Below are 57,276 nucleotides of genomic sequence, written 5' to 3'. Positions count from 1 at the left end.
CCTGCTGCATGGGACATGACCGTTGTTTAAGCAGAGGGATTTCACCTTGCCGATGTGATTACGAATTTATGGATTGCCTCCGCTCCAAAATGAATGGGTATACGGATAAAGGGAGAAAAGCTGCACTGATGCATGATTTTATGAAAATGAAAACAACGTTCACATGTGGCGCGAGGTATCGAAGGTAACCTAAGAAAACGACCAATTCAATTCGTACCTGTAAAAATTAATATAAGTAACTAGCTTTTGCATAACCAAGAATTTTTATTATGCAAAACGGACTTTAGTTTCCGCTTAGTTGAAAGGTAGTTCGCTGCCGATATTATCCAATCATAAACCATTTCCCAATAACCCAAAATAAAAAGGTTGGTACATTCAGAAAAGGGGGAAAATGGTGTGAGATGGCATAAAACGATACTTTCTATGATTCAGCAACGTCAAGACAAAAAGGTGGCTTTAGTCGTGGATACTTCCACAAATGAAGCACCAGCTATTCTCATCAATAACATCATTAAATTGTTTGAACAATTGAAACCAGATACGATTTTGGTTCAAGCAGATTTCAAAATCCGAAGCATTTCTCCAGTAAAAAGTGATACGATTAAATATTATACACATGGGAAATCTTCCTACACATTAGCGCTTGAGTGGGCAACGGAAGAGCAAGTGGATACACTGTTTTATATCACCGATGTAACAGGTTTCTTTTCTGAAGAAATGGATCGAGTTAATTATGAGTTATTTTGGCTCGTCCCCGGTGCATTCTTACCGAGGGTTCCATTTGGAAAAGCCATTAAAGTGGCTTAAGACTATCCAAATGCGTACAGAATATCTACAGATTTTCTTATTTCAATCATGCAGAAAACGGTTGATTGCACGTATTTATTTTTCATGAGGACTGAATCCCTAAGCATATTGGAATAGTAAGTTACGATAAAACAGAGTGGCAATCATTGTCATTCTGTTTTTTTGTTGAAAATTAACTCGCTCATTCATCGATATAAATAAACTTGAATTAAGAAGGAATCTGATTCAGTAATGTTGAATATTTCACTAACAAGGGAAACTTTGGTAAATAATAGAGGGAGTGATTGATAATGTTGGGTTCTAAAACGAAAGGTGAATTAAAAGCTTGGGTTAAAACCATATTTATTGCGTTAGGATTAGCACTGGTTATTCGGACATTTCTATTTTCTCCTTACATAGTGGATGGCGCTTCTATGGAACCTACACTACATGATCATGAAAAAATCTTTGTAAATAAAGTTTATTATACCGACAGTTTTAATAGAGGTGACATTGTCATCATTAATGGGCCAAATGAAAAATATGTGAAAAGAATCATTGGTATCCCAGGGGATAAGATTGAAATGAACAGTGATCAATTATTTATTAATGGGGAATTATATAAAGAGAACTATTTGTCACAAAAATTAAAATTAGCTAAACAACAAGGAAGTAGGTTCACTGAAGATTTTGGTCCAATTGTGATTCCTAAAAACCAATATTTTGTGATGGGCGACAATCGATTGAAGAGCAAGGATAGTCGTAATGGTTTGGGATTCATAAAGCAAGAAAATATTGTAGGGAAGAGTGAATTTGTTTTATCTCCCTTTTCGGAAATTAGAATTATAAAATAGTCCTATTACAAGAATTGACTTCGTTTTTACATGGCCATTTGGTACTCTCTTTCTGCTAACGGAATAATGTTTATCGGAAAACACCCTAAATGGAAAGGCCTAGTTTGAAAAATGCTGCTTATATTGTTGAAGCGATACCTGATGGTATTGGTGTGAGATCTTATGCAAATAATTGGGGAACGAGATACACTTCTAAGAAAAAGATGTATGTTAGTGGAGCTACTCAAAGGAAATATAAAATAGGTGTATTTTTCTACAAAAAAACTCAGCTTTGGAACGGCTGAGTTTTTGTATATTATATAGTCCTCTTCATCTAAGGTTAGGAATAATTATTTTTGTGTTTCACTACTCTGAGTAAATAATAAATGATAAATCCAATTAAATAAAGCCCTGAAATTACACAAATATATGAAAGTGGTTCTGTTTTTAAGGAAATAAGAAATATATCTATCGGATAAACGTCGCTACAATGTTGCACATCTTTTGGTGTAAAAATAAACTTCGGCTTACACTCTTCTTGTGAAAAGCTACCAATTTTAGCTGTCATAAAAAACGAATTCATAAATGTTAGTAGACAAACAGGGATACTTAAAATCCATATTACAAACCATTTCTTCATAAATATTCCTCCTAAATTTATCATATAGTGTAATTTTACACCATGAGGGAAATTTTAGAAATTAATATTTTATTAATTGTGAATTTTTTTATTTTGCATCCCGATTTAGAAACAAAATCCCCCACAAATTTTAATTTTTATCAATAAAATCTTGTACCTTTACTTTTTCTTTTGGAATAAGAAAAGTATTTTCTGTTTTCATCTTTGAGAGATTATTTTCAAAATAATTAGAAACATAAAAGAAATATAAATCGTCTATTTTATATAATGGAGGGTTGATAAATGAAAAAGTTACTCCTAATATCCTTAATTTTGATAATCAGCGCTGCTTTATTTGGTTGTACCCAGTCAGAAGATGCACCGGTACATATACAACCTGAAAAGAAACCCATAGTAAACGGAGGAAGTAATCAACAGAAAATCATCATTATGGACAATGTAAATGACCCACTTCCGCCAGAAGCAAAGAGTGTTGAATCGATGCCAAATAGCAGTGGGCCACAGCAAATTCCAAAAGCCAATCCCAATAAACCAATTGTCATTACCAAAATGCCATATTCTAAAAAGAGTAAAGCAAAGATAACTGAATTGAAAGTCATTCAAGATAACGGAGAAATTTTACTTCCAGATGGGCCATGGATGGGTAAAGATTAACTGTTCCCATCCAACATCAGGACTATTTTGTGTCTGCCAGTTAATTATTAAGGAACCACTTAAGAACATAAGGAATATTTGATTTAGTTTAATGGAGGAGAACATATTGAACATACTACAAAAGGTTTTGGAGCTTGATATTGCATACCTTGACACCTTTGCAAAGCGAATAAATACATCATGGGGTTTTATTTTTTATAATGAAAACCTGCCGAAGTATTATGATGCTAATCATGCTCATATTCATGAAGTCCCACAAAATCCAAGGGCCGTTATAGAAGAAGTGATTCATTTCTATAAGGAAAGAAACATTACACCGCGCTTTTATATATTTGATATTGAAAAACAATCAAAATTGATTGAGGAATTAACTTCTTACAAATTTCATTTTGAAGAATTAGTTAGCCCGATACAAATCTGGAACAAGGAAATCTATGGGCACAAGAGAAGCGATCGAATTATTATTGAAAAAGTGACGGAAGATAATTTTAATGAAGCATTAGAAATTGAATGCAGCATTAAGGAGTTTGGTGGAAGGGATGTAAGGGGAAAGGCTTTTACAGAAGAGTTTAAACACCCTGCATTTACCCATTATCTTCTTCGTTTTGATGGTGAAGCATGTGCGACAGCTTGTTTATTTGAGCATGGGGACCAAGTTCGAATGGAGAGCGTAGCGACTAAGGAAGAATTCAGAGGAAAAGGTTTGATTGGCGAACTTATCTATTTCCTCCAAGCAAAAGTAAAGAAAAAGAGAATAGAAGATTTATGGGTTTTTCCGATAAATGAGAAGATTGAAAAGGTTTACTCAAAATATGGGTTCCAAACAGCAAAGAAGTTTGTTACTGGCCATGCCTTTTTAGGAGGTAAAAGCATTAAAGAAATCCAGGAAGGCTAGGAATTGTAAATGATTTCTAATAGAGGTTCAATCCCTATCTACGCTTAAGTAGTGAGGGACTGAACCTATTGATTATGCAGGAGGTTGTATGGCGAAATATACTATTCTGTTTACTGGTGGGGGTTCGGCTGGCCCCTAATAGCCTACCAACGAGCTCTCATGATTTCACATTCCAACGAAATCAGTTGTAACAGAGCACCCTATTCCATCAAATCATCTTAAAATCCACAAAAGGACAACGCTGAAATAATCAGGCTGCCCTTTTTCTATTTTAAAAGAAATAACTTCGGTAATAAATTAAAAGCATGCTAAATGAAAAAGCGGTATACGCCAGTGATGTTAAAAAGGCGATACTTGGTGAAAACTCATACTTTTGTTTTTCCGTTTTCATACCTGTTGTTCCCTGAACTGACGTATCTAGATTTCGAGAACTGTATCCACCTTTAGAAGTAAAAAACCAAATGATAACACTAACGGTTAAGCCAATAAAAAAGGCAAAATCGATAAATTTTGTATTCATATAATTAGTTATTCCATAGCTGAGTCCTATTAATATTAATAAAGTAATGATAATGCTTATTAATCGCTTTTTAATTTTCTCCATCCTCCTTTTGATATATCTGTATTTTTAAATAATACCATATATTGGTTGTTAGTTGGATGAGATATTAAAGATAGCATTTCCCTTCAATGAGTTATTTCTAATATTATGCCGGTGTTAGAGAATAAACATCATTGTGAAAAATAAACGAATATTTCCGATTTTGAATTTGTAGTTTCTTTCCCTAACTGCTCAATCGGGAAGTTAAAATTTTTATAGAAGTATAAACGCTTTATCTGAGTAAACAGATATATACTAGAGAAGGTTAAGGTTAGAATAAAGGTATTTTAACAGCGAGAGAGAATTAATTGTTTAGACAGTTATCAAAGGGGGGTAGGAAGATGATTCTACACATTATTAGTCTTTCCGATTGGGAAAAGGCGATAGTAGATGGACAATATTGTCCAGCGAGTTTGGAGAAAGATAGCTTTATCCACTGTTCTACCTTAGAACAAGTTATTGGAGTTGCTAATTTTTTGTATAAAGGAAAAAAAGAACTTTACCTTTTATGTATTGAAGAACAAAAGGTAAATCCAAAGATTGTATTTGAGGACTTATATAATTCTAATAAGTTATTTCCGCATATTTATGGCCCTTTAAATTTAGATGCTGTTTTTAAAGTTGTTGAATTTCCGCCAAACAGTGACGGATGCTTTGACTTACCTTGTTCAATTATTGAGGAATATAGAGGAATTGTTGATTTTTCGAAAGGGCGTTAAAATGAATTTCCTCTATTGGTTTTTAAAAATTACTTTTCTGTTAGTGGTTTTGTATGTCGGAGACACATACTTAAAAAACCTTGGCTGGTGGTCCGTGATCATCAGTATCATAACATTCATATTGGGTACCAGGCTGATTGATAAGAAGTTTGACCATTACAATAAACAATATTTTTTGAACAGGCTGCCAATTTTAGCAGACCTAGAGGTTGGACAAATCATTACGCTCGAATTATTTGATGGAAAGGAATTAGTAAATAGAGTCTATACGGGGTCTCGAAGTACGGAGATATTAATTGGCGCTGAGCCTGTTTTGGCTAATGGATCCGAGAAATTGTTACAGGGAATGAAGAAGACTCGCTGGGTAAAACTAAATAAGGTAAAAGAAATAAGGATAGTAACCTAAGTGCTTGGGAATGAATTTCCATACAATTAAAAAATATGAGGTTGTTAGTTTATATTGGCTGCGATACTTCCAAAAAGAAGGTCGCTTTTTTCTTGGCAAATAGGAATGCTTCCCTATCAGACATAAGGGCAACTACGCCTCTTTCTTCGCCCTTATGGACTCGCCAATCAGCGAGTTTTCTTTATCCGAGATATTTCCCTGGCAAGAAGGATTATTATGCAATTAAGAAGAATATATTAAGTGTAATAATACACTTTTATGTTAAAATTGCGATAACGTTAATGTTTAAAAAGAAGAGGGGAGTAAATATGACTAGGATTCTAATTTCCTTATCACAATTTGTTTTTCCTATTGTTGCAGTTCTTCTTTTAGTAACTGGGGTTGCGGGGTCATACTCGATTCAAACTTTTATCTCGTTATTAGTAATTGGATTTATATTTTCTATATATCTAGTGACTTCAAAGAAAATCATCCTGTGGGGATTGCTTAATATCGGACTAACCATTTTTATAATAGTTGGTGGTGTCATAGTATATATAGGTATGATTGTATCAGGTGTATAAGGAATGGTTTTTATGTTTAGTGTTCTCTTGTCCAACGGGACTTACTTTTCTTGATTTTATTAAAAAGTTTATTTTTTGAATAATGGTTATAACTTGATTTGAAATTAAGGCTTTGAAGTTATATACGTTTTCACCATTATCTACCACATTCCTTGTTAATGTGGTTTTTTTTGGTATGATGAACAAGAATACTCATACGACATAACGGTTGGTTGAATAAGGAAAGGGATTATGGCAATGAGACATATTTTAATCGTAGATGATGATAAAGAAATTGTTCAATTGATTGCTATTTATTTGCAAAATGAAGGTTATAAAATTTCTAGAGCTTTTAATGGAGAAGAGGCCTTAACTCTTTTTGAAAAAGAAAAGATCGATTTGATTGTACTAGATGTCATGATGCCGAAAATCGATGGCATGGAAGTATGCCGGATTTTACGTGAGAAAAATCATGTTCCCATCTTGATGATTAGTGCCAAAACTGAGGATATCGATAAAATAACTGGATTAATGAGCGGGGCAGATGATTACTTATCAAAACCATTCAACCCCTTAGAGTTAGTGGCTCGTGTAAAAACTTTGATACGTAGGACTTATCTCTACCAAGAGGAACGGTTAGAAGACGAGATTATTAAGGTTGGAAGTCTTGAGGTAAATAAAACCTTTCATACAGCAAAAGTTAGCAGGCATTCCATTCCGTTAACTTCAAAAGAGTTTGCGATTCTTTATATTATGGTATCGAATCTTGGCAGAGTTTTTAGCAGTGAAGAAATCTTTGAACTTGTATGGAAGGAAACCTACTATTCTTCAAACAATACAGTAATGGTACATATCAGCAATTTACGTGAAAAGCTGGAAAAGGATTTAGGCTATAAATTGATAAAAACCATCTGGGGAGTGGGGTACAAAATTGATGGATAAACAATCAACCTCCATTTATGCCAGATTACTTTCATATCTACTATATAGTCTGCTCGGTGCAGGAATTTCAACGGTCATACTAGCATTTATCATTCGATTTATATATATATACATCCCTTTACCGGTAGAAGTAAATTATTTATACGCCAATATGAGGGCTGCTTATGGATTTTGGTACTTATTCTTTATTGGTACGATTATTTTGACGGTCATCTATTATGCCTTAGCAATCAAAAATATGGCAGCGTACTTTAAGATCATCAGCCGTTCGGTAGATGAAATTTCGGAAGGTCGTCTTGATATTGAGATCCCGATTTGGAAACATGGGGGATTAAGTCCGTTAGCACAAAACATTAATCAAATGAAGGAACAGTTAGAGTCGTTAATTGAAGATGAAAAGAAGGCGACCCAATCGAAAGACGAACTGGTGACAAATGTGTCGCACGATTTGAGGACTCCGTTAACATCCATCATCGGCTACTTACGATTAATTGAGGAAGATCAGTACAGAGATGAAGTGGAGCTTCGTTATTTTGTTGATATTGCTTATGAAAAATCAATACGGCTCAATCGTATGGTCAACGACCTCTTTGAGTTTACAAAAATAAATAACCGTGATCTTACCTTAAAGCTGATACCCTTTAATCTAATCGAGCTGCTTAAACAGCTAGCGGCGCAATTTCTTCCTGAATTAATAAAGGCGGATATGGAGATAGAATTGAAAGCCTCTGCCGATGAACTGATGATTGAGGGAGATCCTGATAGAATCATGAGGGCATTTGAAAATCTTATTTCCAACGCTATTAAGTATGGAAATGCAGGAAGAAAGATTACTCTCGTTGTTGAGGCAGAAGGCGGGAACTCGGTAGTAAAGGTTGTCAATTACGGGGAAGCCATTCCCACCAATGCAATCCCCCATATTTTTGATAGGCTGTACCGTGTGGAACAGTCAAGGTCGGATGAGACAGGTGGTACCGGTCTGGGCCTTGCGATTGCAAAAGGAATCGTGGAGTTGCACCAAGGGGAAATCATTGTGTCAAGTAACGATGTGGAAACGATTTTTCAAGTTCAATTGCCGTTACCAACTGATCATTGAAGTTGAATTAGAACAACAAAAGACAACTTTCCTGCGATTTTTTTCTATTTGTAAAAGCGTTCATTAAGAATTCTTTAGGTTTTCTTTATGTTTATTTTCATTTCTCTTTAGAAATAATGGCTATATTTGGACTAAACCATGTTTCTAGGAGTGCTGATTTTATGAAAATAAAAAATGTAGTGATTGGATTGATTGTTTTAATTCTATTAGGTTCTGTAAGCCAGATCACAAGGATTAAAGATATTCATGAAGATTTTAGAAAAAATACAATAGATTCCATTAGATCGAATTTTCCTATTAAAGCTGAAGCGGCTTTATTATTAGATTTGGAAACAGGGAAGGTTATTTATGAAAAAAATGATCATAAAAGGCTGTTTCCTGCGAGTACAACGAAAATCTTAACCGCATTATTAGCTGTTGAATATGGTAATTTAAATGATCGAATTACGGTTGGTAAAGAAGTTCAATTCAAGACTGCTGGTGAAAGTACAGCCTGGCTTATAGAAGGGCAAGTTCTCACTTTAAGAGAATTGCTGGCCGGTTTAATGCTACCTTCCGGTAATGACGCTGCTAGAACGATAGCCATCTATACAGCAAAAAAACAAATGGGTAACCCTCGAGCTTCAGAGGAAAAAGCGTTAGACTATTTCGTTTCAATGATGAACAAAAAGGCTAAAGAGGTTGGAGCAATAGACTCTCACTTTATGAATCCTCATGGATTGCATCAGCCCAATCATTATTCTACTGCCTATGATCTAGGGAAGATTGCAAACGAAGCAATGAAAAACTCAAATTTCAAAGAGATTGTGAGCAGTAAGGTGTATTCAGATGAGGGCATCACTTATCAAAATCGCAATCAGCTGTTGGATTCAAGTAGCCCGTTTTATTTTGAGGGGGCAAACGGAATAAAGACTGGTTTTACTGATGAAGCAGGATATTGTCTAGTCTCTTCAGCCGAACGCAATGGAAAAAAGTTAATTGCAGTAGTATTAAAGTCTAGCAAAAATAGGGTTTGGGATGATTCCATCACATTATTAACGAAAGGATTTACTTCAGAATATGTGAAAAAATAATGATGTATAATGATGCGATAACTAATGACAAAGGTTTCGCATTTTTTTATGGGAAATATTAAAGAAGAAACTCCCTTTTTGTTAGTTGAATTATTAGAGGCAGTTAAAGTAGAGATACACAAGGAAGACAAAACTATGTAAGTTAATAAAAGACTCCGTTTGTTCCACGCTGTGATGTATTCAGGATGAAATAAAAAGTTTTTTTTTTTTCCTTTGATAAAAAAAGCCTTGAAAAAAATAAGCAGTCTGAGTCATTTTCTAATGGAGATCAGGCTGCTTATTCATTTTTTTAAAACTGTCTGAAAAACGTAGGTGAGTGAGAGGCTTTCTAATTTAAGAGTCTACTTTTCTAGCTAATCAATCAAATTGCCAAACCATACTACATCTCGTTCTGTATCATGTGCGTGTTGATATAAATGGAGTCGGTGATCTGTGCTGAAATAGGCTATGGCCACACCACGAACTTTATTATTGTCATCCCAAGAAAGGAGAACTTTAAATGAAGCAAAACGGTCAGTTACCATCCAACGAATGGAAAGGTGGGTTTTTCAATAAGTATGAGTCGGTCAAGGCGATACGGGAACTAAAGAAATATTATCCTTTCTTAAAAGAAGTCGATAGCATTTCCTTACAAAAAGCGGTAGAAAACCTGAGTGACGCTTACACCCGCTACTATAAAAAGCAAAACGATGTTCCACGATTTAAGAGTAAGAAAAAAAAATTCAATCTTACACCACAAAACACACGAACGGTAAGATTGCCGTGGTTGGCAATCTTATTAAACTCCCGAAACTCGGGTTGGTTCGATTTTCCAAAAGTCGTGAAGTGGAAGGGAAAATCCTATCTGCCACAATTAGAAGAAACCCAAGTGGTAAATACTTTGTCTCCATCTGTACAGAAGTGGAGATTCAACCTCTCCCCAAAACCAACCGTCAGGTCGGTATCGATATGGGTTTAAAGGATTTTGCTTTCCTCTCCAATGGAGAGATATTTAAACACCCGCACTTCCTTCGGAAGATGGAACAAAAACTCATAAGGGAACAACATATTCTCTCAAGGCAAACTATTGGTTGCTCTAATTGGCATAAGCAACGAGTGAAAGTCGCTCGAATCCACGAAAAAATCGCCGATGCACGTAAGGACTACTTGGATAAAATCTCCACCTATATTGTCAAAAACCACGACCTTATAGTGATGGAGGATTTACAGGTAAGATGAAATGAAGAGATACATCTTTTATTGAAAAATATTTTCCTGAATTGTATCCGAAAAAAATAATAGATTAATTTTTCCCAATACCTAAAATGAAATCGGCGTTGGGATTTTTAATAGAATCGCCTATTTTTCGCTAGTGCCTGACATCTTGTCCATCACTTTTTTCCCAATTATGCAGGTCGTTTTACCGTGATATGATTAGTTAGAAAATTATAAACAAACTATATCGTTAGGAGGCTGGGAAACGATGAAAAAACGAACATCACTTGTTCTAGCATTGGGATTAACAGTGGGGGCAGTTTTACCGATTACTGCTGCGGCAAAAGCGATTCCGAACAATGTTACCGTCACGAAGGAAGCGAAACAGTTTGGTAAGGATGCATTGGTTAACTGGAAAAAGGGGCAGAAGGTTCCGACCTTCGTCCATGGAAAGTTATCGACTAAAGCACATAAAGATAAGGATGCGATTAAGCAATTTTTAAAGGAAAATAAAGAGCTCTATCAATTAGATACCGATAAAGATTTGACCTTAATTGATGTCCAGAAGGACGAGCTGGGCAATACCCACTATAATTTTGTTCAATCTGTTCAGGGAATTCCAGTTGATGGGGCACAGTTTAAGGTTCATACCGATAAAGCTGGCATCGTTACGGCTGTAAATGGTGATGTCTTCCCAGAAGCCCCCACTTATTTCAAAGGGGTCCTGAAAGCTAATTTTACCAAGGATACGGCCTTAGATAAGGCGTGGAAATCGATTAAGGTAACCAAAGCGGAAACGGAAACGAATGCCGAAGCGGGTCCTGATGGTAAGAAGTTTGAAGATACGGTCGAAAAGACGGAGTTGGTAGTTTTTAAAAAGGAAAATGATTTTTACCTGGCCTACAAAACAAATCTCCAATTCATTCAGCCATACCCGGCAAACTGGGTTGTATATATGGATGCTGTAAATGGGAATGTGCTAGATTCCTATAATGCCGTCAATGACGCTGGTACTGGGGTCGGTGTTCTAGGGGATACGAAAACACTTAACACCAATTATTCCGGCGGTACCTACTATCTGATTGATACCACCAAGCCTATGGCAGGTGTGATTGAAACGAGAACGGCAAAAAATTTATCACGATTACCGGGCAGCTATTCTGTCGACCCTGATAATAATTTTAACGCAACTTCACAGCGCGCAGATGTCGATGCCCATTACTATGCTGGTGTTGTCTATGACTATTATAAAAATACTTTTAATCGCAATAGTTTTGATGGCAATGGAGCAACACTTCGTTCAACGGTTCACTACGGCAGAAATTATAACAATGCTTTTTGGAACGGATCGCAAATGGTGTATGGTGACGGCGATGGAACAACCTTTACTTCTTTGTCAGGGTCGCTGGATGTCATTGCCCATGAATTAACTCATGCAGTAACGGAAAGAACAGCGGGCTTAGAATACCAATACCAATCCGGTGCATTAAATGAATCGATTTCTGATACGTTCGGGGTATTCCTTGATAAGGAAGATTATTTAATCGGTGAAGATGTGTATACACCGAAAAAATCAGGTGATGCCCTTCGTAGTCTTTCAAACCCTGGCCTTTACGGGCAGCCGGAGAATATGAGTGGCTATGTAAACACAACTTCTGATAATGGCGGTGTCCACACAAACAGTGGTATTCCAAACAAGGCGGCCTATTTAACGATATCAACACTTGGAACAGCCACGGCAGAGAAAATTTATTACCGTGCACTAACCGTCTATCTTTCACCTAAGAGTAACTTTAGCAATGCACGTGCCGCTCTTCTTGCTTCGACTGCTGATTTGTATGGGACTGGCAGCACTCAGTATAATGCGGTTGCATCGGCTTGGACTCAGGTAGGAGTATACTAAGAAAATTGATAGATTGCCAGACTGTCAGCCATCACACGAAGTGATGGCTGATTTTTAGTCTGAATTTTAGACAAAAAAAGAGATTGGCGTCAGGCACCAATCCAAAATGGGAAGTTTTAAGAAATGAGCTCTTCGAACCATTTCCTAATTAAGTTACCTTTATATTAAGAAAAACTTGTGTAGAACTTAGGGGGAAGTTGTGTGGAAGTTGTGAAGATTAAAGCTGAAGGCAAAAAAAATAGATTGGTGTCAGGCACCAATCAAATTATGGGAAGTTTTAAGAAATGAGCTTTTCGAACCATTTCCTAATTAACTTAACTTTATATTAAAAGAAACATATGTAGAAGTTATAGGGAAGTTGTGTTGAAGTTGTGAAGAAGGATTTTAGGCGAAAAAAATAGATTGGTGTCATACACCAATCAAATTATGGGAAGTTTTAAGAAATGAGCTCTTCGAACCATTTCCTAATTAAGTTACCTTAATAATAAAATATACTTATGTAGAATTTATAGGGAACTTGTGTGGAAGTTGTGAAGATGGATTTTAGGCAAAAAAATAGATTGGTGTCAGGCACCAATCAAATTATGGGAAGTTTTAAGAAATGAGCTCTTCGAACCTTTTCCTAATTAACTTACCTTTATATTAAAACATACTTATGTAGAACTTATAGGGAACCTATGTAGAAGTTGTGGAGATTCCCTCATGATGGCCTGCGGCCGTTTAAAACGACTTCCGCCATAAAAGGAGAGTATGTCTTCAAAATTTGAGCTGACTCCTCAGCTAACACTCCTCCCAGATAGTTGTGCAACCGCTTTTTGATGTAAGTATTGGAATCGATAAAATGAGCAATATCCAGATATTTATCCTCTACTGCAAAAACAACATTACGGATATTGGCCATAATTAGGGTAGATAAACACATCATACAAGGCTCAACCGTTGTATAAAGAATGCATTCCCGCGCATGTTTTCGTAAATAAGAAGCACAATGATTCATCGCATTGATTTCAGCATGTTCAAGCTCACTATCCATCGTATTAATTCTATTTGATCCCCGCGATATGATGGTGCCGTTATGGATAATGACTGCCCCAATTGGCCGGTCGTCGCGTTTTCCAGCCTCTTCTGCCTCCTTTAAAGCTTCCTGCATAAAGAAATGATGTTCGTAATCATGAAAGTTTGTTAGCACCTTGCTCCCCACCTTATCATTTTCTATATTGTTAAAATATCAAATATTTTAAAATAGTGTAGTAATATAATAGTGTTTATGTATCAAAAACTAAAACCACAAACCGTTAAAAGATTGGTATTCAATTGAAAATAATAGATAAAAACAAGATATAGACTTTTATTACCGAAGACATTTGCTTGTCGGGATAGCACTTTTCAAAAATTACATTCTATAAATGGTTGATGTTGTTAAAGAAGGAATTATACTATTATTAATAGGATACATGAATTGGAAAGAAAATAGGAGTATTTACGGTTAAAATAAGGTAAAAAAGGGTGTTTTGGATAAAACTAAAAAAATAGTTTTATGGGGTATTTACTCATTGTTTGTTTTTTTATTGAGGTATTTATATTTACAATGTTCATGCTGCTCCAAATGTCCAATATACTTATGTAGTTGATTTTTTTGTGCTGTGACAGCTGAAATTGCGGGAGGAACATTTCATTGAAATATTTACAAACGGATTTTTCTTCAGACTTAAGTGAGTTAATAAAAATGACTGAACATTCCTTTTCTGACCATTGTGAATTATTATTAAGTGAGTATGCGGATCTCTTTGTAAAGAGAGACCGTAAGCTTACCATAGAAGTAGAAAAGTACGGAAAAGATCCTTTTATTCCTGGATATGTTTCTTTCATTTCAGTGAGAATAAAGCGAGAAAAGGATAATATAAAAATAGCCTTTCCAATTTGGAAATGTCAAAGAACTTTTTTAGGGATCCAACTTTCGAAATACATTCCGGGAAGTAAGGTTTCCGGGGAGTTAATCACATTTGAAAATGCTAAGAACGTACTCAAAGAATTTATTGAAGACCATCTGAAATAGGATATACTCTGGTAGAAAATGGAGTCAGTCGAATAAAAAAGTTAAACGTTTAAGAGCTTGGAAACCATTTTCCAAACTCTTTTTCTTAGTTTTATTCTATTTTATTAATATTAAAGGAAATAACTGTTGACCCTAATATTTGTACCAGTTTTATATTCCCTTGTTGGTAAGCTCAGAAGGAATTTAACATCTGAGCTTTGATTCCAGAGTACTGTAAGACGATGATTCAAAGGCAGCCTTGCTATTACTAACGTTAGCAAGGCTGTTTTTATTTCTCGAAATTTTTTCTTTTAAAATGGATGTCAGGCTCTTTTTCGTTTGATTAGTCTTTATTTTTCATTCCATTTGATCTAAGTAGGGAAGTATTTAAGTTCTAGGGGGGGTGTTAGGCTCCTTTTTTCACCATAATATAGAATAATAAGAATATTATGCTAAAATTGGTAATAGGAAATTGAATAGAATTAATAGATATACTAAATTTTTGATCAATAGAAACGGGGTATGAAAAATTTGAACACATATAAAATTAGGATGGGGACAGTAGGAGACGAGCCCTTCTTATGGGAAATGTTATATCAAGCTATTTATATTCCTGAAGGTGAACCTCGTCCGTCAAAGGACATCTTAACTGAACCCGAGATCGTAAATTCTCTGAAAGGTTGGGGGCGAAAAGGAGATACTGCTTTGATCGCAATAGGGGCAGATAATACACCAATTGGGGCAGTTTGGGTCCGATTATTTGATGAGTTGAATAAGACATATGGGTATTATGATCGTGATACACCCCTTTTAGGAATGGCTCTCCTTCCAGAATACAGGGGAAGAGGAATAGGAAAAGCCCTTCTTATGGAAATGTTAAGAAAAACAAAAGAAGCTGGATTTGGCGGTATCTCTTTAAGTGTCGATCCCAATAATCCTGCTCTTTACTTATATGAAAAATTAGGATTCAAAAAGATAGGAGTGACCGGAACATCTTGGGATATGTTGGTAAAATTTTAATCCATTATCATCTCCTTTTAATAAAAGAGCAATCTCTTTTATTTCAAGAAAAAATAGGATATTATCCGCCCATTTACACTGAGAAAAACCTTCAAAGAGTAGTGTTCCACCTTGTTATGACACCGAGAATTTAGGAATCAATTTGGTTATCATGCATCTTCGCAACTCACATTTTTGATGTGTTACAGATTACTATTCCTCCCAATAAAAAAGCAAAGAGGAGCCAACTAATATGAAAAATAACCTACAGCCGCATATCAGAATTGGAAATGGGTATGAGGTGAAATACGCGTTACTACCAGGAGACCCAGGACGTGTCGACGAAGTGGCAAAATTTTTAGACCATAGTGAAGAACTTGCCTACAACCGGGAATACAAAACAATCATAGGCTCATATAATGGTGTCAAAATTTTCGTTTCCTCGACGGGAATTGGCGGAGTTTCCGCCGGAATTGCTATCGAAGAGTTAAAAAATATTGGCGTAAAAGTAATGATTCGTATCGGGAGCTGTGGTGCCCTGCAGCCGCATTTGCGTTTGGGTGATCTGGTAATTGCTTCCGGTGCCGTGAGAAATGATGGTGCTTCCTATGCCTATATTAACAAGGCTTATCCAGCCATCCCAGACCCCGAATTGCTCTTTCATGTGATGAATGCAGCCAAAAAGAATCGATCGACAAATCACACAGGTATTGTCAGATGTCATGACAGCTTTTATACTGATAAAGAACATGAAATTGACAAGTATTGGTCAGAAAAAGGAATTTTAGCTTCTGATATGGAAACAGCCGCATTATTTGTGATTGGTGGATTACGCGGAATTAAGACCGCTTCCATATTAAATGTCGTTGTCGAAAAAGAGGGGGATTTAGAAGGGGGAATCAATGATTACATTGATGAGAAAAACAATAGTAAACGTGGGGAAGAACAAGAGATTCTCACAGCACTCGAAGCGATTGTTTCCTATGAATCTATTTATAAAAATTAGAAGGGGGTTTTTTCAATGAAAAAACAAAGCATGTGGTCGTTACGTTTATCTACAGCCGCATTGGTTCTCATTCCTGTTGCGGTAGGTGTCAACTATATTGGTAAATTAATTGCAGCGTTCCTAAAACTGCCGCTATGGCTAGATTCCATCGGCACAGTCCTAGCAGCGATGTTGGGAGGCCCAATTGTCGGCGCTTTAGCCGGTGCGATTAATAATATTATTTATGGCTTTACCGATCCTATTTCCTTTGTTTATGCGATTACAAGTGTCGCAATTGGCTTGGCAGTCGGGATCCTATTTTTCAAAGGCTTTATTTCTAGCTGGCTGAAAGCGGTGGTTGCCGGTTTAATCATTGGACTTGTCGCAACGGTTGTTTCCACTCCGCTTAATATTGGGTTCTGGGGAGGACAAACAGGGAATGTTTGGGGTGATGCCTTATATGCTTTTGTTCTAGCAAAAACCGATTCTATTTGGCTGGCCTCGTTACTTGATGAACTGGTGGTCGACGTGCCAGATAAATTATTAGTTGTGCTCATTAGTTTTGGTATTTTCAAAGGATTACCACGAAATGTTGTGCAATTATATAACAATAATGAAAAAATAGAGACTTTAGATTAACCTCTTTTTGAAAATGAAAGCCGGTGAAGCTTTTTGAAATCGATTAGTTTGTATGTGGAAAGGGATTCGTTCATTCATGATGTCGATCCCATCACTAAACTCTTATATATACTCTTTGCTCTTATAATTCCGATTATTCTGCCATCATTCACAACCTCTTTCATATGTGTGGGAATTAGCATTGTGTTATTGATAGCGGCGAAAGTTATTCGAAAAACCATTCCTGTGTTTAGTTTTGTTTTTCTCGTGCTGATCACAGTCGTTATCATCCAAGGCTTGTTTAAACCGGAAAATGAGACCGCTCTCTTTCAAATTGGTCCAGTTGTCATGTATAAAGAAGGGCTGTTATATGCTTTGATGATTACGCTCCGGGTGACGAATATTGTCAGTTCCTTCATGATTTTGGTCCTGACAACGAAACCATCGGACCTTGTCGAGACGCTTGTTCGTAAAGGAATGTCGCCAAGAATCGGTTATGTTATTGTTTCTGTTTTCCAAATTATTCCTGAAATGATATCGAGCATGGGCACGATTATGGATGCGCAGAGGGCGAGAGGAATGGAGACGGAGGGGAATTTGTTCGTCCGAACCAAGGCTTTCTTACCGTTATTAGGACCGGTCATATTAGGGTCGCTCATTAACACCAAGGAACGGGCAATGGCACTGGAAGTGAGGGGGTTTAATTCCAGTGCCCCGAAAACGTATTTAAATGAGGAAAAAACCTATAACCATAGCAGAGTGATTCAGTCCGTAATGCTGCTGCTAGTAGTTTGTGCTGTAACGTGGAGGATTTTTGTATGAACAAAATAATTGTCCAAGGTCTCAAATATAAATATCCATTATCCGACATGCTAGCACTTGATGATATTTCGTTCCAAGTTAACGAAGGAGAATTTATCGGCATTATTGGTAAAAATTCATCAGGTAAATCGACGCTTTGCCAAGCACTCGTTGGTCTTGTTCCTCATTTTTATAAGGGAGCATATGGCGGAAAAGTCTTGGTTGCCGGGTTGGAAGTGAAAAATCATTCGCTTGCTGACATCTCTTTAAAGGTAGGAATGGTGTTCCAAAATCCGTTCACCCAGGTGACAGGTTCTAAAATGACGGTTTATGAGGAAATTGCCTTTGGGCTCGAGAATATCGGCGTACCTCGAAAAGAAATGATAGATCGGATTGACGACGTGTTAACGCTGCTTAAAATTGAGCACGTAAAGGATCATAATCCGTTTGACTTATCGGGTGGACAAATGCAGCGCATGGCAATTGCGAGCATCATCGCCATGAAGCCGGACATCCTGGTGCTGGATGAACCTACTTCCCAGCTCGACCCGGCGGGATCTGAGGAAGTATTCAACGCGATTCAAAGTCTAAGCAAACAGGGGATTACTGTTATACTGGCAGAGCATAAAATGGAGAAGGTTGCCCAGTATTGCGATCGAGTCTTACTACTCAATGACGGGAGAGTTGTGGATGTTGCTACTCCTGAAATAATCTTTTCAAGAGATGATTTGGAAACTTACGGTGTCTTGGCCCCCGTTTATACGAGAGTGTGTAGGGCTTTGGGTGTTAAAAAGGACGGCAGCGATTGTTATCCTGTTACCTTGGAAGCTGCGGAAAGAGTATTGAGGAAGGGGGTTCCACTTGTATGATAAAAGTATCCAACCTTTCCTTTTCGTATAAAAAGGGCGGAGCCCCCGTACTTGCGGGAATAAATTTGGAGTTTGATCAGCGTTCAACCGCTATTATCGGTCAAAATGGTGCTGGGAAAACGACGTTCGTCAAGTTGTTGAAGGGTTTGCTTAAACCGGATAATGGGGATATTTTGATTCATAACGTTAATGTGAAAATGAAAACCACAGCCGCCGAGATGGCTGGAACGATTGGGCTTGTTTTTCAAAATCCAAATGACCAGATTTTTAAACGGACGGTTTTGGAAGAAGTGATGTTCGGCCCGCTGAATATTAACATGGGTAAGATTATCGCAGAAAGACAGGCTATTCAGGCCTTAAAGATGGTTGAACTCGACGATAAACTAGAGATGAATCCCCATGATTTAAGTTTATCAGAGAAGAAACTGCTTTGTATTGCGTCCGTTGTTGCGATGGATACTGACATCATTATTCTTGATGAGCCGACGATTGCTCAGGACATTCATGGGAAGGAAAAGATTCGGGAAATCATCCAAGCGTTAAAGGATAAGCATAAACTCGTCATGACAATCATTCACGATATGGATTTTGTTGCAGAGAACTTTGAGCGAACGATTGTATTTAATGAAGGAAAGGTCCTTCTCGATGGAGATACAAGATACGTATTTTCACAGAAGGATATTTTAAGAGAAGCCAAAGTGGAAGCTCCCGGAATTACACAGTTGGCAGAGAAATTGGGATTTAAGCAAACGATTTTAACCGTTGAGGAATTTATTCAGATGAAATGAAGGGAGTCAGACACTAATTTAGTTAGTGTCTGACTGCTTTTTTTTGACTCTTTTTTCAGAGATTGTTGCGTTTATTTAAAATCATGGACGATCTGACCATTCCCCTTCGATTCGCTGATATATCATTAAAAGCGCTGATAAAAGCAACCTATTCGCTGATATATCATAAAAGTCGCTGATAAAAGCATCAAAGTCGCTGATATATCAAAAAAAGTCGCTGATAAAAGTTGGTTGAACTCGCTGATAAGCTGAATTTAGCAAGACCTTTTAGAAAAAAATGATGGAATTAGCATTAATCATCATAAAGCGAATAAAAATCCCCTCCTAATCAAAGGAATTAGGCAAATTTAGTTAGAAAAGCAACAGTATTTGCGAAAATAGCTTTTTCTTTTATATGGAAAAAGGGGCGGAGGACGCAAAAACGAATCAATTTTTCCTAACTGAACGAAAAATTAGGTGAAGCTCAACTTGGCTCACACTGCCTTTATTATGTTGGTGTACTACTTGATTGTTTTTAAGATGTAAGAGTTGTGTTTAAGGGGATTTGTCATATAATAGAATTATAGATGTTCATGAAATTGTCATAATTAATCCTGGATATAGTTCATATAGTGGAAAGTTAGCTAGTGGAATAGATCGTCTTGGGGAGGGAAATGAAATGTTTAAAGCAGCTGCTGCGGGTGTACTTGGGTTTATTCTGATTTTTATCGAATCGATGATTGTGATGAAGCTAAAAGGATATGCAACCATTGAATTTGGCGGATTAGCTCCCTTTATTAATGTTTGGGCGATGAACTTCTTCTTTGTCTTTGCCATCCTGACCCAATTAACAAATTGGTATGTAAATAGAGAAAGTTTAAAAGAAGATAACAGTTATTAAATGAAAAGCGTCACACTCTCGCTAACTGCGAAGAATGTGACGCTTTTTTGATGACAACTACATTTCCTTTTATTGGATAATGGTATCAGGCACCTTTTTCCTTTTATTGTAAAACTCGAATTGTTATTTTCGATGCATTTTAAATTGCAAGAATAACTCGTTGTAGTAGGCCAGGTTCTTTTTGCCAAGATTTTTATATACTTCTAGTTTTTCGGTCAGCTCTGGTGATGGATAGAACCGCTCATCGTTGACCACTTCTTTTGGCATGTATTTAAGAGCGCCTTTGTTAGGAGTAGAATAGCCGACGTACTCGGTATTTTTGGCAGCAACTTTAGGATCAAGCATGAAGTTAATGAATTTATGCGCTGCCTCGATATTTTTGGCTGTTTTAGGAATGACCATATTATCGAACCAAAGGTTGGAGCCTTCCTTTGGCACCACATAGTCCAAATCTTCATTCTGAGACATGATTTCTGAGGCATCTCCTGACCAGACAAGCCCAACGGATGCCTCGCGATTAGCGAGCAGCATCTTAATTTCATCACCGACAATCGCTTTGATATTTGGTGTGAGCGTGTCTAGCTTTTCCTTTGCTTCGATTAGATGTTGTTTGTTTGTATCATTTAGCGAATAGCCCAGGCTGTTCAATCCCATTCCGATCACTTCGCGGGCACCATCTGTTAACAAGATTTTATTTTTTAAATTAGAAGCCCAAAGGTCATTCCAACTGGTGATTTTCTTGCCATGGAGCATTTTTGGATTGTAAACGATGCCGACAGTTCCCCAGAAATAAGGGATGGAATATTTATTCTGTGGATCAAACGGCAGATCCATAAACCGGTTATCAATATATTTTAAGTTGGGCAGCTTCGAATGATCCAACGGAATGAGCAAATGCTCGTGACGCATTTTATCAATCATATATTCAGAAGGAATGGCGATATCATAATTCGTGCCGCCTTGCTCGATTTTGGTCATCATCGACTCATTAGAATCGAATGTTTCATAGATGACCTTAATCCCTGTTTCTTTTTCAAAACGTTTGATTATATCAGGATCAATATAGTCGCCCCAGTTAAAAACCGTTAACGTGTTGCTACCGGTATAACCCTGCGAGCTGTTCAAACTCGAAATCGCATAAAGCAGCACGGCCGAGACGACTGCAATGACAAGAAAAAAACGGACTAGTTTATTCATCGTTTGCGAACCCCCATTCCGCTAGGCTTGTTACGCTGGGTAATAAAGTAATAAATCACTACAAGCAGCAGCGTAAATAGGAACAACAGGGCGGACAGGGCATTAATATTTAAGGAAATCCCCCGTCGTGCTAAGGAATAAATCTCAACCGAAAGCGTGGAAAAACCATTCCCGGTTACAAAAAAGGTTACGGCAAAATCATCTAAGGAGTATGTTAAGGCCATAAAGAAACCGGCAAAGATTCCGGGTGTAATAAACGGGATAATCACCTTTGTCATTACGTTCCAACTGCTTGCCCCTAAATCCCGGGCAGCATCAATCAGGGTCGGGCTCATCTCCATTAATTTTGGCAGTACCATCAGGACGACAATCGGAATGCTAAAAGCAATATGGGACAAAAGCACGGAATAGAATCCAAGTTTGATCCCTGCCATCGTGAACAAAATCAAGAATGAAGCCCCAATAATAACATCTGGGCTGACAATCAGAACATTGTTTAAGGATAACAAGGTATTTTTTGTTTGTCTTTTTTTAGCATTGTGTATAGCTAATGCTCCAAGCACACCAATAATCGTAGAAAAAAGTGCGGATAAAAAAGCAACTACGACTGTATTTAGGACAATGATTAGTAGCCTTGTATCTTGAAAAAGCTCTCGATACCATTCTAATGAGAAGCCTTTAAAATTATACATCGTATCTCCACTGTTGAAGGAGAAGATAACCAGAAAGAATATCGGTGCATATAGGATGAAAAAGATGACCGCTAAAAAGAATTTTGATAAAGGGGTTATTTTTTTATCCATCTTACACACCTCGCTTTCGAGTACCAGTTACGAGCATAATCAGAACCATAATAATTATTAAAAAGACAGCAATCGTGGAACCCATGCCCCAATCCTGCGTCACGAGAAAGTGCTGCTCTATTGACGTACCAAGTGTGATGACACGGTTACCAGCGATCAGTCTTGTCAGCATGAACAAGGAAAGGGCCGGGATGAATACGACCTGGCAGCCGGATTTTACCCCATCGATAGTCAACGGAAAAATGATCCGGCGAAATGTCGTCCATTTGGAGGCACCTAAATCACTGGCTGCATCCAAAAGGGTTGGATTCAATTCATCTAATGCGTTAAAAATCGGCAAGATCATGAATGGGATAAAAATATATACCGATACAAACACGAAGCTGAAATCAGTAAATAAGATTTGCCGTGACCCGATGCCAATCATTTTTAAGAAGCTGTTAGCCGCTCCATATGTACCAAAAATACCAATGAAGGCATAAGCTTTTAACAGTAAATTAATCCACGATGGGACAATAATTAATAACAGCCATAATTGTTTATGTCTGGTTTTTGTTAACAAATAAGCTGTTGGATAAGAGATCAACAGTGAAATTGCTGTAATTAAAAATGCATACCAAAACGAACTGATCGTCATTTTTAAATAAACGGGTGTGAAAAACTTTTGATAATTGATGAATGAAAAATTCCCCTCAATATCAAAAAACGAATAGTAAAGTACAAGTAAAATAGGCACGATTACAAAAAGAAGAATCCAAAGTAGATAAGGAATTCGATAGAGGCTGCGGGTTAATTTATTTTCCATGGCGGTCCACATCCGCATATGTTTCTAAACGGCGATCGAATTCTTCCTCTGTTTCGCCATGGCGCATAACATGAATCGCTTCCGGATCAAAATAAAGCCCTATTTCATCTCCTACGGTTGCCTTCTTCGTGGAATGGACAAGCCACTCATTTTCATCCTTATCGTAGCAGCTGATTTCATAATGGACACCTCGGAACAGTTGGGAATCAACGCGTACCTGCAATTTGCCACGTTCTAAAGTTGTAATTTCCAAATCCTCGGGACGGATAATAATTTCCACTGGTTCGTTCTCGTTAAAGCCCTTGTCGACACATTCAAACTCCCTGCCGACAAATTCTACTCGATAATCCTTCATCATTCTGCCATTAACTATATTGGATTCGCCAATGAAATCGGCGACAAAGCGGTTAATCGGCTCATCATAAATATCGGTTGGTGTGCCACTTTGCTGGATTTTCCCTTTATTGATGACAAAAATCTCATCTGACATCGCCAAGGCTTCCTCTTGGTCGTGTGTCACAAAGATAAAGGTAATCCCAAGGCGACGCTGCAACTCACGGAGTTCATACTGCATTTCGGTACGCAGCTTTAAATCTAGGGCTGAGAGTGGCTCATCGAGAAGGATTACTTCCGGCTCGTTTACAATCGCTCGGGCGATAGCCACACGCTGGCGCTGACCGCCAGACATTTCCCTTATTTCTCTGTTTTCATAGCCAGTAAGGTTAACAAAGCTGAGAGCTTCCTTCACTTTTCGTTCTATTTCAGCGTTCTTCAATTTCTTGATTCGTAATCCGAACGCCACGTTCTCAAAAACATTTAAATGAGGAAAGAGTGCATAATCTTGAAAAACCGTATTTACCTGCCGTTTATTGGCGGGAATATCATTGATTTTTTTTTCGTTAAAATAAATCTCTCCCTTGGAAGGTTCGATAAATCCAGCGATTAACCTTAGTATCGTTGTCTTACCGCATCCAGAGGGGCCGAGGAGTGTATAGAATTTTCCGCGTTCAATCTCAAAGCTTACATCGTCAAGAACAGGCGGATCGTTATCATATTGCTTGGTTACATTATTAAATTGAATAATAGCAGCATTTGTCATGGCAGCCACCCCCGTATAAAAAATTATTTTTCTCTTTGTTGATTCGGGAACAATTATACAGGATGTGTCTAAAAATTCAATAATTGTTTATTTATTTACAATAAAAAGGCAGGTTTAGTAGAAAAAAAACCTCCTTCTCGGGAAGGAGAAGGAGGCGCTTTTAGTTATTGACTAACCGTTTTGTTTCACTGGTTTGTAACCTTTAAATACGGTGGTGCGGATGAATGGAATCACCCAGCGGTCGAGACCAATGCGACCTGCGTTATAGCCTGCGAAAAGAATAATGGCTCCGATAAATAGGTCTGTTGGAATGTGAGATACTGTTCCAGCTAAGAAGAATGCATAGTTCATAACAAGTCCGAAGAACATTGCTGCTGTTGTTAAGCAGCCAAGAATTAGTCCTAATCCGATTAAAAATTCTCCAACAGGAACGATTGTGTTGAAAATGTCAACGTTTGGTAATGCAAAACCTTTTAGGAATTCAACATACCAGCCGTATACTACACCACCATCTGGACCCTTTACTGGATTAGCAATTACTGCCTTTAAATATCCAGAAGCATCAAAACCACCACTTGTAAGCTTACCCCATCCTGCAGTTAACCAAGAATAACCAAGATATAAGCGAAGAACTGTTAAAATTCCAGCAGCAACTTTATTTTCTCTTAACCAATTGACAACCATGTGAAACACTCCTTTTAGTAAATAAGATTTATATATTAAGTACATTGTTAATATAACAAATTTATTTTGAATTGAGGATAGTTTGTTCGGTAGTTCACATATCTGTAAAAATGTTTTGAACAATTTGTTACATGCCGCCAGTGAAAACCTTTGAATTCGGTTTTTAATAAAAAACAGTAAAAGATGGAAAGAAAAATGTTGATTTAACTAATATCATTAGTTAAAATAAAACTAACGATATTAGTTAAAAGGAGATGATAATAATGAGAATGATCAAAAATGGGTTCTTGTATCAAGTGACTTTTATGGCGAGTGTTTTTCCGGTCAATTGCTATTTGGTCGAGGAAGAGGATGGAGTAACCTTGATTGATGCGGCACTTGGCTTTTGTACGAAAGGGATATTGAAGGCTGCTGAATCTATTGGGAAGCCGATTACAAAAATTATTTTAACCCATGCTCATGAGGATCATGTCGGTGCGTTAGATTCGTTAAAGGAATGGTTACCAGAGGTACCGGTTTATATTTCAGTTCGAGATCACAGATTAATGAATAATGACCGTTCCCTTGATCTACATGAAGAACAAACACCTATTAAAGGTGGAGTGCCAAAGAATTTAAAAACAAGAGCGAATGTATTATTGAAGGAAGGCGACTTGATTGGTTCTTTAACCGCAATCGAGACTCCAGGTCATACGCCAGGCTCCATGTCGTTTTTAGATTTGCGTACAAAGTCATTGATTGCGGGTGATGCCTTCCAAACTAGAGGAGGCATCGCGGTGGCAGGTGATATAAAGCCCTTGTTCCCATTTCCATCATTCGGAACGTGGAGTAAGAAAACAGCGTTGGGGAGTGCAAAAAAATTATTGGGTTACGAACCAAAGCTTCTTGCGGTTGGCCACGGAGAAATGATGGAGAATCCTGTTAATGCGATGGAGCAGGCGATTAAAAATTTAGAACGGAAAATAGGATAAGGAGTAGTTATTATTATGTCACCAAGACCAAAAATTGGACTCGATTTAACGACGATACTTGAATCAGCAGGGGAAATTGCTAACAAACAGGGCATGCAGGAGGTTACACTGGCAAACCTTGCAAAGAAATTAGGCATCCGCCCTCCCTCACTTTATAACCATTTTGATGGATTGCCTGGATTAAGGAAAAAGTTGGCGATATACGGGATTGAAAAGATTTATGAGGCTATGGCTAATGCAGCAATCGGGGTGTCAGGCACCGAAGCCGTACTTGCAATTAGTCAGGCATATGTCAATTTCGCCCGTATGAATCCTGGGGTTTATGAAGCGGCCTTGATGGCACCAGACCCAGAAGATGAGGAGTTCCAGCTAGCTGGAGCAAGGGTCGTTGACCTTTCCATTCGGGTGTTACAGGCCTATCATTTGGAAGGGGACTATGCTCTACATGCCGTAAGGGGATTACGTAGTATTTTACATGGTTTTTCTGCTCTAGAGCAAAAAGGCGGATTCAAGCTTTCATTGGATTTGGATGAGAGCTTGATGATTATTATGAAGGCATTTCTAGCAGGGATTGGTGAACAACAAAATTTCAATGAGGGAGCCCTCTTGACGACCGAAACCGGAGTTTAAAAAGAGAAACGGTAGTTAATAAAGGTTATTGGCGACCGCAACCGTGAAAGAAGAGACGGAACGGTAGCCAATAAGGGGTATTGGTGACCGCAAACATGAAAAAAGAGACAGGGTGGTAGCCAATAAGGTGTATTGGTGACCGCAAACATGAAAAAAGAGACAGGGTGGTAGCCAATAAGGTGTATTGGTGACCGAAACCGAGAAAAAAAAGACAGGGTGGTAGCCAATAAGGTGTATTGGTGACCGCAAACATGAAAAAAGAGACGGAACGGTAGCCAATAAGGTGTATTAGTGACCGAAACCGTGAAAAAAGAGACAGAGTGGTAGCCAATAAGGTGTATTGGCGACCGAAACCGCGAAAAGAGTGACAGAGCGGTCTCTAACAAGAGTTATTGGAGACCGAAACAATGAAAGAAGACTGAAAATGGTCTTCTTTTTTGACATACACATAGGAGAGGGACATTTTGGAGATGTAATAGTTAGGCAAGCTTTGTTATAATAGGGAAAACTTAAGAATTAAGGGATGATTACTGTGCGGAAGTCTGAAAAATTTGGTTTGTTATTGGATGTCGAGACAACAGGGTTAGGCCCCACCACAGATGAAGTAATAGAACTAGCCTTGAAACTCTTTTCCTATCGAACAGATACCGGCGAAATCACTGATATTATTGAGGAAGACTCCTTTTTAAGAGAGCCGCTTTCAAATTCAGCAAGGAGGAATTATGACCGAGCCTTTCAAATACACGGAATCCCCTATGAGCTAGTAAAAGGGAAAAGCTTTTATGATGGAAAAATAAATACGTATTTTCATCGTGCTGATTCTGTTTTTGCTCATAATGCTTCGTTTGACCGCAGCTTTCTTTATCACATGTATCCGGAAGTCAACGATTTGAAGTGGTATTGCACGATGAGAAATATCCCTTGGAAAAACTATGGCTTCCCAAATGGCAAACTCCTAACCCTATTGCAAGCACATAATATCACAAATTATCAAACACATAGAGCAATGGATGACATTACATACCTAATGGAACTTCTCAAGAAAACGAATCCAAATGGCATTCCCTATCTTCAAGAGGTCCTTGAAAAAGGGCCGATGAGAAAATATCAGCCAGCCAGCTCACGAACAAGAATGGGTTAAAAATAAACATTAGATTTGTTTCAAATCATCTAATCTAGAATAAAGAAAAAAGACAGTTTCTCAACGTGTTTTATTCACATTAAGAGACTGTCTTTTTGGAGTGGACAAAATCGTGTTTTGTCCACGGGTGGTGCCTGACACCATAAACCCTATTTACACTATAAACACCATTTATTTGAATGATCCATTATATTTTGCTTGAGGTCTGTAGATGGTATTGTTTTCGGCCTGTTCTAGGACATGTGCTGTCCATCCGACGATTCTGCTTGCGGTAAAGGTTGGGGTGAATAGTTCTGCATCCATGTTGATGGCTTTCATGATGGCAGCGGCATAAAATTCTACGTTTGTATAAAGCGCTCGGCCAGGTTTCAGTTCTTCTAATACCTTCACAGCCGTGCTTTCTACATCCATGGCTAGGTCAAGCCATTCATCCTCACCAACCAACTCCATTAGCTTTGCCTTCAAAGAAATGGCTCTAGGGTCGTGAGTTTTATAGACTCTGTGCCCAAAACCCATTAATTTTTCTCCGTTTGTTACCTTATCTCTTAAAACTTTTTCTGCATCTCCGACCAAGGCAATCTCATTAAGAAGCTCGATGACGCCTGAGGGAGCGCCGCCATGAAGTGGACCTTTCATTGTACCGATTGCAGAGGTGATAGCGGAAACTATATCTGACTCAGTAGATGCTGTAACCCTTGCTGAAAAGGTAGAGGCGTTCATTCCATGTTCAAGGGTTAGAATTATATACGTTTCGAGTGCTTCAACATGGGCAGCGTTAGGCATCCTTCCACTTAGCATATACAAGTAATTTTCAACATGGTCTAAATCATTCCAGTGTGGAACGAACTTTTTCCCTGCTAACTGTCTTTTTCGATAGGCAATAATCGTAGGTACCAAGGCGGTTAACCGGATTGCCTGTGAGACACTAGGCTTCCAACCATAATTGGAATTACCGCTTTCTGCAGAAATGGCGGTTCTAATAACACTCATTAAATCCATGCCCGGCGGAAGTTGGTCGATTATTACCTTTACATATTCGGGCAGATCACGATTACATTTTAACTCGTCTTTCAGCGCACTTAACTGTTCAGCATCCGGGAAGTTACCATACCAAAGAAGATAGGCGGCTTCTTCAAAAGAAAATCTTTTCGTAATCTCCCTAATTTCATACCCCCGATAAAATAACTTTCCATTATCCCCATCTATATGACTGATTAATGTTTCCGCTGCAACAATTCCTTTCAAACCTTTTTGGATCATTAATATTACTCCTTTCCTTATTTACTGTTATTTTATAAAATAAACACAATTAAGAAAATTGAATATTATTAAAGTGATTGATTAATATTTTTAATAAGGAGGAAAACATGGAATTTCAGTGGTTAAACACATTTATTACTGCTGCAGATTGCGGAAATTTTAGAAGAACTGCCGAACTTTTATATATTTCACAGCCTTCCGTAACGGTCCATATAAAACAGCTAGAAAAAGAGCTGGGTACCCCATTGTTTAATCGAGTAGGGAAAAAAATAAAATTGACAGAAGAGGGGAAAAGATATTTAGTTCATGCAAAGAGATTACTAGAGGTTTATCAACGTGGTCTAGAGGATTTATCTTCCTTTAGTCAAGGATACACGAGGAAATTGTCACTAGGCATTTCACCTCTAATCGCAGATACCATCTTACCCTACGTATTAAAAAGCTATACAAATCAGTATCCGGAAGTAGAAATTTCAATCAAAATTATTGAATCAGTTGATATTGAACAGGCAGTTTTAAGGGAAGAAATAGATTTGGGGCTGTCGTGCTTAAACAGTAGTTATCCAAGTTTGATTTGTGAGCTTTTATATAATGATAGAGTCATTTTGGTAGCTCCGCATGATGGGAGAGATGCTGAATCAGCACCCCCATTAGACGAAGAAGAAGTGTTAACAACTAATTATCTATTAACCCACAACCATCCTGGTTATTGGGATCTTCTTTGTAGGCTGGTAAAAAGTAAATATCCAAGTGTGAGGATGATGAAAGTATCTCAAGTCCATATTACGAAAAGGTTTATTGTTGAGGGGTTGGGAGTATCCTTCTTACCAACGTCAACGGTAAGAAGAGAATTATTAGAAGGCAGATTGTTAGAGATAAATTGTGAGTCTATCAATTTACCTGAAGCTAATACATATGCCATTATGAAGTACGACCATTCCAAACAAAAAGAATTTCTAAAATTTATCTCTAACTATCACTTGTAATGAAGTTTTTTTCTGTAACTAATTAAGGAAAAACGAAGAACGGCACTGCTGCAAACCATAAGAACAGAGCCGTTCTATCATATTTTTTTATATTAACAATATGCGTCCCAATTATAAATTCATTTGTTGCCCTTCCGTGAAAATTTGGAAGGTAATCCCGAACTTGTCTGTTACACTACCATAAGCAGGGCTAAAGAAGGTTTCTTGTAGCGGCATGTCGACTTTACCGCCTTCCTTTAAGGCATCAAAAAATTTATGAGACTTTTCAGCATCGTCCGTTGAAATACATATGGTAACTTGATTTCCGCTTTGATGAGGTTGACCAGGAAACGTATCAGAAAACATAAGCTCTGTTTCACCCACTTTTAATGTCGCATGGCTTACTAGGTCCTTTGCTTCCGATGGAAGAGGAAATTCAGGATTTTCCGGCATTTCCCCGAAAGATTGAGAAAAAAGAACCTGTGCATCCAATGCATTTTCGTAAAATTGAATCGCTTCTTTTGCATTTCCATTCATCACTAAATAGGGAATTAATCGTAATGTCATGAATAATCATCTCCTTGATTTATTAGGTATTTTTCCTGTTATGGTTAACCTTCAGAAAACCAGACTTTCAATCGTCATTTTCAATGGAAAGGCCTAGATCCTATTATTACCCATAATATGATTATAAAACCAAGAACGTACGTTTGCAATATAAAGTTTGTTGCTTTACACTATTTTTACAATGAAAACACGGTTTATTTCAACGCAGAAAGGTATCTTTCATTTAAAATATTAAGATGATGGATGGCATGTCCTGCGATAATGTAGGCGATGGCACGGGGGGTGACCTCCGTATTATTGGCGAAACCTACTTTTGCCCAAGCCTTTTCCGACATATTCTGAATTAACGTAATGGTGGCATTTCGTACAGCTGCAAAGTCATCGAGGATGTTTTTGATCGAAAGGTTATTGAACTCGGCTTCTGCAATATAATCGTTCTCGTTAAATCCAGCCAAAGGGGTTTGGTCACCACGGCCAATTCTCAGCAGGCGGTAACTCATGATTCTTTCAGTATCTGCCATATGGCCAAGCACTTCTTTGATGCTCCATTTACCAGGGGCATAACGGAAATCACCGTCACCTACCGATATTCCTTCAAATAGTGCAACAGTCTCTGCTAGATTTTCATTCAAAACCGATAATAGGTCACCTTCAGGAACCAGATTAACATAGGGCACATAGTATTCGGGGTACTCACTTGTTTGTGGACGTTGAAACATTTCATTCTCTCCCTTCTAATCTTGCAGCATTATTCACCCTTCACGTTAAAGACATTAGGGGATTCCGCCACTTTATTCATTTTTTCAAAGAAATGCCATACAAGGTGGAACAATATATGGCAAAGGATGGCGGCCGCTAACCCCTCACTCCAATATAACCAGCCACAGAATAATCCTACCATAATATTCATACTATTCGAATAGATTAGGAGCGTTTTTGTGATTTTTACTTTCATTTGGTAAATTGCCGGTAAGTGAACAAGAGCGAAAAGGATAGCAGCAACGAGGTTTCCAATCCCCAATGCAATGAGTTGGTTATCGATAACATGGTTCCCTAGCCAAACGATAAAACTCATTAATCCAAAGCGGAATACCACTTCCTCCACAATCCCTCCATAAAATAGACGAGTAAAGATACCGAGTTGTTTCCTCGAATGTTCCACTTTTACGATTGTTTCCTTATCTACCTTTTTAATAAAATAACCATAGTAATAGGCAACATGAACGAGGGCGCAAACCAAACCAAGCAAAAGACTTGTTTCGTTGATCCCAGCGAAAGAAGGCTTTGTAAAACCAGCTTTGCTATAGAAAAAGACTCCTAAAACCGCAAATGGAACAGCCATGATGAAATGGTTCAACATCCGTACCCAAAATGGTCGGATTTTTTCGTCTGGCAGAAAATCATTGATTAGTTTCTTCTCGCTAAACACCATTAGGATAATTCCTGGAAGAATTAAAGCAACCATAATCAAGATTTCTACAATTCTCATATAAAATCCTCCTTTAAGTTATTCCTCAATTTCGATTCCTTCTTTTTGTAAAAAGAACTTCATCGCCTTGGCAAGCCATTCTTCCTCTTCTTTTGAAAAAGGTAGCGGAATAGTCAATTGTTCTTCTGGCAGATCTGTTTTTGTCATTTGTAAAATCAATGAGGTATCTTCACCCACGATCTCTGAAAACATAGTAAACATATCTTTAATCAATGCTTGAGCCTCTTTGCCCTCATGGTGACTTCCACAAACATTCTTCAAATCTGTTAACAGTGTGGCCCATTTTTTTTCGAGTTCGAGCTGTTCTTCTTGTGGGATATCAAAAATAGCGTCCACTTTTTCCTCAGGGAAAACGTTGTTTAACCATTCCTTGTGATCAGCTTCTAACAAAATACCGTTAATGATGGAAATGAAAATAGAGGAATCAACTGGATTATTTTCTTCCACAATATTAAGGGCGCTGTCCAGCGCTTTTATCATATGATCAATATGAGCCCGTTTTTCCAGCATGGCCTTCTTTTGAAAAAGTAACGATTCTTTGAGGTTCCAATTCTCTGTTTCAATTAAATCCTTAATTTGTTCAAGAGAAAAACCGAGAAATTTCAAGGTTACTATTTTTTGTAAGGTGATAAAATGATCATCTCTGTAAAAGCGTCGTCCTGACGCTGAAACCTCAGGTTTTAGGATGCTGATTTCATCATAATAATGGAGTGTTCTAATCGTCACACCTGTCTTTTTGGCAAACGTCCCAATCGAATATTTTTCCGTCATGTTAGAGCCTCCTTCGTTTTATATCTTAATCATAAAACATCACGTAACGTGAGAATCAATAGTAAAACAAAATAAGATTGGATTATTTTAACACAATACTCTTGTGCATAGACTATCTATGTATTAATATTAGTCATATACATAGAATTTCTATGCATTTATAAAGGGGAGAGCAAATTGTACAAAAAAATTCTTATTAGTTCGGCCGTTTTTGCAGTATTTGCAGGCACAGTATTTTGGTTCCTGATGCAAAGTTTCCCACGTTCCTTTCATCAAAAGTACACAGATAGTACGGATCTACATACCGAAAATATTAATGGTTTTTATTTATTTGATAATATAAATATGGATAATTTTATTAGCATTTATGGAAAACAGATGCATAAAAGTGCTGACAACGACCTTTATAACTACTACGAAGTACAAGATGGTCTTGAAATTGCAACGACTACCAATGGCGGTATTTTACGCTTTAGTGTAGAGAAATCTTCCATTCCAACTTCTAAAGGAATTAATGTAGGGGAATCTATAACGGAGGTGAAAAAGGCTTGTGGAGAGAACTATTATAAACGAACGGAGCAAGGGCTAGACATAATGGGTTTTGTAGATAAAAAATGTCATCAGTCTATCGAATTTTGGTATGATCAAAAAAAGGTTCTTTTTTATCGTTTGGATGACAGTCGGATGCAGTGAAAAATAGCAGCAGGGCTCGGTCAAAAAAAAATTCTAATCAAGAAGGTGTGGAAATGAGCTTAGTAGAAATAATTGTTTTAAATCAAGAAGATGCAAAATACGCTGAAGCCTATGGTGCCGATCGCCTCGAGTTAGTTTCAGCAATCGCTGAAGGCGGTTTGACACCGAGCTATGGAACGATAAAAATGGTCGTCGAGAGTGTAAAGATTCCTGTAATGGTCATGGTTCGTCCTCATAGCAATTCCTTTGTTTACCGTAGGGGTGAATGGGATGCCATCCGTGAGGATATTAAAAAAATTCAAGAGTTAGGTGCGGCGGGTGTCGTGTTTGGGGCGTTAACTGAAAAGCAAGAAGTTGATTTTGACATGCTCGGGATGGTGTTAGAAGAAGCGAAGGGGCTATCGTTAACCTTTCATCGTGCCATTGATCAAACAGATTCTCTGGAAGTATATAGGTCCCTTTGTCAATCTCCATATCATGTTAATAGGGTTTTAACATCGGGAGGGAAGCCGAGAGTACCAGAAGGACTTGATTCATTAACAGGGATGATAGCGGAGTCTGGGAAAACCACTAACTCGCCAATAATCATGCCGGGTTCAGGCCTCTCTTCCAGAAATATAGAATACATTCACCAACAACTCCTGGCCTCCGAATACCATTTTGGCTCGGCCGTTAGAGTTGATGGTGACTTCCGCAAGAAGATAAACGGAGATGAAATCCAGCGGATCAAAAGGATCGTTAACTAATCTGGAATAAACAAATAAAAAAGAGTTGCCACTTTTATTAACCTAAGCAGCAACTCTTAATATTGATTAAACGATTTTATCAAAATGAACGCGTTTGTTAATAACATACATAATCGGCATACCGACCGCCATCACCACGAATTCACCAACTGCTGTCGTTAACCAGGTGAACATGAAAGGCATACCAAATGCCAAATGCAGTTCAATGGCAATCAAGAACATCGTGAACGTGAAAACGAGTGTATTCACGACCATACGCGCCCAAATACCTTTGATAAGTCGTGCGCATGCAATTGTGATTAACAAGGCAATCAATGATTGGCCGACACCGAAGATAAGGTCGTATGCCTTCATCGGCGAGAAGAATAGATTCGTCAAAAATACACCTAAAATGATTCCATAAATGTACTTTTTGTTAAAAACGACCAGATGATTAAACATTTCTGAAACACGGAACTGGATTTGGCTAAAGCCAAATGGAGCAATAACGGCTGATACAGCAATGTACAAAGCGGCCACAATTCCGTTTACGACAATTCCATTCACTTTGTTGTGCTCTTTATCGGTTCCGGCAGTTCGAACAGAACTAGTGCCTGAATTAGCACCAATTGGTTGTGCTAATGTGTTAGTTGTTTTTTCCATATTCATTTCTCCTTAGTTTTTTTACGTGGGAGGTTCTCGAACCACGTTAATATATATTACTTGCAAAATTATATATTAATATAAATACAATCACTAGTCAATGAATGATAAATTTGACTTTAGAAATAAATGATAAAGTGTCGATGTTTGAGCTTATAAATGAGTCTCCAAAATCAAGGAAGTCCCTTAAAATTAATTTAGGTTATGCTGAATTTTCCAAAAGAGAAAACGTTGACAAAAGCTGGGGCTGAAGAGAAAGGGGATGCAGTATGTTACACCATCTTGAAATCTATGTTTCAAACTTAAAAAAATCAATTGAATTTAGGGACTGGTTTTTATCTGAATTAGGATATGAACCATTCCAAAAATGGGATTCAGGCATCAGCTGGAAATATGGTGAAACCTATCTTGTTTTTGTTCAGACAGACGAACGGTTTATGGATATTCCCTACCATCGCAGAAGAGTGGGGCTGAACCATCTTGCCTTTCATGCTGAATCCAAAGAGAAGGTCAATCAAATAACGGCACAATTGAAGGAAAAAGGGATAAATATTCTATATCAAGATAAGCACCCGTTTGCCGGAGGAGATTCACATTATGCCGTATATTTCGAAGATCCTGATAGAATAAAAGTGGAATTAGTAGCACCTGAAAAGAATAACAAAATCTACAATCAAAAAATATAGGAGAATTTAACATGGGAGAAGAAAAAATTTCACGTGCAGCAAATGAGGATTTACCTAGAATCGACAAGCTATTTCAAGATTGTAAAGAGGATCTTCTGAATAAGGAAATTTATCAATGGGACGATCAATATCCGAACAAAGAATATCTTGCCTACACAATTAGCGAAAAAGAAATGTTTATTTTACATAATGAAGATGAAATCTTAGGGGCTATGGTATTAAACGAATGGCAGGTTTCAGAATGGGATGAGATAAGTTGGACGGATAAGGATGGTAAATACTTAATCCTGCATTCTTTCTGTGTGCATCCATCACTCCAAGGAAAGGGATGTGGAGGGGGATTGCTGCAATTTGCCGAAAAAATGGCCAAGGATCAAGGTTATGCAGGAATAAGGCTGGATGCCTTTTCCAAAAATGAAGGGGCATTAAGCTTTTATGAAAATAAAGGATACACGAAAACAGGAGAAGTGTTTTTTTTAACAAAACCTACTGGACATGAAACATACTTTTGTTATGAAAAGTTGGTTTAAGAATTGTCAGCCCCCAGTGAGATAAACACTAAACTACTGGGGGTTGACATCTTTCCAGCTATTAAGAAAGTGCCTTTAAGCCCATCACGCCAATGAGAATCAAAATGACACTAAGAATGCGGCCCACGTTCTTCGATTCCCCAAAAAGATACATGTTAATTAATACTGCCCCTGCGGTACCAATTCCAACCCAAACGGTATAGGCGATACTTACTTGCAGATAGTGAAAGGATGTATATAGAAAAACAAATGAAGTTCCAAAGCCGCCAAGATAAAGGATACCATTTTTTACTGTTTTCCTTTGACTATACAAATTTAGCCCGGCCGCACCAGCGATTTCACTTGCAGCTGCTAAAAACACAAACAACCAGCCCATATTAAGCGGCCTCCTTCATCGTTTGTTTTTCTTCTTTGTTATCAGCGAGGTTTAAACCAATTACACCTAGTACTATAATTGCTATAAACAGAGCCTTTCCTATACTAAAGCTTCCTCCAAAAAGAAAAACATCCATTAGCACTGTCCCGATGGTTCCTACACCTGCAAAAATCGCATAAACAGTCCCGGTTGGAAGACTTTTACACGCTTCAGGTAAGAAGTGGAAATCAATAAATATTATTCCAATGACAATTACCCACTGCCACCATGTATCAGCTGTATTAAATCCATAAACCCAGAACAATTCAAATAAGCAGGTTAACATTACATAAATCCAGGCTTTATTCATTTTATTCACCTCTTGAAGACGCCTGTTTTGCCTCGATATTATTCCCATTTCGAGACCTTCATATTATCCTAGGATACCATATCATTCGAAAAAAGGTTTGAAAAAACTACTTTAGTTGTTTGGAAACATTTATAAGTTGGGAATAAGTGTGATTTATATCACGAACTGCTATCTACTATATCTTTATAATGATTTGAAACAAAGGAAAAATAAAAGTGGATGGTGAGGAAATTGGAATATAATTTTAAATCACTATATAGCGATATCGGTGGACAAGAAACGATTGATAAGCTGGTAAATGCCTTTTATCCGCGTGTGTATGCCAATCCTGAATTGGCTCCTTTATTTGAAGGAGATATGGAAGAAATTAAACGGAAGCAGCGGATGTTCCTGCCGCAATTTTTAGGTGGTCCTGCTCTTTATAGTCAGGAATTTGGACCACCAGCAATGAGAGAGCGGCATCTCCCCTTTGAAGTGACTCCTAGGAGAGCCGAATGCTGGCTTCGCTGCATGAAAGAAGCCTTTCAAGAAATTGGTCTTGATCAAAATCCAGCGGGTCTTGCCTTTTACGATCGTTTAATACAAGTGGCTGGAATAATGGTGAACAGCTCTGATTCCCAATAAGTATCAGTGGAAAATCCTGACCTATAATCTTCGAGGTTGAGGATTTTTTTGTTTCGGAAAAATTAGCAGATATGTTATAGTGTGGTTGTTTATATGTTAGGAGGGCCGCAAATTGAAAAATAATGACAATTGGTGGAAGAAAAGTGTTGTTTATCAAATTTATCCACGGAGCTTCAATGATTCCAATGGCGATGGAATTGGGGATATTCAGGGGATCATTGAAAAACTTGATTATTTAAAATTACTTGGTGTTGATGTGATTTGGTTAAGTCCGGTCTACGATTCACCGAATGATGATAATGGCTATGATATCCGAAATTATCAGAAGATCATGAATGAGTTTGGAACGATGGCAGATTTTGACCAGATGTTGGATGAACTGCATAAACGCGATATGAAGCTTGTCATGGATTTGGTGGTCAACCATACCTCTGATGAACATGAGTGGTTTGTTCAGTCGAAAAAATCAAAAGACAATCCATATCGCGATTATTATTTTTGGCGTGAGGGTAAAGATGGAAAAGAACCGAATAATTGGGGCTCTATATTCAGTGGTTCTGCATGGGAATATGATGAACCATCCAATGAATATTACTTACATTTATTTTCGAAAAAGCAGCCTGACCTAAACTGGGAAAATCCGAAACTTCGGGAAGATGTCTACCAGATGATGAAATACTGGCTAGATAAAGGGATTGACGGCTTCCGGATGGACGTCGTTAATATGATTTCCAAGCAGCCTGGCTTGCCGGATGGTGTACAGAGCGAAGGGCAATTATATGGTGATGGCGGCCAATACTTTATGAATGGCCCAAGAATCCATGAGTTGTTGCAAGAAATGAACCATGAGGTTTTGTCTAACTATCCAATAATGACCGTTGGTGAAATGCCCGGCGCCACCCCAGAGGATGCCATTCTTTACACGGACCCTGACAGAAAAGAAGTCAATATGATTTTCACTTTTGAGCACATGGATTTAGACAGCGCCCCGGGCGGGAAGTGGAATTTAAAACCATTGAATCTAGTCGAGTTGAAAGAAAACTTAACAAAGTGGCAGTCTGCTCTACATAGCAAAGGATGGAACAGCTTGTATTGGAACAATCATGACCAGCCGCGGATTGTTTCCCGTTTTGGTGATGACCAAAAGTATCGTGTTGAATCAGCGAAAATGTTAGCAACCTGCCTTCATTTCATGCAGGGAACACCTTATATTTATCAAGGGGAAGAAATCGGTATGACCAATGTAAAGTTTGACTCCCTTGAGGATTATCGGGATATCGAGACCATCAATATGTATAACGAGCGAATGGCCTTAGGCTACACACATGAGGAAATCATGACCTCGATTTATGCAAAAGGCAGAGACAATGCAAGAACGCCGATGCAATGGGATACTTCTGAGAATGGTGGCTTCACGTCAGGAATTCCCTGGATTAAGGCCAATCCGAAATACAAAGAGATTAATGTGAAAAATGCTTTAAATGATTCACAGTCAATTTTTTATTTTTATCAAAAATTGATTGCCATACGCAAGGAAATGGATATTATCATTGATGGTGATTTTCAGCTATTGTTAAAGGATCATCCGGAAGTGTTTGCTTACGAACGAACGCGGAAGGATGAAAGCCTCATCGTGCTCTGCAACTTTAGCGCAAACGAGTTAGTGATTGAGGATGAGGAACTTGCAAACAAATTTCCTGAATATCATCTCCTCCTTTCCAACTATGAAGCAGGAAAAACAACTAGTTTGCGTCCATATGAGACAGTTGTACTGAAAAAGTAGAAAATACCCTAAAAGCATCAGGAATTCCTGATGCTTTTTATCATTTATAAAGAATTTTTAACCTTGGGCTTCAAGAAATGTCTAGCTCCAGGCGCCGATTGGCGGGCGCTTTGATCTTTTCTAATAAAAAATGTTTGCGCATTCATTATGAAAGTGGTACTATGAATCTATCGATTAGTGCAAACGTTTTCGCTACCGATACATAACGAGAATAGGGGGTATTAGTAGATATTAACTGTAAAGTAAGATGAATTTTTAATGGTAAATAATGATTTATTACAGTTTTTCTGCTATTTTGTGCAAACGATTTCGTTGAAAACTAGAATAAAACAAGATTTTCTAAGATTACGAATGGGTGACCTAGATTTTTAAAAAATTTCTTATTTATACTTTAGTGCAAACGATTGCATTAGAAAAGCCTTACGTAAATCACAATGGGTTGTATTCGGATTTGCTTAGAATATCTAAATCACAATAACACATGATAAATCCATCTATGTTTTCCCACGTTGCACAAGCTATTAGATCACAAAAAATTCTTAATATGGGGGTAAATCATGAATAAGAAAAAATTATTTTCCGGAATTGGCGCCGGTGTTCTTTCCCTAAGTCTCCTTTTAACGGGCTGTGGAAATGCAGATAAAAGCGGCTCCAAAGAAGATTCAAAAGGTAATGTAACAATAGATGTATTCCAATTTAAAGTGGAATTTAAAAAGCAATTTGAAAAAGTAGCGAAAGAATATGAAAAAGAACACAAAGGTGTAAATATCAACATTACGACTGTTGGCGGCGGTGAAGATTACGGTGCAGCCCTAAAATCAAAATTTGCGTCAGGTAAAGAACCAGCCATCTACAATATCGGTGGACCGCAAGACGTAAAAGATTGGCAAAAAAAATTAGCTGACCTATCTGATACAGAAGCTTCAAAAGCAGCATTAAAAGGAACACTTGATGGCGTAACGAAAGATGGAAAAGTACTAGGATTGCCTTACAACCAAGAAGGTTATGGCTTCATTTATAACAAGGATGTTTTTAAAAAAGCAGGTATTGATCCAAAATCAATCAAGAGCTTTGCAGATCTTGAAAAGGCTGTAAAAACGTTAGATTCGAAGAAAAAAGACCTTGGTCTTGAAGCAGTATTTGCTCTACCTGGTAAAGAAACTTGGGTAACTGGCTTACACTTATCAAACACGTTCCTTGCACCAGAATTTGATAACAATGTGTTAAACGCATTTAACGCGAAAAAGGTTGATTTCAAATACGGTGATGCGTTCAAAAAAGTACTTGACCTACAAAACGATTATTCCGTGCAGCCGACTGTAAGTCTTGACTACTCTAAACAAGTTGAAGAATTATTCTCGCTTCAAAAGGTAGCAATGATTCAACAAGGTAACTGGGTATATGGTTCAATCGCAGGTATTGATCAAAAATTTGCTGATAACGGCATCGGCATTTTACCAATCCCTGTTGAAGGATATAAAGAAGATGCAATTCCGGTTGGAATCCCAATGTACTGGGGCGTAAACAGTAATAAAGATGAAAAAACTGTTGCTGAAGCGAAAAAATTCTTAGACTGGTTATACACTTCTGATAAAGGTAAAGAAACAGTAATTAATGATTTTAAATTTATTCCTGCCTATGATGGATATGATGCATCAAAAATCAGTGACCCGCTTTCTAAAGAAATTTATCAGTATGCACAAGATGGTAAGACAATTGGCTGGGCATTCATGGGTTATCCAACTAACTGGGGACAAAATGAGCTCGGAGTTCAAATTCAAAAATATTTGAGCAAAGAAGCTAAATGGGAAGATGTCGTAAAAACTACTCAAGCAGCTTGGGAGAAATCAAGAAATAAATAATACCCTCTGAACACAGATAATGGGTCCTACTTGTAAAAGTGAGGACCCATTATAAATTAGTAGAGAGGCAAGGGGCTGGTTCATAAGACGGCACTCTTGGTTTAACGCATTTCTTATCACTCAGCCCCTTTTCTTTCATATTATTTACAAACTTAAGAATTACATTGGAGGTTTTTACCATGATGCGTACTCGGGATTTATCCTACTGGTTGTTCTTAGCCCCAGTTCTTTTAGCATTGTCCATGGTGGTTATTATTCCGCTGGTATTTGGGATTTATTATTCATTCACAAACTGGAACGGAATTGAAGTGGGTGGATTTATCGGCTTTGAAAATTACCTTAATGTCTTTAAGGATAAGGAATTTTTAGACTCACTATGGTTCACGGTTAAATTTTCAGTTGTTTCTATTATTTTCATTAATTTCTTTGGCCTTGCATTAGCCCTTATCGTTACATCAAAAATTAAAACAAGTAAATTCCTCAGAACCATCTTTTTTATGCCAAACCTAATTGGCGGCCTTATTTTAGGCTTTATCTGGCAGTTTATATTTATCAAAGTATTTGCCGGGGTGGGAAATTTATTTGGCATTGAAAGTTTAGATGGCTGGCTCTCCACAACGCAAACAGGCTTTTGGGGCTTAGTGATCCTAATGAGCTGGCAAATGGCCGGATATATTATGGTCATTTACATTGCATACTTAGAAGGAGTACCAACTGAACTTATTGAAGCAGCTGAAATTGACGGCGCTAGCCCATTCCAGCGTCTTCGCTACATCGTGTTTCCACTTGTAGCTCCTGCTTTTACCGTTAGTATGTTTTTAACCTTATCAAATACCTTTAAGCTCTACGACCAAAACCTATCACTAACAGCAGGGGGACCATTCAATTCCACACAAATGGTGGCGATGGAAATTTTCAAAACGGCCTTTGGTGAAAGTGAAATGGCTTATGCTCAGGCAAAAGGAGTAATCTTCTTTATCATTGTTGCAGCGATTTCGTTAACGCAAGTGTACATCAATAAGAAAAGGGAGGTAGAAATGTAATGGGACGAAAATATAAATGGCCGTTGGAGATTATCGGTGTGGTATTAGGTCTCATATGGCTCTCTCCTTTTTATTTAATGATTGTGAATTCGTTTAAATCGAAAAAGGAAATTTTTGCAGATACATTAAAGCTCCCTGAAGCATTCAATTTTGATAACTACATTGAAGCCTTTAACGAACTGGATTTTTTAAAGACATTCTTAAACTCAGTCATTATTACCGTTGTAAGTGTTGTGGTTATTATCGTGTTTTCTTCAATGGCAGCCTACGCACTTTCAAGAAATAAAAGCAAAATGAGTACGATTGTCTTCTTTATGTTTGTGGCAGCGATGCTGATTCCGTTTCAATCGGTCATGATTCCGCTCGTCACGATTTTTGGGAAAGTTGAATTGTTAAATCGTGTGGGGATCATTTTTATGTATTTAGGATTCGGCGCAAGTCTGTCGATCTTTTTGTACCATGGTACCTTAAGCGGAATTCCAAAGTCATTGGATGAAGCTGCGACAATTGATGGCGCCAATCGTTTTCAAATATTTTGGTATGTCATCTTCCCAATGTTAAAGCCAATTACGGTAACGGTTGCGATTCTAAATACGATTTGGATCTGGAATGACTACTTACTCCCATCTCTTGTTATTAACCAAGAGGGTATGGAAACGATTCCGTTAAAAATGTTCTTCTTCTTTGGTGAGTATACGAAGCAATGGCATTTAGCATTGGCAGGCCTAACGATTGCGATTATTCCAGTCATTATTGCTTACTTCTTTGCACAGAGGGAAATTATCAAAGGAATTTCCGAGGGTGCTGTTAAATAAGAAACGATCTTTTATATAATGTTAAAAAAAGGAACTTTGAGAATTAGGGGGAAGTAATGGTGGTAACAATTAAAGATGTGGCAAGGGAAGCGAATGTAGCACCTTCGACGGTTTCACGGGTTATTGCCAATAATCCTCGAATCAGTGAAAAAACAAAGAAACGTGTAAAAGAGGTAATGAATCAGTTAGGGTATTATCCTAATTTACAAGCACGTAGCTTAGTTGCCAAAAGCACTCAAACCATCGGAGTGATTATGCCAAATTCGGCCTACCATGCCTTTCGAAATCCATTCTTCCCTGAAGTTTTAAGAGGAATTAGTATGAATGCCCATGAAAGCAAGTACGGGATTTATCTCTCAACTGGTTCCACAGAGGAGGAAATTCATGAAGAAGTACTTTCCATGGTAAATGGGCGGCGCGTTGATGGGATTGTACTTCTGTACTCACGGGTAAATGATCGAACAATGAATTATCTTGAGGAATCTGGATTTCCTTTTACCGTAGTCGGAAGGCCGAGTATGAATGAAGAAAGAATTACTTATGTTGATAATGATAATATTTTTATTACTAAACAAGTAACCAATTATCTCATCGAGCTTGGTCATAAGAATATAGCCTTTGTGGGCGGTAATCTCGATTTTGTTGTAACCATTGACCGTTTAAATGGCTACAACATGGCCTTAAAGGAAGCTGGACTTCCGGTCACAGATGCGTATTTTGTCCATGAAAAATTTGTCAACGAAAAAGGAAAGGATGCCATCCGCACCTTAGTAGAATTAGAGGTCCCACCAACCGCGCTTGTCACACAGGATGATTTAATGGCATATGAAATTATTAGTCATTTAGAGAAGTTAAATATAAAAGTACCTGACGATATTTCCATCGTCAGCTTCAATAACCTTTCGTTATCGGAGCATTCAAAGCCTCCATTAACTTCAGTGGATATCGGTACCTTTCAATTAGGCCATGTAGCAACAAAATGTTTGATTGAAAAAATTGAAAATCCAGAGACATTACCCATACGAATCACGATTCCTACAAGGCTGATAGAACGGAAATCATGTGCTGTTAAAAAATAACCTTTGGATGGAATGTGAAGAATCAACATAAAAAGAATTAGTGAGGATTTAACATGAATAAATTATGGTGGAAAGAAGCAGTTGCCTATCAGATCTATCCCCGTAGCTTTATGGATTCCAATGGGGATGGAATTGGTGATATACCGGGAATAATCGCTAAACTCGATTATTTAAAGGATTTAGGAATTGATGTCATTTGGATCAGCCCAATGTATCAGTCACCCAATGATGATAATGGCTATGATATAAGCGATTATCAGGAAATTATGGCTGAGTTCGGGACAATGGCCGATTTTGATTTGCTGTTAAAAGAAACACATCAACGCGGAATGAAATTGATTTTGGATTTAGTTATCAACCATACAAGTGATGAGCATCCATGGTTTATCGAATCCCGCACCTCGAAAAACAATCCTAAGCGGGATTGGTACATTTGGCGGGATGGTAAGGAACAAAAAGAACCTAATAACTGGGAAAGTATCTTCGGCGACTCTGCATGGAAATTCGACGAACAAACTGGACAATATTTCATGCATATCTTTTCAAAAAAGCAGCCTGACCTTAATTGGGAAAATGAAGAAGTTCGGAAGGCGCTTTATGAAATGGTTAACTGGTGGCTTGATAAAGGGATAGACGGTTTCCGCGTGGATGCGATCAGCCACATCAAGAAGGAAGCAGGTCTTAGGGATATGCCGAATCCTGAAGGGCTGCCATTTGTTTCATGCTTTGAAAAAATGATGAATGTCGATGGAATTCATACGTTTTTACAAGAGTTAAAGGACGTGACGTTTTCTAAATATGACATTATGACCGTAGGCGAAGCGAACGGAGTTACGGTTGATAATGTAGGTGATGTGGAGCAATGGGTCGGTGAAAGTTCAGGAAAGTTCAATATGGTCTTTCAATTTGAGCATCTTGCTCTTTGGGATGCTGAAACGAAAAAAGAACTAGATATTGTCGAGTTAAAGGATGTTCTATCCCGCTGGCAAAAAGGGTTAGAAGGTAAGGGATGGAATGCCTTATTTATCGAAAACCATGATAAAGCACGTATAGTTTCCACATGGGGAAATGATCAGGAGTACTGGCGTGAAAGTGCTACAGCGTTTGCGGCAATGTATTTTCTTATGCAAGGGACACCGTTTATATATCAAGGTCAAGAAATTGGCATGACCAATGTTCAATTTGACTCGATTGATGATTATGATGATGTTTCGGCGAAAAATATGTACCGTTTAAAACGAGCGAACGGGGTTCCACACGAGGAAATTATGGAAATCATCTGGGGGTCAGGACGTGATAATTCACGTACGCCAATGCAGTGGGCGGATGAAGAGAATGCGGGCTTTAGCAGTGGAACACCTTGGTTGAAGGTGAATCCGAATTACAAGAATATCAATGTCGAAGGACAGTTAAAAGACGCTGACTCGATTTTAAATTTTTACAAAAAAATGATTCGCTTGAAGAAAGAGAATGCCGTGTTTACTTACGGAACCTATGATTTGATCCTTAAAGAGGATCCGCAAATCTATGCCTATACCCGGACATCAAATGAGGAAAAGGTAATTGTCATCACAAACCTTTCTCCAGAGCTGGCAGAAATCACGGATGTTTCCTTAGAATATCAGAAATTGTTGTTGAATAACTATGTAGTTTCTGAACATGATCCCCTTCAACAGCTTTCATTGAAGCCGTACGAGACTAGAGTATATCTTGTTTAGTGATAATTAAAAAAAGACGATTCGGAAGCCGAATCGTCTTTTTGCAGAGTGTTTAAGCCATAGCCTTTGAATTTTTCTTGCCTTCACGATTGTTGATGAACTTTCTAATGAAAGGTACAACCCATCTGTCTAACCCGATTCTTCCAGCGTTATAGCCAGCAGTCAAGATGATGAAGCCAAGGAAAATATCTGTTGGGTTATGAGATACTGTACCTGCTAGGAAGAAAGCGAAGTTCATCACTAAACCAAAGAACATAGCTGCTGTCGTTAAACAGCCCAAGAGAAGTCCTACGCCTATTAATGTTTCACCCCAAGGAACGATGAAGTTAAAAAAGTCAACGTTCGGAAGAGCAAAGTTTTTCAAAAATTCAACATACCAGCCGTAAACCATTGCACCGTCCGGCCCTTTAACTGGGTTTGCTGTTACACCTTTTAAAAACCCTGCAGCATCAAAGCCGCCAGTTATTTTGTGTAAACCTGCTGTGAACCAAGAATATCCGAGGTATAAACGTATGACTGTTAGGAGGACGGCAGAGATTTTATTCTCTCTTAAAAATTTGTTAAACATCATTCATTCCGCCTTTCATATTTTAATTATTTCTTTCTAATACCAATATATAGCATTCTAATATAAAAAACATGAATATAGTGAAAAGTTCAAAATTTGTTCGAAGTTTTTCGACAAATATATGAACAGCCTGAAAATGAATCTATGTAAAGTGTTGTGAAGATAATAGGAAGTTAATCATTAAGAACGCCTTCCCAAAATTAATCGTAGAATAGACACAAAATAAGTAATCGCTTCCAATCGATTCAAACCTATGGTTGTTAAAAAAATGGATTTTTGTTATTTTATAGATAAATCCAACTTTTTATTTATTATCTTGCTTCACCAAAAGCAACAGTATAAGGGAGAAAACAAACATGGGGACCACTAAAATAATAAACAGTAAACTTACGTGGATACTCATCTTTAGTTTGATTATCTTTACAGAGCTGCTAGATGTGGTTATCACTAATTTTTTCCCAGACCTTAAACTCTTAAAGTATGCTTCTATTATTGTTCTAATTGGAATTCTTCCATTTTTTATTAGCACAATAAACGTGATAATGAAAATGGATGAAGAGCTTCAAGTGAACAAACTAAAATTGAAGAATATTTTTGATACTCTTGATGTCGCTATTTGGTCCCATGATTTAAAATCAGATACGCTCTTAATTACTCCTGGGATTGAAAAATTGTATGGATATTCATATATTGATTTTTATAAAGATCTTGAGCTTTGGAAAAAAGTGATCTATCCAGATGATTTACATGTCTTATCTAATAGAGAAAAGAAATTAGCTGCCGGGGAAACCGTTACAAGTGAATACCGGATAATCCGTCCTGATGGGGAAGTCCGATGGATCCAGGACAGAGGTTTTCCAATGTTGGATAAAAACGGAAAATTCGTAGATTTTAATAGTGTCTTGTTTGATATTACTGATCGCAAGGAAAGTGAAGACCGATACCGTAGTTTAGTAGAAATGTCACCTGATATTATTGCTGTAATAGGCAGTAAAAAAGTGGAATATATGAATGAAGCCGGATGGAGATTAGTTGGGGCATCAAGCCCTGATGAAGTAATTGGTGAGTCTGCTTTGAAATTTGCTTCATCACACATTATTAAGACTATTAGAAAGAAAGTAGGCCGGATTGATCGCGGAGAACTAGAAAGGGTAAGAGTTGAATTTCAGGTGAAACGGCTCGATGGAGAACCCATTGATGTGGAAATGACCACTACGCCCATCCTTTATGAGGGCAGATTAGCCGTTCAAGTAGTCGGCAGGGATATTACTGAGCGAAAGAAAGCTGAGAAAACGATTCAACATATGGCGTTTTATGATACGTTGACAGGTTTGCCCAATCGAAATAGGTTTAGGCACTATCTTAATACCGTTCTAAGCAACCACGAAGATAAAATTCTAGCTGTCTTATTTTTAGATTTGGATCGTTTTAAAATTATTAATGATACGAAAGGGCATACGGTTGGGGATTTCATTCTCCAAAAGGTTGCCCATCGATTAGAAATGGCCGTTCAAAATGAAGGGTTTATCTCAAGGCAGGGCGGGGACGAGTTTATTATTTTGCTAGAGGATATAGATAAGGAAAAGGTCACCGAGGTGGCAAGGCGAATCCTGAATGAATTCTCTCATTCGCTTGAAGTGAATAACCAGGAGTTTTATGTCACTCCAAGTATTGGAATCAGCATGTACCCAACTGATGGTACTGACGAGGAAACCTTAATAAAAAATGCTGATACGGCTATGTACCTTGCCAAAGAAAGAGGGAATAACTTTTGCTTCTATTCCTCCAATTTGAATGGGATATCAATCCGAAAAATGGAACTGGAAAATGGCTTAAGAAAGGCATTAGAGCAGGGCCAATTGATGCTTTATTATCAGCCACAAGTGTCAATACTAACAAGAGAAATTGTTGGAATAGAGGCCTTAATTCGCTGGCACCATCCGGAACATGGCTTCATTGCTCCTTCTGAATTTATTCCATTAGTAGAGGAAACTGGACTGATTGTCCCAATCGGAAAATGGGTGGTAACAGAAGCTTGCAAACAAAGAAAGGCTTGGGAGAATGCTGGTTACCGTGACTTCCCAATCGCTGTTAATGTTTCAGTCCGTCAATTTGAGGATGAACAATTCATTGAATATATTTTAGAAGTTTTGGATGAAACTGGCCTGGCAGCAAACCAGCTGGAGCTGGAGATTACCGAAAGTATTATGCAGAACCCTGAGAATTCCATGATTATCTTAAATCAATTGAAAGATCTGGGCGTGCTGCTTTCTATTGATGATTTTGGAACCGGTTATTCTTCTTTAAGTTATTTAAAGCATCTCCCGATTGATAAAATCAAAATCGATAAATCATTTGTGGATGATATTCTCTATGATGCAAATCAAGGTGTCATGGTGAAAACGATTATTGATATGGGCTTGAATTTGAATTTTACTGTGATCGCTGAGGGAATCGAAACAGATGAGCAGCTTTCTTTTTTAAAGAAGAATGGGTGCAGGATTGGTCAGGGGTATTTATTTAGTAAACCGATTCCAACTGAGCAAATGGACGAGTTTCTTTTATATACGAATAGAAAAAGTGGTATCCCGATTTAATCAGGATACCACTTATCTGTGTTATGCGAGTATCTGCACTTTCCTTGAGTGCTCCCACGGCTTCATGAGCCAGCGTCTTAAGGCGAAGCAGCCGCGTAGCCATTCATCGGCCCCTTGGGCGAGCCAAATGCCTAATAGTCCAAACCCATAGTGAACCCCAAGCAGATAGCTAAGGGCAACTGCAATCCCCCACATCGATATCATTCCTATAATGACAGGAAACCGGACATCACCTGCAGACTTGAGTGAACTCATCAAGACGATATTCATAGCCCTGCCTGGTTCAACAAAGACAATTGCCCATAATACAGGCAGACCAATGGTAATGATGCTAGGGTCTTTTGTAAAAGTCTCCAAAATGGGCGAACCAATCAAAGCGATAACTAATGATGTAAGTGACGATGCAATCATGGCAATTTTTAAGGTGCGAATCCCGCGCTTTAGTGCCCGTTGAAACTGTCTGCCGCCAATGTACCGTGCTACAAGCAGCTGCGTTCCTTGAGCAATCGCCAAAGTGAATAAAAAGCAAAGCATATTAATATTTAATATATAGACACGTGCTGCAAGGGAAGCCGTACCCATCGAGACTACAAAACTAGTAATCACGAGCTGAGATAATTGATAGGAAAGATTTTCGCCTGCGGATGGGATCCCGATGGAAAGCAATCCCTTGATATCCTCTTTTTTTGCCTTAAAAATATCTTTTATTGTCAGCTTTAATGAAAGTCTGGTATACACCAAATAGATTAATGCACATACAGCATATGCACGTGCAATAACAATTGCCCACGAAACTCCGGCTACACCTGTAATCGGCAAGCCGAAAATCCCCGAAATGGCGATGATATTTCCGCCAACACTGATTAGGTCCATAACCACTGTCACAACCATTGATTCCTTCGTGTACCCATGACTGCGCAGGACAGCACTTAACGCAAGTGAAATCGATTCAAAAAAAAGGGAAATACCGCAAATACGGACAAATGTTAGACCGTATTCGAATACTTTTCCTTGAATGTCGAATAAACGTAAAAGCTGTTCTCCAAAGAGGAAAACGGTAACGGATACGGCAATTCCAAACCAAACATTCAAGCCGAATACAGAGCGGGATAATTGCCTTCCCTTTTTCAGTTGTCCTGCTCCTAGACTTTGACTGATCAAGACGGTTGCTCCAATCGAGGTTACCGTGAAAACTAAGATAAAAATATTCAATAGCTGATTCGCAACACCTACTCCTGCTGCGGCGGCATCCGAGTAATGACTTAACATAAATGTCGCAATAATGCCCATGCCCATATGAAGAGCCAGTTCAATAAAGAGCGGCCAAGAGATACTAAAAAGGGATTGTTCTGAATATGTGTTAGCTTTTTCTTCCAATGATGATACTCCTTTACCCTTTTAACTTATTAAAATTATAAATTCCATTTTACACCTAAATGAACAAGAAAAAAATAGAAAAATTATCGCCACTCTCTTTAGTGGAAATGGGATTGATACATAGCAACTCTCCTTCTAAAATAAAAAGAAAAGCACTGAAATCCAGCGCTTTTCTTTTTAATAGATTCGGATGTTTCCACTAGAGACATCTAGCTCAATTTTATACTTACCGGAGCCATGTGTACCTTTGATGGATTTCTTGTTCAGGTCCTTCGTTGTTAATGGAAAGTCGCATGAAATATTGCCGCTGCTTACATCACCGTTTAAAGTGAAATCAGCATTGTTAGGTAAGTCAAGTCCAACGTTGCCAGAGCTTACATCCATTTGTATGGAATCGATTAACTTATCTAGTTGAATATTCAGCCTGCCGGATGATACATCCGCTCTTATTGCCCCAATATAATGCTTGATATCAAGGTTGCCAGAGGCAATATTAATAGAGCCTGTTTTCGATTTTAATGAATCAATTTCCACATTTCCTGATCCGCCATCATGCCCAAACTGCTTCACATTCAGGTTTTTGAGATTCATGTTGCCAGATCCGATATTTACCGTTAATTCATCTAAGTTTACCGGCTTGTTTTTTGACTCCCCGGAAAAATCCAAATTCCCTGAGCCTAAATCGATGGACATGCTGCGGTCATAATTTTTAGGAATGTAGATCTTCAGCTTACTCTTATCGGAGAAGGAGCCCCAGTCGAACCAATTAAACCCCTTGCTTTTTAGCGTAACCTCTACTGTATCTCCATTCTCCTTAACCGTTAGCTTTCGTTTTCCAGTATAAACAGCTTTCAAATCTTTCCGATCTTCGGGAATTATCGTTGTACTTCCACTCGAAATATCAATATTAATCATGCTGATACCATTTGAAATAGCAGCATGCCCGTTTTTGTTGCTATTGTCGCTAAATACATTAAAATGAACGGACTGATTAAACACAATATATAAGCCGGTAATCACCAATAAAAGTATCAAAATTCTTTTCAATTTTTCCATCCCCTTTGCTTCCTTAATCCTTCTATATATAGGATAAGAATTCCTCTCGCATTCCTCTATGTACCGGGGATTTATTTTTCGCTACGACTTGAGGCGTATTTTTTTAACTTTCAATGCTAATTGGGATTTCCACGCAATAATTATTTTCGGAAGCGTCCCATTACTTCTAACGTTTGGGTGATGTTGACAAAAGCATTCGGATCAATCCCCCTAATGGTATGCTTTGTTTCATTAAGTTCAAATTTCGTGATGACAGTTGTTAATACCTTTTTAGGTTTGTGGGTATATGCCCCTTCTGCATCCGTGACCGTAACTCCACGGACATGCAGGTGGATTAAAGCTTCACAAAGTTCTTCATACTTTTCCGTCACTATCGTTAAGGTTAATTTGTTCTGAGTGGTATACACCATATCAACTGCACGGCCGGCAACATAAATAGCAATAATCGTATATAATGTGATATTCCATCCGAAAATTACACCAGAAATACCCACCACCAAAAGATTCATACAAGTATTTAAAAATCCAACCTGCATATTCTTTTTCTTTGAAAGAGTAAGACTGATGATATCGGTTCCGCCAGTCGAACCGCCAAACCGAATCAAAATGCCAACAGCTATCCCATACAAGGCACCGCCAATGATAGAGGATAGAAGAATATCATGACTGATGGGATGAACCGGGATAAACTTCATACTTAGCGATAAAACAACTACAGCATAAATGGTTAACAAGATAAATCTTTTTCCCAAGTATTTAAGACCTAAAACAAATAAGGGAATATTAATGACGAGAATAATCCAGCCTGTATTGATATGGATAAAATGATGAATAAAGAAGGCAATCCCAGTTACTCCGCCCGAAGCCAATTTATGTGGGATTAGAAAGGTATTAAAGGCAAAGCCGAAAAGTAATGCACAAGCTCCAGTGACAATGATTTGAAAGACTAAACGTAACAAAATAAACACCTCAATGATTTTTTTCTCATGGAAGATTTTATGCCTTTTGTTAGCTTTAGTCAATTCAGTTTGTCTTAGTAATAATACTTTGAAAAGAAAGTTAAATGGAAAAATTCCTCGCCAATTGCCCTGTAATCCGCTACAATAACTTCAATCGAATACAACGTTCAAAAAACTCAACGGTTTTTTTTCGATTTTCGAAAGACATATCCTCCAATGGGGCTGTTATCGCTGTAACTTTTTTCCAGCCGAAGTGGCTGTTCCTGTAGTTGTAGGCAAGCTTTTCCAACAAGTACTCGCCTCATTGAATGGACATTTTCTTGATAGGTATTATAATAGAAAGTTGGAAAAACAAGAATCTTTTGCTTTATAGAGAAAGAAGGGGTTTCAAAATATGGTTGATTTCACAAAAAAAGAGGGCGGCTTTCTAGCAGGAGTCCAGGGCGTTCAGTGGGCTGTCTTTATGTTGATAAACATTATTGCCGTTCCTGTAGTGGTAGGTGCTGCCTTCCATATGTCACCTGCTGACATTTCAACCTTTATGGAAAGAATGCTATTTGTCAGCGGTGCGGCCACATTGATTCAAATTTTCTTTGGCCACCGTCTGCCTGTCGTCGAAGGAGCAGCAGGTATGTGGTGGGCCATCTTTATCCTGCTTGGAACGATGAGTGCTCCGGGAGATCAGGGTCCTTTGCTACAGCAATTAGAAATGGGCCTGATCATTGCCGGGATATTCTTAGCCGTCTTAGGATTTTTACCGATCATTGAAAAGGTGCGCAATTTATTTACACCAATTGTGACTGGCGTATATTTAATCTTACTCGTTAGTCAGTTGAGCGGTTCTTTTTTTAAAAGTATCCTCGGAATAACCGCAACAGGCCAGTTAAGTGGGAAAATTGCCTTTATTTGTTTCATTGAAATTATAATTATTTTAACGATTTCCCTCAAAGCAAGCGGTATTTTAAAAAGCATGGGGCCACTAATTGGGATTGTTGTCGGTTGGATGTTGTTTCATTTATTTGGATTGATTCATCAGGGTAAAGTATATGAGCCGTCCAGTTGGTTCGCATTACCAAAGCTACTTGACTGGGGGATGCCTCAATTTGATTTAGGGATTGTCCTGACGTCGATTATTACTTCTGTTGTGCTGATTTCAAATGTGATTGCCAGCATTTTAGTCGTGGGGATTGCCTTAGAAAAAGAAGTGAAGCCTAAACAGTATCAAAAGGGGATTTTCGGCAATGGGGTTAACTTATTTGTTTCTGGAATCTTTTCCGTTGTTGGAGTTGTGCCTTTATCGGTTTCGGCTGGATTTATTAGCACAACGGGAATAAAAAGGATGCGCCCGCTGATTATCGGGGCAGTATTGATTATGGCCGCCGGGTTTTTCCCGTATATCGGTGGATTTTTATCGACCCTGCCATTAGAAGTTGCTTACGCCTCTTTATTTATTCCTTTTTCACAAATGATGGGTTTTGGTATTCGCGATCTTATGGGGCAGGAGCCGTCCGCACGAAATCTATTAGTCATCGGCCTTTCTCTTATGGTAGGAATCGGCATGATGTTCTTGCCTCCTGAAAGCTTTGGAAGTGTCGCACCGTGGCTGCGGAACATCGTTTCCAATGGCTTGCTCGTAGGGCTGATTTTATGTCTATTGCTCGAACATGTGATTTTTCGAGAAAAGAAGGATGCAGTAGGTATAAATTAATAGGTAAAGATCCCTTCGCCATTATGGTGAGGGAAATTTTTTTAACCAAAATTTATATTCATAAATATGAACGAATAGTGCTCCACGGAAGACTTCGTTCGTATTTCCATTGTGGATGAATCTTTTCATTAAAACTACGTTCTGTCTTCGCTAGTCGGTCAGTTTTCTTAATGAAATTTTTCTAGATATATTCTTTGAGATATAATGGAATTAACTTTAAAAATCAGATTGAAATGGGTGATTCGAATGGGAAAGCTTTTTGTCGATAAAACGATTGAAATCAATGCTCCGGTGGGACAAGTGTGGGCTGCTTTGACAAAGACGGAACATACAAATCAATGGGCGCTTGAGTTTTCAAGTGGTGGCCCAGAGTTCCATATCGAATCAACATGGGAACTTAGCAGTCCGGTTCTTTGGAAGGGCCAAGACGGCATGGTCATTGTCGAAGGGAATGTAACGGCTGTTGAGCAGAACAAATTACTGCGCTTTACCGTCTTTGATGTTCGAAGTGAGGAAAAAGCGCTAGTGACTGATGAAGACGGTATTACTTTTGAGTTGTCAGAGGAAAATGGTAAAACGTCCCTTCATATTTTACAAGGGGATTTCTCAGTGATGACCGATGGTGAGAAATATAGAAATGCAAGTGCTGAGATTTGGGACAAGGTGCTGCCGAAGGTAAAAAAGATAGCGGAACAAAACTAACTCATATTTTTATGAAAAAATTAATTACTTCTTGGGCTAGGTAAATGATGCACCTAGCTCTTTTTATTGTGTTAAACTTTTTAAAAAAAGGAGAAGGCTCTAAATGAATATAATTGACTTACATTGTGATGGATTGATGAAACTTCAAGAAGCTAAAGGTGCTTTACGATTTGCGGATGCGCCAGAACTCCAGACGAATAAAACAAGATTACAGCTTGGGCAAGTCAAGGTACAATGTTTTGCCATTTTTATTGAACCAGAAATTAAGGGCGATCAGAAATTTCAGGTTGCCCTCGAACAAATCGATTATTTTTATAAGGAAGTGCTTGGGAAAAATCCAGATATGGTCCATTTGAAGGGGTGGGCAGATTTTGATCAGTTAAAGCTTGGACAAATTGGTGCGCTGCTAACACTTGAAGGTGTGGATGCGATCGGCAATGATTTAACAAAGTTACATATTCTTTATCAGTTGGGTGTTCGCTCCGTTGGTCTGACCTGGAATTATGCAAATCTAGCCGCAGATGGGGCTGAGGAACCACGCGGCGGGGGTCTGACACGGTTTGGAAAAGAAATTGTTGCCTTTAATAACGAACATCAAATCCTAACAGATGTGTCGCATTTAAGTGACAAAGGGATTTGGGAGGTTATTGAATTAGCCAAGTATCCGATTGCCAGTCATTCCAATGCAAGAGCGCTTTGTAATCATCCGCGAAATTTAACGGATGAACAAGCTGTAGCGATGTTTAACCAGGGCGGTTTGATTCATGTTGTTTACCATCCTCCGTTTGTAAAAGAATCTGGTGAGGTGACAATCCCTGATCTAGTAAAGCATATCGATCATTTCTGTTCATTAGGCGGTGTGAGGCAAATTGGTTTAGGTTCGGACTTCGATGGAATTTCGACCTTTATCACGGATTTAGAAGATGCATCTAAGAGTCAAAATCTCATAAATGAACTGTTAAAACACTTTAAAGAAGAAGAGGTAAGGGGTTTTGCCAATCAAAACTTCCTAGACCATCGGCCGGGGCTAGGAAGATGAAAGCTAGAGAAAAAGGAATCACTGTTGGCAAGCTGCCAACGGGTGTGAAAAACTGTATTACAGACGTCGAGGGTGTTAAGGTTGGTCATGTGACACTGGATTTACCTCTAGATGAATTTGGTAATGATTATGCCTGTACAGGTGTAACGGCGATTTTGCCACATGGAGGGAATTTGTTTAATGAAAAAGTAACTGCAGCGAGTCATGTCATTAACGGATTTGGGAAGACGACCGGCCTTGTGCAGCTAAATGAATTAGGTGTGCTCGAATCTCCGATTATGTTGACGAATACATTTGCAGTGCCTGCTGTGACCCAAGGGACACTTGAGTACATGCTTGGGGAAAATCCAGAAATCGGCGATACCACTGGGACCATCAATATTGTTGTTGGGGAATGCAACGACAGCTATTTAAATTCAATTCGACTGTTCCCAGTTAAACCGGAACACGCGAAAGAGGCAATTATGAAGGCTTCCGGTCATCAAGCAAGGGAAGGGGCTGTTGGTGCCGGTAAGGGAATGATTTGCTTTGGTTATAAGGGTGGAATTGGTTCTTCATCACGGGTTGTTGAAGATTTCACCGTTGGCTGTTTAGTTCTTAGTAATTTTGGTAAAATAGAGGAATTTCGGGCTTTTCAATATGATGGTAAGAACGGATTTTCCGAAACTGCCGATGGTTCGATTATTATCGTGCTGGCAACTAACGCCCCGTTAAGTGACCGTCAGTTGCAGCGGGTTGCGAAACGCTGCGGAATTGGACTTGGCAGAGTAGGCAGTCATTTTAGCCATGGCAGCGGTGATATTGTCATAGCATTTTCAACCGCAGAGAAAATTTCCCACTTTGCTGAGGAATTGACGGAAACGCGGATACAGATTCGAGAAGATTCTCTGGTTATGAACCAACTTTTTACCGCGGCAGCAGAGGCGGTTGAAGAAGCAATCTTAAATTCACTTTCACAAGCAGGCACCACAAAGGGCAGAGCAGGACGAGTTGTAAATCATCTTAACTTTTTGAAAGAGGAATAGAAACACTGTACTTTACAATAAAAGAGAAAGCAGAATTCCACAATTTTTCTCTAAAAGGTCTTACTATATTCAGCTTATCAACGAATTTAAAGGATATATCAGCGAATATGTTACTTTTATCAGCGGATTGAAGGGTAATTGTCAGATCGTCCTTAAAGTTCAATAAAAGTAACAATCTATGAAAAAAGAGCCTTAAGATAAAACATAACCCTGATAAAATTAGCTATAATAGGCTCTAAAAAGATAGTAGTAGGAGTGATGAAATAAGTGTATTTAACAGTAGAGGAAACGGCAGATTATTTATCGGTATCTGTACCATACGTGGAGAGTTTAATTTTACAAGGAAAAATACGAGTTTTACGTGACAGTGAAGGTGAAGTTTTGATCTACAAGGATCAATTCAAGACACATTTTGAACAGCTTAAGAAATATAAAAACTTAGTGGAAGAATTGGCGAATGAACCAATTCCTGAAGATAAAGATATTAAAGATGAAGATTAAGGTTTTATTTGCCAGGAGGATTAGAAAACTTTGGGGAAAAAAACTATCATGAGCCTCAACTCCCAACCCAACCATGGAAATAAATTTAGAGAACAAGCCGTAGTCACCTAATAAAGGCGGTGAGAGCAGAGCTAGACTTCACATCTTTCGTCTAGTG

62 protein-coding genes, 1 pseudogene and 1 riboswitch (1 of these 64 only partly in view) are annotated in these 57,276 nt (G+C 38.1%); of the genes and pseudogenes, 43 read left to right on the top strand and 20 right to left on the bottom strand.

The window, feature by feature from the left end:
* The 4 genes from M5A78_RS20765 to M5A78_RS20750 form a co-directional block, all read left to right on the top strand.
* Nucleotides 1-188, top strand: partial view of a phospholipase gene (locus tag M5A78_RS20765; protein ID WP_319942323.1) — the 3' portion only. It extends 97 nt beyond the left edge of the window; 188 of the gene's 285 nt are visible here — the last part of the coding sequence; the start codon falls outside the window, past its left edge; the stop codon is at nt 186-188.
* A 208-nt stretch (nt 189-396) separates the two neighbouring features.
* The gene (locus M5A78_RS20760; protein WP_248737191.1) at nt 397-807 is read left to right on the top strand and encodes a vWA domain-containing protein; all 411 of its coding nucleotides are present in this window, start codon (nt 397-399) and stop codon (nt 805-807) included.
* Between the two features lie 290 nt (nt 808-1,097).
* Nucleotides 1,098-1,640 carry a signal peptidase I gene (lepB, locus tag M5A78_RS20755; RefSeq protein WP_248737190.1) on the top strand — a complete coding sequence of 181 codons (543 nt, stop codon included), beginning with the start codon at nt 1,098-1,100 and terminating at the stop codon, nt 1,638-1,640.
* 104 nt (nt 1,641-1,744) lie between these two features.
* Nucleotides 1,745-1,924: a hypothetical protein gene (locus M5A78_RS20750; RefSeq protein WP_248737189.1), complete on the top strand. Its 180-nt coding sequence runs from the start codon at nt 1,745-1,747 to the stop codon at nt 1,922-1,924.
* A gap of 35 nt (nt 1,925-1,959) precedes the next feature.
* On the opposite strand, the gene M5A78_RS20745 is transcribed toward M5A78_RS20750, so the two are convergent.
* Nucleotides 1,960-2,259 carry a DUF4306 domain-containing protein gene (locus M5A78_RS20745; protein ID WP_248737188.1) on the bottom strand — a complete coding sequence of 100 codons (300 nt, stop codon included), beginning with the start codon at nt 2,257-2,259 and terminating at the stop codon, nt 1,960-1,962.
* Between the two features lie 282 nt (nt 2,260-2,541).
* Here M5A78_RS20745 and M5A78_RS20740 point away from each other — a divergent pair, with 282 nt between their 5' ends.
* Nucleotides 2,542-2,913 (top strand): hypothetical protein, encoded by a 372-nt coding sequence (locus M5A78_RS20740; RefSeq protein WP_248737187.1) that lies wholly within the window; start codon nt 2,542-2,544, stop codon nt 2,911-2,913.
* 106 nt (nt 2,914-3,019) lie between these two features.
* Nucleotides 3,020-3,808 carry a GNAT family N-acetyltransferase gene (locus tag M5A78_RS20735; RefSeq protein WP_248737186.1) on the top strand — a complete coding sequence of 263 codons (789 nt, stop codon included), beginning with the start codon at nt 3,020-3,022 and terminating at the stop codon, nt 3,806-3,808.
* 271 nt (nt 3,809-4,079) lie between these two features.
* On the opposite strand, the gene M5A78_RS20730 is transcribed toward M5A78_RS20735, so the two are convergent.
* Entirely contained in the window at nt 4,080-4,412 is a 333-nt protein-coding gene (locus tag M5A78_RS20730; protein ID WP_248737185.1) for a hypothetical protein, read from the bottom strand.
* 338 nt (nt 4,413-4,750) lie between these two features.
* Here M5A78_RS20730 and M5A78_RS20725 point away from each other — a divergent pair, with 338 nt between their 5' ends.
* The 8 genes and pseudogenes from M5A78_RS20725 (at nt 4,751) to M5A78_RS20690 (ending at nt 12,284) form a co-directional block, all read left to right on the top strand.
* The gene (locus M5A78_RS20725) at nt 4,751-5,128 is read left to right on the top strand and encodes a DUF952 domain-containing protein (protein WP_248737184.1); all 378 of its coding nucleotides are present in this window, start codon (nt 4,751-4,753) and stop codon (nt 5,126-5,128) included.
* A gap of 1 nt (nt 5,129) precedes the next feature.
* The gene (locus tag M5A78_RS20720; RefSeq protein WP_248737183.1) at nt 5,130-5,534 is read left to right on the top strand and encodes a hypothetical protein; all 405 of its coding nucleotides are present in this window, start codon (nt 5,130-5,132) and stop codon (nt 5,532-5,534) included.
* A gap of 308 nt (nt 5,535-5,842) precedes the next feature.
* On the top strand, nt 5,843-6,097 hold the full coding sequence (locus M5A78_RS20715) for a hypothetical protein (protein ID WP_248737182.1): 255 nt from the start codon (nt 5,843-5,845) through the stop codon (nt 6,095-6,097).
* Between the two features lie 237 nt (nt 6,098-6,334).
* Nucleotides 6,335-7,018, top strand: a complete 684-nt coding sequence (locus M5A78_RS20710) for a response regulator transcription factor (RefSeq protein ID WP_406603728.1) — start codon at nt 6,335-6,337, stop codon at nt 7,016-7,018.
* Complete coding sequence (locus tag M5A78_RS20705; protein WP_248737180.1) at nt 7,011-8,114, top strand: sensor histidine kinase; 1,104 nt, start codon at nt 7,011-7,013, stop codon at nt 8,112-8,114. The genes M5A78_RS20710 and M5A78_RS20705 overlap by 8 nt, the downstream gene beginning before the upstream one ends.
* 161 nt (nt 8,115-8,275) lie before the next feature.
* On the top strand, nt 8,276-9,187 hold the full coding sequence (locus M5A78_RS20700) for a D-alanyl-D-alanine carboxypeptidase family protein (protein ID WP_248737179.1): 912 nt from the start codon (nt 8,276-8,278) through the stop codon (nt 9,185-9,187).
* Nucleotides 9,188-9,782: 595 nt separating this feature from the next.
* Nucleotides 9,783-10,399, top strand: a pseudogene (locus M5A78_RS20695) (RNA-guided endonuclease TnpB family protein); the annotation flags it as partial.
* A 250-nt stretch (nt 10,400-10,649) separates the two neighbouring features.
* Nucleotides 10,650-12,284, top strand: coding sequence for a M4 family metallopeptidase (locus M5A78_RS20690; RefSeq protein ID WP_248737178.1), 1,635 nt, complete (start codon nt 10,650-10,652; stop codon nt 12,282-12,284).
* A 700-nt stretch (nt 12,285-12,984) separates the two neighbouring features.
* Here M5A78_RS20690 and M5A78_RS20685 read toward each other — a convergent pair.
* Entirely contained in the window at nt 12,985-13,473 is a 489-nt protein-coding gene (locus M5A78_RS20685; RefSeq protein ID WP_248737177.1) for a nucleoside deaminase, read from the bottom strand.
* Between the two features lie 486 nt (nt 13,474-13,959).
* Here M5A78_RS20685 and M5A78_RS20680 point away from each other — a divergent pair, with 486 nt between their 5' ends.
* The 8 genes from M5A78_RS20680 (at nt 13,960) to M5A78_RS20645 (ending at nt 20,259) form a co-directional block, all read left to right on the top strand.
* The gene (locus M5A78_RS20680) at nt 13,960-14,340 is read left to right on the top strand and encodes a hypothetical protein (RefSeq protein ID WP_248737176.1); all 381 of its coding nucleotides are present in this window, start codon (nt 13,960-13,962) and stop codon (nt 14,338-14,340) included.
* A gap of 510 nt (nt 14,341-14,850) precedes the next feature.
* A complete protein-coding gene (locus tag M5A78_RS20675) occupies nt 14,851-15,339 on the top strand; it encodes a GNAT family N-acetyltransferase (RefSeq protein WP_248737175.1) in 489 nt (162 codons plus the stop codon).
* Between the two features lie 232 nt (nt 15,340-15,571).
* Nucleotides 15,572-16,324: a nucleoside phosphorylase gene (locus M5A78_RS20670; protein ID WP_248737174.1), complete on the top strand. Its 753-nt coding sequence runs from the start codon at nt 15,572-15,574 to the stop codon at nt 16,322-16,324.
* 15 nt (nt 16,325-16,339) lie between these two features.
* The gene (locus M5A78_RS20665; RefSeq protein ID WP_248737173.1) at nt 16,340-16,942 is read left to right on the top strand and encodes an ECF transporter S component; all 603 of its coding nucleotides are present in this window, start codon (nt 16,340-16,342) and stop codon (nt 16,940-16,942) included.
* Between the two features lie 33 nt (nt 16,943-16,975).
* A complete protein-coding gene (locus M5A78_RS20660) occupies nt 16,976-17,743 on the top strand; it encodes an energy-coupling factor transporter transmembrane component T family protein (protein ID WP_248737172.1) in 768 nt (255 codons plus the stop codon).
* On the top strand, nt 17,740-18,591 hold the full coding sequence (locus M5A78_RS20655) for an energy-coupling factor ABC transporter ATP-binding protein (protein ID WP_248737171.1): 852 nt from the start codon (nt 17,740-17,742) through the stop codon (nt 18,589-18,591). Before M5A78_RS20660 ends, M5A78_RS20655 begins: the two co-directional genes overlap by 4 nt.
* The gene (locus M5A78_RS20650; protein WP_248737170.1) at nt 18,588-19,379 is read left to right on the top strand and encodes an energy-coupling factor ABC transporter ATP-binding protein; all 792 of its coding nucleotides are present in this window, start codon (nt 18,588-18,590) and stop codon (nt 19,377-19,379) included. Before M5A78_RS20655 ends, M5A78_RS20650 begins: the two co-directional genes overlap by 4 nt.
* Nucleotides 19,380-20,037: 658 nt before the next feature.
* On the top strand, nt 20,038-20,259 hold the full coding sequence (locus tag M5A78_RS20645; RefSeq protein ID WP_248737169.1) for a hypothetical protein: 222 nt from the start codon (nt 20,038-20,040) through the stop codon (nt 20,257-20,259).
* A gap of 123 nt (nt 20,260-20,382) precedes the next feature.
* Here M5A78_RS20645 and M5A78_RS20640 read toward each other — a convergent pair whose 3' ends face one another.
* The 5 genes from M5A78_RS20640 to M5A78_RS20620 all read right to left on the bottom strand — a co-directional run bounded on the left by M5A78_RS20640 (nt 20,383) and on the right by M5A78_RS20620 (nt 24,847).
* Nucleotides 20,383-21,456: an ABC transporter substrate-binding protein gene (locus M5A78_RS20640; RefSeq protein WP_248737168.1), complete on the bottom strand. Its 1,074-nt coding sequence runs from the start codon at nt 21,454-21,456 to the stop codon at nt 20,383-20,385.
* On the bottom strand, nt 21,453-22,259 hold the full coding sequence (locus M5A78_RS20635) for an ABC transporter permease (RefSeq protein ID WP_248737167.1): 807 nt from the start codon (nt 22,257-22,259) through the stop codon (nt 21,453-21,455). The genes M5A78_RS20640 and M5A78_RS20635 overlap by 4 nt, the downstream gene beginning before the upstream one ends.
* Before the next feature lies 1 nt (nt 22,260).
* Nucleotides 22,261-23,064, bottom strand: a complete 804-nt coding sequence (locus M5A78_RS20630; RefSeq protein WP_248737166.1) for an ABC transporter permease — start codon at nt 23,062-23,064, stop codon at nt 22,261-22,263.
* Nucleotides 23,054-24,163: an ABC transporter ATP-binding protein gene (locus M5A78_RS20625; protein ID WP_248737165.1), complete on the bottom strand. Its 1,110-nt coding sequence runs from the start codon at nt 24,161-24,163 to the stop codon at nt 23,054-23,056. Before M5A78_RS20625 ends, M5A78_RS20630 begins: the two co-directional genes overlap by 11 nt.
* 171 nt (nt 24,164-24,334) lie before the next feature.
* A complete protein-coding gene (locus M5A78_RS20620) occupies nt 24,335-24,847 on the bottom strand; it encodes a DoxX family protein (RefSeq protein ID WP_248737164.1) in 513 nt (170 codons plus the stop codon).
* Nucleotides 24,848-25,110: 263 nt separating this feature from the next.
* On the opposite strand from M5A78_RS20620, the gene M5A78_RS20615 reads away from it, so the two are divergent.
* The 3 genes from M5A78_RS20615 (at nt 25,111) to M5A78_RS20605 (ending at nt 27,589) form a co-directional block, all read left to right on the top strand.
* Nucleotides 25,111-25,818, top strand: a complete 708-nt coding sequence (locus M5A78_RS20615; protein WP_248737163.1) for an MBL fold metallo-hydrolase — start codon at nt 25,111-25,113, stop codon at nt 25,816-25,818.
* Nucleotides 25,819-25,833: 15 nt separating this feature from the next.
* Nucleotides 25,834-26,448, top strand: a complete 615-nt coding sequence (locus M5A78_RS20610; RefSeq protein WP_248737162.1) for a TetR/AcrR family transcriptional regulator — start codon at nt 25,834-25,836, stop codon at nt 26,446-26,448.
* A gap of 532 nt (nt 26,449-26,980) precedes the next feature.
* Nucleotides 26,981-27,589, top strand: coding sequence for an exonuclease domain-containing protein (locus tag M5A78_RS20605; RefSeq protein ID WP_248737161.1), 609 nt, complete (start codon nt 26,981-26,983; stop codon nt 27,587-27,589).
* A gap of 171 nt (nt 27,590-27,760) precedes the next feature.
* Here the strand turns inward: M5A78_RS20605 and M5A78_RS20600 are convergent, their stop codons facing one another.
* Nucleotides 27,761-28,849, bottom strand: coding sequence for a citrate synthase/methylcitrate synthase (locus M5A78_RS20600; RefSeq protein WP_248737160.1), 1,089 nt, complete (start codon nt 28,847-28,849; stop codon nt 27,761-27,763).
* Between the two features lie 107 nt (nt 28,850-28,956).
* Here M5A78_RS20600 and M5A78_RS20595 point away from each other — a divergent pair, with 107 nt between their 5' ends.
* A complete protein-coding gene (locus tag M5A78_RS20595; protein WP_248737159.1) occupies nt 28,957-29,835 on the top strand; it encodes a LysR family transcriptional regulator in 879 nt (292 codons plus the stop codon).
* A gap of 111 nt (nt 29,836-29,946) precedes the next feature.
* On the opposite strand, the gene M5A78_RS20590 is transcribed toward M5A78_RS20595, so the two are convergent.
* The 4 genes from M5A78_RS20590 to M5A78_RS20575 form a co-directional block, all read right to left on the bottom strand.
* Nucleotides 29,947-30,381, bottom strand: a complete 435-nt coding sequence (locus M5A78_RS20590) for a VOC family protein (protein ID WP_248737158.1) — start codon at nt 30,379-30,381, stop codon at nt 29,947-29,949.
* Nucleotides 30,382-30,575: 194 nt separating this feature from the next.
* The gene (locus M5A78_RS20585) at nt 30,576-31,100 is read right to left on the bottom strand and encodes a DinB family protein (protein ID WP_248737157.1); all 525 of its coding nucleotides are present in this window, start codon (nt 31,098-31,100) and stop codon (nt 30,576-30,578) included.
* A 29-nt stretch (nt 31,101-31,129) separates the two neighbouring features.
* Nucleotides 31,130-31,870, bottom strand: a complete 741-nt coding sequence (locus M5A78_RS20580) for a CPBP family intramembrane glutamic endopeptidase (RefSeq protein ID WP_248737156.1) — start codon at nt 31,868-31,870, stop codon at nt 31,130-31,132.
* A gap of 18 nt (nt 31,871-31,888) precedes the next feature.
* Nucleotides 31,889-32,641 (bottom strand): MerR family transcriptional regulator, encoded by a 753-nt coding sequence (locus tag M5A78_RS20575; RefSeq protein ID WP_248737155.1) that lies wholly within the window; start codon nt 32,639-32,641, stop codon nt 31,889-31,891.
* Nucleotides 32,642-32,818: 177 nt separating this feature from the next.
* Here M5A78_RS20575 and M5A78_RS20570 point away from each other — a divergent pair, with 177 nt between their 5' ends.
* Entirely contained in the window at nt 32,819-33,334 is a 516-nt protein-coding gene (locus M5A78_RS20570) for a hypothetical protein (RefSeq protein ID WP_248737154.1), read from the top strand.
* Between the two features lie 53 nt (nt 33,335-33,387).
* Nucleotides 33,388-34,080: a copper homeostasis protein CutC gene (locus tag M5A78_RS20565; protein WP_248737153.1), complete on the top strand. Its 693-nt coding sequence runs from the start codon at nt 33,388-33,390 to the stop codon at nt 34,078-34,080.
* 66 nt (nt 34,081-34,146) lie between these two features.
* On the opposite strand, the gene M5A78_RS20560 is transcribed toward M5A78_RS20565, so the two are convergent.
* Nucleotides 34,147-34,722, bottom strand: a complete 576-nt coding sequence (locus M5A78_RS20560) for a QueT transporter family protein (protein WP_248737152.1) — start codon at nt 34,720-34,722, stop codon at nt 34,147-34,149.
* A 6-nt stretch (nt 34,723-34,728) separates the two neighbouring features.
* Nucleotides 34,729-34,773, bottom strand: a riboswitch (PreQ1 riboswitch).
* Between the two features lie 218 nt (nt 34,774-34,991).
* Between M5A78_RS20560 and M5A78_RS20555 the strand changes: the two genes are divergently transcribed.
* Together M5A78_RS20555 and M5A78_RS20550 are read left to right on the top strand one after the other, a co-directional pair.
* Complete coding sequence (locus M5A78_RS20555; protein WP_248737151.1) at nt 34,992-35,408, top strand: VOC family protein; 417 nt, start codon at nt 34,992-34,994, stop codon at nt 35,406-35,408.
* Between the two features lie 11 nt (nt 35,409-35,419).
* The gene (locus M5A78_RS20550; RefSeq protein ID WP_248737150.1) at nt 35,420-35,938 is read left to right on the top strand and encodes a GNAT family N-acetyltransferase; all 519 of its coding nucleotides are present in this window, start codon (nt 35,420-35,422) and stop codon (nt 35,936-35,938) included.
* Between the two features lie 61 nt (nt 35,939-35,999).
* Here M5A78_RS20550 and M5A78_RS20545 read toward each other — a convergent pair whose 3' ends face one another.
* Both M5A78_RS20545 and M5A78_RS20540 read right to left on the bottom strand, forming a co-directional pair.
* Nucleotides 36,000-36,314: a DMT family transporter gene (locus tag M5A78_RS20545; protein WP_248737149.1), complete on the bottom strand. Its 315-nt coding sequence runs from the start codon at nt 36,312-36,314 to the stop codon at nt 36,000-36,002.
* Nucleotide 36,315: 1 nt separating this feature from the next.
* Nucleotides 36,316-36,663 (bottom strand): DMT family transporter, encoded by a 348-nt coding sequence (locus tag M5A78_RS20540; RefSeq protein ID WP_248737148.1) that lies wholly within the window; start codon nt 36,661-36,663, stop codon nt 36,316-36,318.
* A gap of 219 nt (nt 36,664-36,882) precedes the next feature.
* Between M5A78_RS20540 and M5A78_RS20535 the strand changes: the two genes are divergently transcribed.
* From M5A78_RS20535 to M5A78_RS20505, 7 genes are all read left to right on the top strand, one after another.
* Nucleotides 36,883-37,287, top strand: coding sequence for a globin domain-containing protein (locus tag M5A78_RS20535; protein ID WP_406603727.1), 405 nt, complete (start codon nt 36,883-36,885; stop codon nt 37,285-37,287).
* 112 nt (nt 37,288-37,399) lie between these two features.
* Complete coding sequence (locus M5A78_RS20530; RefSeq protein ID WP_248737146.1) at nt 37,400-39,070, top strand: glycoside hydrolase family 13 protein; 1,671 nt, start codon at nt 37,400-37,402, stop codon at nt 39,068-39,070.
* A 557-nt stretch (nt 39,071-39,627) separates the two neighbouring features.
* Nucleotides 39,628-40,932: an ABC transporter substrate-binding protein gene (locus M5A78_RS20525; RefSeq protein WP_248737145.1), complete on the top strand. Its 1,305-nt coding sequence runs from the start codon at nt 39,628-39,630 to the stop codon at nt 40,930-40,932.
* A gap of 182 nt (nt 40,933-41,114) precedes the next feature.
* Nucleotides 41,115-41,975, top strand: a complete 861-nt coding sequence (locus M5A78_RS20520; RefSeq protein ID WP_248737195.1) for a carbohydrate ABC transporter permease — start codon at nt 41,115-41,117, stop codon at nt 41,973-41,975.
* Entirely contained in the window at nt 41,975-42,790 is an 816-nt protein-coding gene (locus tag M5A78_RS20515; protein ID WP_248737144.1) for a carbohydrate ABC transporter permease, read from the top strand. Before M5A78_RS20520 ends, M5A78_RS20515 begins: the two co-directional genes overlap by 1 nt.
* A 56-nt stretch (nt 42,791-42,846) precedes the next feature.
* A complete protein-coding gene (locus M5A78_RS20510) occupies nt 42,847-43,869 on the top strand; it encodes a LacI family DNA-binding transcriptional regulator (RefSeq protein ID WP_248737143.1) in 1,023 nt (340 codons plus the stop codon).
* Between the two features lie 53 nt (nt 43,870-43,922).
* Complete coding sequence (locus tag M5A78_RS20505) at nt 43,923-45,587, top strand: glycoside hydrolase family 13 protein (protein WP_248737142.1); 1,665 nt, start codon at nt 43,923-43,925, stop codon at nt 45,585-45,587.
* 52 nt (nt 45,588-45,639) lie between these two features.
* Here M5A78_RS20505 and M5A78_RS20500 read toward each other — a convergent pair whose 3' ends face one another.
* Nucleotides 45,640-46,155, bottom strand: a complete 516-nt coding sequence (locus M5A78_RS20500; protein ID WP_248737194.1) for a DoxX family protein — start codon at nt 46,153-46,155, stop codon at nt 45,640-45,642.
* Nucleotides 46,156-46,511: 356 nt separating this feature from the next.
* Here M5A78_RS20500 and M5A78_RS20495 point away from each other — a divergent pair, with 356 nt between their 5' ends.
* Nucleotides 46,512-48,752 carry an EAL domain-containing protein gene (locus tag M5A78_RS20495; protein ID WP_248737141.1) on the top strand — a complete coding sequence of 747 codons (2,241 nt, stop codon included), beginning with the start codon at nt 46,512-46,514 and terminating at the stop codon, nt 48,750-48,752.
* 21 nt (nt 48,753-48,773) lie between these two features.
* Here the strand turns inward: M5A78_RS20495 and M5A78_RS20490 are convergent, their stop codons facing one another.
* The 3 genes from M5A78_RS20490 to M5A78_RS20480 form a co-directional block, all read right to left on the bottom strand.
* Nucleotides 48,774-50,129, bottom strand: coding sequence for an MATE family efflux transporter (locus M5A78_RS20490; protein WP_248737140.1), 1,356 nt, complete (start codon nt 50,127-50,129; stop codon nt 48,774-48,776).
* A gap of 177 nt (nt 50,130-50,306) precedes the next feature.
* Complete coding sequence (liaG, locus tag M5A78_RS20485; RefSeq protein WP_248737139.1) at nt 50,307-51,185, bottom strand: LiaG family protein; 879 nt, start codon at nt 51,183-51,185, stop codon at nt 50,307-50,309.
* Nucleotides 51,186-51,325: 140 nt separating this feature from the next.
* Entirely contained in the window at nt 51,326-52,144 is an 819-nt protein-coding gene (locus tag M5A78_RS20480) for a YitT family protein (RefSeq protein ID WP_248737138.1), read from the bottom strand.
* Between the two features lie 394 nt (nt 52,145-52,538).
* Between M5A78_RS20480 and M5A78_RS20475 the strand changes: the two genes are divergently transcribed.
* The 5 genes from M5A78_RS20475 to M5A78_RS20455 all read left to right on the top strand — a co-directional run bounded on the left by M5A78_RS20475 (nt 52,539) and on the right by M5A78_RS20455 (nt 57,119).
* A complete protein-coding gene (locus tag M5A78_RS20475) occupies nt 52,539-53,852 on the top strand; it encodes a purine/pyrimidine permease (RefSeq protein WP_248737137.1) in 1,314 nt (437 codons plus the stop codon).
* A 246-nt stretch (nt 53,853-54,098) separates the two neighbouring features.
* Nucleotides 54,099-54,554 (top strand): SRPBCC family protein, encoded by a 456-nt coding sequence (locus M5A78_RS20470; protein WP_248737136.1) that lies wholly within the window; start codon nt 54,099-54,101, stop codon nt 54,552-54,554.
* 103 nt (nt 54,555-54,657) lie between these two features.
* A complete protein-coding gene (locus M5A78_RS20465; RefSeq protein WP_248737135.1) occupies nt 54,658-55,593 on the top strand; it encodes a dipeptidase in 936 nt (311 codons plus the stop codon).
* Nucleotides 55,590-56,618 carry a DmpA family aminopeptidase gene (locus tag M5A78_RS20460; RefSeq protein ID WP_248737134.1) on the top strand — a complete coding sequence of 343 codons (1,029 nt, stop codon included), beginning with the start codon at nt 55,590-55,592 and terminating at the stop codon, nt 56,616-56,618. Before M5A78_RS20465 ends, M5A78_RS20460 begins: the two co-directional genes overlap by 4 nt.
* A gap of 267 nt (nt 56,619-56,885) precedes the next feature.
* On the top strand, nt 56,886-57,119 hold the full coding sequence (locus M5A78_RS20455) for an excisionase family DNA-binding protein (protein ID WP_248737133.1): 234 nt from the start codon (nt 56,886-56,888) through the stop codon (nt 57,117-57,119).
* Nucleotides 57,120-57,276: the final 157 nt, after the last annotated feature.

It is taken from the genome of Neobacillus rhizosphaerae (assembly GCF_937468385.1).
Taxonomy (GTDB): Bacteria; Bacillota; Bacilli; order Bacillales; family Cytobacillaceae; genus Neobacillus; species Neobacillus rhizosphaerae.
This window is presented reverse-complemented; position numbering and strand designations above follow the sequence as displayed.

Bases quoted from the DNA above. Each gene is read 5' to 3' on its own strand.
- lepB (WP_248737190.1), top strand. From the start codon at position 1,098: ATGTTGGGTTCTAAAACGAAAGGTGAATTAAAAGCTTGGGTTAAAACC.
- M5A78_RS20745 (WP_248737188.1), bottom strand. From the start codon at position 2,259: ATGAAGAAATGGTTTGTAATATGGATTTTAAGTATCCCTGTTTGTCTA.
- M5A78_RS20740 (WP_248737187.1), top strand. From the start codon at position 2,542: ATGAAAAAGTTACTCCTAATATCCTTAATTTTGATAATCAGCGCTGCT.
- M5A78_RS20730 (WP_248737185.1), bottom strand. From the start codon at position 4,412: ATGGAGAAAATTAAAAAGCGATTAATAAGCATTATCATTACTTTATTA.
- M5A78_RS20725 (WP_248737184.1), top strand. From the start codon at position 4,751: ATGATTCTACACATTATTAGTCTTTCCGATTGGGAAAAGGCGATAGTA.
- M5A78_RS20720 (WP_248737183.1), top strand. From the start codon at position 5,130: ATGAATTTCCTCTATTGGTTTTTAAAAATTACTTTTCTGTTAGTGGTT.
- M5A78_RS20715 (WP_248737182.1), top strand. From the start codon at position 5,843: ATGACTAGGATTCTAATTTCCTTATCACAATTTGTTTTTCCTATTGTT.
- M5A78_RS20710 (WP_406603728.1), top strand. From the start codon at position 6,335: ATGAGACATATTTTAATCGTAGATGATGATAAAGAAATTGTTCAATTG.
- M5A78_RS20705 (WP_248737180.1), top strand. From the start codon at position 7,011: ATGGATAAACAATCAACCTCCATTTATGCCAGATTACTTTCATATCTA.
- M5A78_RS20700 (WP_248737179.1), top strand. From the start codon at position 8,276: ATGAAAATAAAAAATGTAGTGATTGGATTGATTGTTTTAATTCTATTA.
- M5A78_RS20690 (WP_248737178.1), top strand. From the start codon at position 10,650: ATGAAAAAACGAACATCACTTGTTCTAGCATTGGGATTAACAGTGGGG.
- M5A78_RS20670 (WP_248737174.1), top strand. From the start codon at position 15,572: ATGAAAAATAACCTACAGCCGCATATCAGAATTGGAAATGGGTATGAG.
- M5A78_RS20665 (WP_248737173.1), top strand. From the start codon at position 16,340: ATGAAAAAACAAAGCATGTGGTCGTTACGTTTATCTACAGCCGCATTG.
- M5A78_RS20655 (WP_248737171.1), top strand. From the start codon at position 17,740: ATGAACAAAATAATTGTCCAAGGTCTCAAATATAAATATCCATTATCC.
- M5A78_RS20650 (WP_248737170.1), top strand. From the start codon at position 18,588: ATGATAAAAGTATCCAACCTTTCCTTTTCGTATAAAAAGGGCGGAGCC.
- M5A78_RS20645 (WP_248737169.1), top strand. From the start codon at position 20,038: ATGTTTAAAGCAGCTGCTGCGGGTGTACTTGGGTTTATTCTGATTTTT.
- M5A78_RS20640 (WP_248737168.1), bottom strand. From the start codon at position 21,456: ATGAATAAACTAGTCCGTTTTTTTCTTGTCATTGCAGTCGTCTCGGCC.
- M5A78_RS20635 (WP_248737167.1), bottom strand. From the start codon at position 22,259: ATGGATAAAAAAATAACCCCTTTATCAAAATTCTTTTTAGCGGTCATC.
- M5A78_RS20630 (WP_248737166.1), bottom strand. From the start codon at position 23,064: ATGGAAAATAAATTAACCCGCAGCCTCTATCGAATTCCTTATCTACTT.
- M5A78_RS20625 (WP_248737165.1), bottom strand. From the start codon at position 24,163: ATGACAAATGCTGCTATTATTCAATTTAATAATGTAACCAAGCAATAT.
- M5A78_RS20620 (WP_248737164.1), bottom strand. From the start codon at position 24,847: ATGGTTGTCAATTGGTTAAGAGAAAATAAAGTTGCTGCTGGAATTTTA.
- M5A78_RS20615 (WP_248737163.1), top strand. From the start codon at position 25,111: ATGAGAATGATCAAAAATGGGTTCTTGTATCAAGTGACTTTTATGGCG.
- M5A78_RS20610 (WP_248737162.1), top strand. From the start codon at position 25,834: ATGTCACCAAGACCAAAAATTGGACTCGATTTAACGACGATACTTGAA.
- M5A78_RS20600 (WP_248737160.1), bottom strand. From the start codon at position 28,849: ATGATCCAAAAAGGTTTGAAAGGAATTGTTGCAGCGGAAACATTAATC.
- M5A78_RS20595 (WP_248737159.1), top strand. From the start codon at position 28,957: ATGGAATTTCAGTGGTTAAACACATTTATTACTGCTGCAGATTGCGGA.
- M5A78_RS20590 (WP_248737158.1), bottom strand. From the start codon at position 30,381: ATGACATTACGATTAATTCCCTATTTAGTGATGAATGGAAATGCAAAA.
- M5A78_RS20585 (WP_248737157.1), bottom strand. From the start codon at position 31,100: ATGTTTCAACGTCCACAAACAAGTGAGTACCCCGAATACTATGTGCCC.
- M5A78_RS20580 (WP_248737156.1), bottom strand. From the start codon at position 31,870: ATGAGAATTGTAGAAATCTTGATTATGGTTGCTTTAATTCTTCCAGGA.
- M5A78_RS20575 (WP_248737155.1), bottom strand. From the start codon at position 32,641: ATGACGGAAAAATATTCGATTGGGACGTTTGCCAAAAAGACAGGTGTG.
- M5A78_RS20565 (WP_248737153.1), top strand. From the start codon at position 33,388: ATGAGCTTAGTAGAAATAATTGTTTTAAATCAAGAAGATGCAAAATAC.
- M5A78_RS20560 (WP_248737152.1), bottom strand. From the start codon at position 34,722: ATGGAAAAAACAACTAACACATTAGCACAACCAATTGGTGCTAATTCA.
- M5A78_RS20555 (WP_248737151.1), top strand. From the start codon at position 34,992: ATGTTACACCATCTTGAAATCTATGTTTCAAACTTAAAAAAATCAATT.
- M5A78_RS20550 (WP_248737150.1), top strand. From the start codon at position 35,420: ATGGGAGAAGAAAAAATTTCACGTGCAGCAAATGAGGATTTACCTAGA.
- M5A78_RS20545 (WP_248737149.1), bottom strand. From the start codon at position 36,314: ATGGGCTGGTTGTTTGTGTTTTTAGCAGCTGCAAGTGAAATCGCTGGT.
- M5A78_RS20540 (WP_248737148.1), bottom strand. From the start codon at position 36,663: ATGAATAAAGCCTGGATTTATGTAATGTTAACCTGCTTATTTGAATTG.
- M5A78_RS20535 (WP_406603727.1), top strand. From the start codon at position 36,883: ATGGTGAGGAAATTGGAATATAATTTTAAATCACTATATAGCGATATC.
- M5A78_RS20525 (WP_248737145.1), top strand. From the start codon at position 39,628: ATGAATAAGAAAAAATTATTTTCCGGAATTGGCGCCGGTGTTCTTTCC.
- M5A78_RS20520 (WP_248737195.1), top strand. From the start codon at position 41,115: ATGCGTACTCGGGATTTATCCTACTGGTTGTTCTTAGCCCCAGTTCTT.
- M5A78_RS20515 (WP_248737144.1), top strand. From the start codon at position 41,975: ATGGGACGAAAATATAAATGGCCGTTGGAGATTATCGGTGTGGTATTA.
- M5A78_RS20510 (WP_248737143.1), top strand. From the start codon at position 42,847: ATGGTGGTAACAATTAAAGATGTGGCAAGGGAAGCGAATGTAGCACCT.
- M5A78_RS20505 (WP_248737142.1), top strand. From the start codon at position 43,923: ATGAATAAATTATGGTGGAAAGAAGCAGTTGCCTATCAGATCTATCCC.
- M5A78_RS20500 (WP_248737194.1), bottom strand. From the start codon at position 46,155: ATGTTTAACAAATTTTTAAGAGAGAATAAAATCTCTGCCGTCCTCCTA.
- M5A78_RS20495 (WP_248737141.1), top strand. From the start codon at position 46,512: ATGGGGACCACTAAAATAATAAACAGTAAACTTACGTGGATACTCATC.
- liaG (WP_248737139.1), bottom strand. From the start codon at position 51,185: ATGGAAAAATTGAAAAGAATTTTGATACTTTTATTGGTGATTACCGGC.
- M5A78_RS20475 (WP_248737137.1), top strand. From the start codon at position 52,539: ATGGTTGATTTCACAAAAAAAGAGGGCGGCTTTCTAGCAGGAGTCCAG.
- M5A78_RS20470 (WP_248737136.1), top strand. From the start codon at position 54,099: ATGGGAAAGCTTTTTGTCGATAAAACGATTGAAATCAATGCTCCGGTG.
- M5A78_RS20465 (WP_248737135.1), top strand. From the start codon at position 54,658: ATGAATATAATTGACTTACATTGTGATGGATTGATGAAACTTCAAGAA.
- M5A78_RS20460 (WP_248737134.1), top strand. From the start codon at position 55,590: ATGAAAGCTAGAGAAAAAGGAATCACTGTTGGCAAGCTGCCAACGGGT.